52 protein-coding genes (1 of these 52 cut by a window edge) are annotated in these 57671 nt (G+C 60.7%); 25 read left to right on the forward strand and 27 right to left on the reverse strand.

The genetic code is table 11. From position 1 onward, the window contains the following. The first annotated feature begins 38 nt into the window (after positions 1-38). Positions 39-212, forward strand: coding sequence for a hypothetical protein (locus G4923_RS00375; RefSeq protein WP_162627365.1), 174 nt, complete (start codon positions 39-41; stop codon positions 210-212). A gap of 1 nt (position 213) precedes the next feature. Next, a complete protein-coding gene (locus G4923_RS00380) occupies positions 214-1014 on the forward strand; it encodes an alpha/beta fold hydrolase (RefSeq protein ID WP_106887272.1) in 801 nt (266 codons plus the stop codon). 76 nt (positions 1015-1090) lie between these two features. On the opposite strand, the gene G4923_RS00385 is transcribed toward G4923_RS00380, so the two are convergent. The 3 genes from G4923_RS00385 to G4923_RS00395 all read right to left on the reverse strand — a co-directional run bounded on the left by G4923_RS00385 (position 1091) and on the right by G4923_RS00395 (position 3450). Then, the gene (locus tag G4923_RS00385) at positions 1091-1900 is read right to left on the reverse strand and encodes a MipA/OmpV family protein (protein WP_111912772.1); all 810 of its coding nucleotides are present in this window, start codon (positions 1898-1900) and stop codon (positions 1091-1093) included. A 184-nt stretch (positions 1901-2084) separates the two neighbouring features. Further along, positions 2085-3155 carry an AI-2E family transporter gene (locus G4923_RS00390; RefSeq protein ID WP_106887270.1) on the reverse strand — a complete coding sequence of 357 codons (1071 nt, stop codon included), beginning with the start codon at positions 3153-3155 and terminating at the stop codon, positions 2085-2087. Positions 3156-3219: 64 nt separating this feature from the next. Further along, entirely contained in the window at positions 3220-3450 is a 231-nt protein-coding gene (locus tag G4923_RS00395) for a sulfurtransferase TusA family protein (RefSeq protein WP_106887269.1), read from the reverse strand. A gap of 121 nt (positions 3451-3571) precedes the next feature. Here G4923_RS00395 and bepA point away from each other — a divergent pair, with 121 nt between their 5' ends. After that, positions 3572-5026, forward strand: coding sequence for a beta-barrel assembly-enhancing protease (gene bepA / locus G4923_RS00400; RefSeq protein ID WP_353852474.1), 1455 nt, complete (start codon positions 3572-3574; stop codon positions 5024-5026). An 84-nt stretch (positions 5027-5110) separates the two neighbouring features. On the opposite strand, the gene G4923_RS00405 is transcribed toward bepA, so the two are convergent. Next, a complete protein-coding gene (locus tag G4923_RS00405; RefSeq protein WP_111912776.1) occupies positions 5111-5593 on the reverse strand; it encodes a TlpA family protein disulfide reductase in 483 nt (160 codons plus the stop codon). 58 nt (positions 5594-5651) lie between these two features. On the opposite strand from G4923_RS00405, the gene arsC reads away from it, so the two are divergent. Both arsC and G4923_RS00415 read left to right on the forward strand, forming a co-directional pair. Next, a complete protein-coding gene (arsC, locus tag G4923_RS00410) occupies positions 5652-6002 on the forward strand; it encodes an arsenate reductase (glutaredoxin) (RefSeq protein WP_111912778.1) in 351 nt (116 codons plus the stop codon). Further along, a complete protein-coding gene (locus G4923_RS00415) occupies positions 5999-6382 on the forward strand; it encodes a DUF2069 domain-containing protein (protein ID WP_111912780.1) in 384 nt (127 codons plus the stop codon). The genes arsC and G4923_RS00415 overlap by 4 nt, the downstream gene beginning before the upstream one ends. Positions 6383-6416: 34 nt before the next feature. Here the strand turns inward: G4923_RS00415 and G4923_RS00420 are convergent, their stop codons facing one another. Then, positions 6417-7037, reverse strand: coding sequence for an acyl carrier protein phosphodiesterase (locus tag G4923_RS00420; protein WP_111912782.1), 621 nt, complete (start codon positions 7035-7037; stop codon positions 6417-6419). Positions 7038-7493: 456 nt separating this feature from the next. Between G4923_RS00420 and G4923_RS00425 the strand changes: the two genes are divergently transcribed. Next, positions 7494-8276: an ABC transporter substrate-binding protein gene (locus tag G4923_RS00425; RefSeq protein WP_106887264.1), complete on the forward strand. Its 783-nt coding sequence runs from the start codon at positions 7494-7496 to the stop codon at positions 8274-8276. A gap of 66 nt (positions 8277-8342) precedes the next feature. Continuing rightward, on the forward strand, positions 8343-9473 hold the full coding sequence (gene iadA / locus G4923_RS00430) for a beta-aspartyl-peptidase (protein ID WP_163134888.1): 1131 nt from the start codon (positions 8343-8345) through the stop codon (positions 9471-9473). A 77-nt stretch (positions 9474-9550) separates the two neighbouring features. On the opposite strand, the gene G4923_RS00435 is transcribed toward iadA, so the two are convergent. After that, positions 9551-10453: a LysO family transporter gene (locus tag G4923_RS00435; protein WP_106887262.1), complete on the reverse strand. Its 903-nt coding sequence runs from the start codon at positions 10451-10453 to the stop codon at positions 9551-9553. A 531-nt stretch (positions 10454-10984) separates the two neighbouring features. Between G4923_RS00435 and G4923_RS00440 the strand changes: the two genes are divergently transcribed. The 4 genes from G4923_RS00440 to G4923_RS00455 all read left to right on the forward strand — a co-directional run bounded on the left by G4923_RS00440 (position 10985) and on the right by G4923_RS00455 (position 14325). Further along, positions 10985-11755, forward strand: coding sequence for an ABC transporter ATP-binding protein (locus G4923_RS00440; RefSeq protein WP_163134890.1), 771 nt, complete (start codon positions 10985-10987; stop codon positions 11753-11755). Positions 11756-11820: 65 nt separating this feature from the next. Then, complete coding sequence (locus G4923_RS00445; RefSeq protein ID WP_042649367.1) at positions 11821-12594, forward strand: ABC transporter substrate-binding protein; 774 nt, start codon at positions 11821-11823, stop codon at positions 12592-12594. A gap of 204 nt (positions 12595-12798) precedes the next feature. Beyond that, complete coding sequence (locus G4923_RS00450; RefSeq protein WP_042649366.1) at positions 12799-13539, forward strand: ABC transporter permease; 741 nt, start codon at positions 12799-12801, stop codon at positions 13537-13539. A gap of 93 nt (positions 13540-13632) precedes the next feature. Beyond that, positions 13633-14325, forward strand: a complete 693-nt coding sequence (locus tag G4923_RS00455; RefSeq protein WP_042649365.1) for an ABC transporter permease — start codon at positions 13633-13635, stop codon at positions 14323-14325. A gap of 57 nt (positions 14326-14382) precedes the next feature. Here G4923_RS00455 and G4923_RS00460 read toward each other — a convergent pair whose 3' ends face one another. The 3 genes from G4923_RS00460 to G4923_RS00470 form a co-directional block, all read right to left on the reverse strand. Then, positions 14383-15024, reverse strand: coding sequence for an energy-coupling factor ABC transporter permease (locus G4923_RS00460; protein ID WP_163134892.1), 642 nt, complete (start codon positions 15022-15024; stop codon positions 14383-14385). A 93-nt stretch (positions 15025-15117) separates the two neighbouring features. Continuing rightward, positions 15118-15960: a pyruvate formate lyase 1-activating protein gene (pflA, locus tag G4923_RS00465; protein ID WP_082030047.1), complete on the reverse strand. Its 843-nt coding sequence runs from the start codon at positions 15958-15960 to the stop codon at positions 15118-15120. A gap of 75 nt (positions 15961-16035) precedes the next feature. Further along, positions 16036-18975 (reverse strand): sensor domain-containing phosphodiesterase, encoded by a 2940-nt coding sequence (locus G4923_RS00470; protein ID WP_163134894.1) that lies wholly within the window; start codon positions 18973-18975, stop codon positions 16036-16038. A 134-nt stretch (positions 18976-19109) separates the two neighbouring features. Between G4923_RS00470 and G4923_RS00475 the strand changes: the two genes are divergently transcribed. After that, on the forward strand, positions 19110-20798 hold the full coding sequence (locus tag G4923_RS00475) for an FAD-dependent oxidoreductase (protein ID WP_163134896.1): 1689 nt from the start codon (positions 19110-19112) through the stop codon (positions 20796-20798). 93 nt (positions 20799-20891) lie between these two features. On the opposite strand, the gene G4923_RS00480 is transcribed toward G4923_RS00475, so the two are convergent. Genes G4923_RS00480 through G4923_RS00500 form a run of 5 tightly spaced genes read right to left on the reverse strand, consistent with a single transcriptional unit; the run spans position 20892 to position 26005 of the window. Continuing rightward, positions 20892-21320 (reverse strand): ion channel, encoded by a 429-nt coding sequence (locus G4923_RS00480; protein ID WP_106887235.1) that lies wholly within the window; start codon positions 21318-21320, stop codon positions 20892-20894. A gap of 1 nt (position 21321) precedes the next feature. After that, on the reverse strand, positions 21322-22350 hold the full coding sequence (locus G4923_RS00485; protein ID WP_163134898.1) for a DUF2955 domain-containing protein: 1029 nt from the start codon (positions 22348-22350) through the stop codon (positions 21322-21324). Positions 22351-22358: 8 nt separating this feature from the next. Next, positions 22359-23453, reverse strand: coding sequence for an HlyD family secretion protein (locus G4923_RS00490; protein WP_111912798.1), 1095 nt, complete (start codon positions 23451-23453; stop codon positions 22359-22361). Beyond that, on the reverse strand, positions 23446-24963 hold the full coding sequence (locus tag G4923_RS00495) for an efflux transporter outer membrane subunit (RefSeq protein ID WP_163134900.1): 1518 nt from the start codon (positions 24961-24963) through the stop codon (positions 23446-23448). Before G4923_RS00495 ends, G4923_RS00490 begins: the two co-directional genes overlap by 8 nt. 4 nt (positions 24964-24967) lie before the next feature. After that, on the reverse strand, positions 24968-26005 hold the full coding sequence (locus G4923_RS00500) for an AI-2E family transporter (RefSeq protein WP_234570474.1): 1038 nt from the start codon (positions 26003-26005) through the stop codon (positions 24968-24970). A 562-nt stretch (positions 26006-26567) separates the two neighbouring features. On the opposite strand from G4923_RS00500, the gene G4923_RS00505 reads away from it, so the two are divergent. Then, positions 26568-31421, forward strand: a complete 4854-nt coding sequence (locus G4923_RS00505; protein WP_240455232.1) for an alpha-2-macroglobulin family protein — start codon at positions 26568-26570, stop codon at positions 31419-31421. A 52-nt stretch (positions 31422-31473) separates the two neighbouring features. After that, on the forward strand, positions 31474-33795 hold the full coding sequence (gene pbpC, locus G4923_RS00510; RefSeq protein WP_240455233.1) for a penicillin-binding protein 1C: 2322 nt from the start codon (positions 31474-31476) through the stop codon (positions 33793-33795). A 66-nt stretch (positions 33796-33861) separates the two neighbouring features. Here pbpC and G4923_RS00515 read toward each other — a convergent pair whose 3' ends face one another. Then, positions 33862-34821 (reverse strand): hypothetical protein, encoded by a 960-nt coding sequence (locus G4923_RS00515; protein WP_163134902.1) that lies wholly within the window; start codon positions 34819-34821, stop codon positions 33862-33864. 175 nt (positions 34822-34996) lie between these two features. On the opposite strand from G4923_RS00515, the gene thiI reads away from it, so the two are divergent. After that, complete coding sequence (thiI, locus tag G4923_RS00520; RefSeq protein WP_042648533.1) at positions 34997-36445, forward strand: tRNA uracil 4-sulfurtransferase ThiI; 1449 nt, start codon at positions 34997-34999, stop codon at positions 36443-36445. 74 nt (positions 36446-36519) lie between these two features. Here the strand turns inward: thiI and G4923_RS00525 are convergent, their stop codons facing one another. Continuing rightward, positions 36520-36912, reverse strand: a complete 393-nt coding sequence (locus G4923_RS00525; RefSeq protein ID WP_005326432.1) for a hypothetical protein — start codon at positions 36910-36912, stop codon at positions 36520-36522. A gap of 101 nt (positions 36913-37013) precedes the next feature. Continuing rightward, on the reverse strand, positions 37014-37646 hold the full coding sequence (locus tag G4923_RS00530) for a trimeric intracellular cation channel family protein (RefSeq protein WP_025326511.1): 633 nt from the start codon (positions 37644-37646) through the stop codon (positions 37014-37016). 388 nt (positions 37647-38034) lie between these two features. On the opposite strand from G4923_RS00530, the gene G4923_RS00535 reads away from it, so the two are divergent. The 10 genes from G4923_RS00535 (at position 38035) to G4923_RS00580 (ending at position 48626) form a co-directional block, all read left to right on the forward strand. Next, on the forward strand, positions 38035-38943 hold the full coding sequence (locus G4923_RS00535) for a flagellin N-terminal helical domain-containing protein (RefSeq protein WP_163134904.1): 909 nt from the start codon (positions 38035-38037) through the stop codon (positions 38941-38943). 609 nt (positions 38944-39552) lie between these two features. Next, positions 39553-40458 carry a flagellin N-terminal helical domain-containing protein gene (locus G4923_RS00540; RefSeq protein WP_163134906.1) on the forward strand — a complete coding sequence of 302 codons (906 nt, stop codon included), beginning with the start codon at positions 39553-39555 and terminating at the stop codon, positions 40456-40458. 614 nt (positions 40459-41072) lie between these two features. Beyond that, positions 41073-41978 carry a flagellin N-terminal helical domain-containing protein gene (locus G4923_RS00545; protein ID WP_163134908.1) on the forward strand — a complete coding sequence of 302 codons (906 nt, stop codon included), beginning with the start codon at positions 41073-41075 and terminating at the stop codon, positions 41976-41978. Positions 41979-42014: 36 nt separating this feature from the next. After that, positions 42015-42467: a flagellar protein FlaG gene (locus G4923_RS00550; RefSeq protein ID WP_163134909.1), complete on the forward strand. Its 453-nt coding sequence runs from the start codon at positions 42015-42017 to the stop codon at positions 42465-42467. Between the two features lie 31 nt (positions 42468-42498). Beyond that, positions 42499-43893, forward strand: coding sequence for a flagellar filament capping protein FliD (gene fliD, locus G4923_RS00555; RefSeq protein WP_163134917.1), 1395 nt, complete (start codon positions 42499-42501; stop codon positions 43891-43893). Between the two features lie 20 nt (positions 43894-43913). Then, positions 43914-44336, forward strand: coding sequence for a flagellar export chaperone FliS (gene fliS / locus G4923_RS00560; protein WP_163134919.1), 423 nt, complete (start codon positions 43914-43916; stop codon positions 44334-44336). 50 nt (positions 44337-44386) lie between these two features. Then, positions 44387-44659: a hypothetical protein gene (locus G4923_RS00565; protein ID WP_163135017.1), complete on the forward strand. Its 273-nt coding sequence runs from the start codon at positions 44387-44389 to the stop codon at positions 44657-44659. After that, positions 44659-46749 carry a motility associated factor glycosyltransferase family protein gene (locus G4923_RS00570; RefSeq protein WP_163134921.1) on the forward strand — a complete coding sequence of 697 codons (2091 nt, stop codon included), beginning with the start codon at positions 44659-44661 and terminating at the stop codon, positions 46747-46749. Before G4923_RS00565 ends, G4923_RS00570 begins: the two co-directional genes overlap by 1 nt. Positions 46750-46956: 207 nt before the next feature. Further along, positions 46957-47655 carry a class I SAM-dependent methyltransferase gene (locus G4923_RS00575; RefSeq protein ID WP_163134923.1) on the forward strand — a complete coding sequence of 233 codons (699 nt, stop codon included), beginning with the start codon at positions 46957-46959 and terminating at the stop codon, positions 47653-47655. After that, the gene (locus tag G4923_RS00580) at positions 47652-48626 is read left to right on the forward strand and encodes a hypothetical protein (RefSeq protein WP_163134925.1); all 975 of its coding nucleotides are present in this window, start codon (positions 47652-47654) and stop codon (positions 48624-48626) included. Before G4923_RS00575 ends, G4923_RS00580 begins: the two co-directional genes overlap by 4 nt. Positions 48627-48752: 126 nt before the next feature. Here G4923_RS00580 and pseI read toward each other — a convergent pair whose 3' ends face one another. The 10 genes from pseI to G4923_RS00630 all read right to left on the reverse strand — a co-directional run. Further along, a complete protein-coding gene (gene pseI, locus G4923_RS00585; protein ID WP_163134927.1) occupies positions 48753-49793 on the reverse strand; it encodes a pseudaminic acid synthase in 1041 nt (346 codons plus the stop codon). Then, on the reverse strand, positions 49790-50353 hold the full coding sequence (gene pseH / locus G4923_RS00590) for a UDP-4-amino-4,6-dideoxy-N-acetyl-beta-L-altrosamine N-acetyltransferase (RefSeq protein WP_163134929.1): 564 nt from the start codon (positions 50351-50353) through the stop codon (positions 49790-49792). The genes pseI and pseH overlap by 4 nt, the downstream gene beginning before the upstream one ends. Then, positions 50335-51279: a hypothetical protein gene (locus G4923_RS00595; RefSeq protein WP_163134931.1), complete on the reverse strand. Its 945-nt coding sequence runs from the start codon at positions 51277-51279 to the stop codon at positions 50335-50337. Before G4923_RS00595 ends, pseH begins: the two co-directional genes overlap by 19 nt. Beyond that, positions 51280-52569 carry an aminotransferase class III-fold pyridoxal phosphate-dependent enzyme gene (locus G4923_RS00600; protein WP_163134933.1) on the reverse strand — a complete coding sequence of 430 codons (1290 nt, stop codon included), beginning with the start codon at positions 52567-52569 and terminating at the stop codon, positions 51280-51282. It lies immediately after the preceding gene. Further along, the gene (locus tag G4923_RS00605; protein WP_163134935.1) at positions 52566-53321 is read right to left on the reverse strand and encodes a cytidylyltransferase domain-containing protein; all 756 of its coding nucleotides are present in this window, start codon (positions 53319-53321) and stop codon (positions 52566-52568) included. Before G4923_RS00605 ends, G4923_RS00600 begins: the two co-directional genes overlap by 4 nt. Next, on the reverse strand, positions 53318-54163 hold the full coding sequence (locus tag G4923_RS00610) for an aldo/keto reductase (protein ID WP_163134937.1): 846 nt from the start codon (positions 54161-54163) through the stop codon (positions 53318-53320). The genes G4923_RS00605 and G4923_RS00610 overlap by 4 nt, the downstream gene beginning before the upstream one ends. Continuing rightward, complete coding sequence (pseC, locus tag G4923_RS00615; RefSeq protein WP_163134946.1) at positions 54154-55296, reverse strand: UDP-4-amino-4,6-dideoxy-N-acetyl-beta-L-altrosamine transaminase; 1143 nt, start codon at positions 55294-55296, stop codon at positions 54154-54156. Before pseC ends, G4923_RS00610 begins: the two co-directional genes overlap by 10 nt. Then, positions 55293-56297, reverse strand: coding sequence for a UDP-N-acetylglucosamine 4,6-dehydratase (inverting) (gene pseB, locus G4923_RS00620; RefSeq protein ID WP_163134955.1), 1005 nt, complete (start codon positions 56295-56297; stop codon positions 55293-55295). The genes pseC and pseB overlap by 4 nt, the downstream gene beginning before the upstream one ends. A gap of 106 nt (positions 56298-56403) precedes the next feature. Next, on the reverse strand, positions 56404-57243 hold the full coding sequence (locus G4923_RS00625; protein WP_163134957.1) for a cobalamin-binding protein: 840 nt from the start codon (positions 57241-57243) through the stop codon (positions 56404-56406). Continuing rightward, positions 57236-57671 carry the end of a cobalamin biosynthesis protein gene (locus tag G4923_RS00630; protein ID WP_163135019.1) on the reverse strand. It continues 497 nt past the right edge of the window, so 436 of the gene's 933 nt are visible here — the last part of the coding sequence; the start codon falls outside the window, past its right edge; the stop codon is at positions 57236-57238. Before G4923_RS00630 ends, G4923_RS00625 begins: the two co-directional genes overlap by 8 nt.

Consider the following 57671-nt stretch of genomic DNA (forward strand, 5'->3'; position numbering starts at 1 on the left):
TCGCTGCCAGCAACACAGAAGAAAACATGAGGTAATTTATGGCGATTGATACTGCCGTCTCATCATCAGCAGCTGGCAACAGAAAAAACATGAAGCCATGTATGGCGATTTATACTGCCGCCTTATCAGCCGCTGGCAATAGCAAAAACATCAAGCCCTTTATGGCGATTTGCACTGCCGTCTCATCATCGGCAGCTGGCAACAGGAGATAACATGAAGCATTTTATGGAGATAGCGGGCCGCCGCATGGCCTATCTGGACGAGGGGCAGGGCCCTGTGCTGCTCTTTGGCCACAGCTACCTGTGGGACAGTGCCATGTGGGCACCGCAAGTCGAGGCGCTCAAGAGTAGCTATCGCTGCATAGTGCCCGAGCTCTGGGGCCACGGGGATTCCGACCCCGTGCCGGAAGGCCCTTGCTCCCTTGAGACCCTGGCCCGGCATCACCTGGCACTGCTCGATGCCCTCGACATAGAGGAGTGTGTGCTGGTGGGGCTCTCCATTGGCGGCATGTGGGGCGTGGAGCTGGTCAGGATGGCCCCGGCGCGGCTCAAGGGTGTGGTGCTGATGGACACCTTCGTTGGCTGGGAGCCCCAGATCCCCTGCGAGCGCTACCTCGGCATGCTGGCCATGATAGAGCAGCTTGGCAGTCTGCCGGCCCCCGTCATCGATCAGGTGGCGCCGCTGTTCTTTGCCCATGAGCCGGATCCCGCCCTGATGAGCGGCTTCAAGGCACGCCTCGCCAGCTGGCCAGCGGATCAGGTGGCTAGCCTGGTGGCGGTGGGGCGCAGCTTCGTGACCCGGGAGGATCGCATCGAGTGGCTCGAAGAGATGGACGTGCCGAGCCTGGTGATGACAGGCTGCGAGGACAAGGCGCGCCCTGTGCTGGAGGGCTATCTGATGGCCGAGGCACTGGCCTGCCCCTTCAAGGAGATCCCGGCCGCGGGCCACATCTCGACCCTGGAGAACCCCGAGTTCGTCAACCGGACCCTGGCCGAGTTTCTGGCGACCCTGTGATGGCCCCTTGCCGCGCGCCAGTCACATCAAACAAGAAGGGAGCCCATGGCTCCCTTCTTGTTTGATGGTGGCCGGGTTACCAGATGTAACCCACAGCGAAGCCGGCGTAGAGCTCCCCCTTGTGCTGGACTATGGGGCTGTCCGCGATGTCGTCGTCGTAGAGCTCGTAGTTGGCGGCAAACATGCCGATCCAGTGTGGGCTGAAACGGTAGCTGGTGATGATGGCCGCCATGGGTGAGAGGGTGGTGCCCGTGTCCCACTCTGGGCGCAGCCCCGTGGCCTCGCCCCCCGAGACGCCGCCAAAGTAGTAGTTCGCCATCTTGTCGCTGCGGATCATCATCCCCATGCCGGGCATGATGAGCAGCCTGTCCCGCAATATGGGGAAGTCGGCCCACAGCAGCAGCTCCTGGCCGTTGCTGCGCCCGGTCACGTCCGTGCTGAGGCGGGTGCTGAGCAGGGCATAGGGGGTGATGAGGCTGGCGCCTATGCCCCCTTCCAGCTCCCACTTGCGCTCCTCCATGCCGGCCAGCTCGGGGGCATCGTCGGGATCCAGGTTGCCAAAGCGCATCCTGCCGTAACCGTAGGCGGCGAAACTGTCATCCTTGTGAAAGTAGTAACGGGCCCTGTCCCCGAGGAACATGAACTGCTCGCCGAAGTAGATGAAGCCGGGTACGGCAAGGGCTGTGTCATCCTGGCCCTGATAGCGGGCATCGCCACCGATGACGGCGCCACCCAGCACCAGTCCCTTGGGCACCGGGCTGGTGGGGCTGTCCTGCACGAAGATATCGAGGGAGCCGAGATCGACCTCGGCCCGGGCCGGGGTCGCGAACAGCAGGGTCAGGAGCGCGCCAAGCGCGGCGCTGTGCAGGGGGCGAACAGGGGACATGGACTGATCCTTCAGAGTCGGGGCTGGCAGAGCATACTGCCGATGGCCTTGTCAGTGAAGCCTGTTTTTATTTGAAATTCAAGTCGATAGCGTCGTTGTGCTGCAGCTGGATTCAGGCGGGAACCGAGTCCGTGGTCGATGAGTTCGCGGTAATAAAAAAGAGAGGCGAAAGCCTCTCTTCTCATCAGGGGGTAGGGCGGGGCGTCTCGTCCCGCTTGGGCCAGGCGTTGAGCACAGCTTTCACCAGGGTCGCCAGGGGAATGGCGAAGAAGACTCCCCAGAATCCCCAGAGCCCGCCAAACACCAGCACGGCGATGATGATGGCCACAGGGTGCAGGTTGACCGCCTCGGAGAAGAGCAGGGGCACCAGCAGGTTGCCGTCCAGCGCCTGAATGACCAGATAGGCCACCATCAGCCAGGCGAAGTCCGGGGTCAGCCCCCACTGGAACAGGGCCACCATGGCGACGGGCACAGTCACCGCCACCGCCCCTATGTAGGGGATGAGCACGGAGAAGCCGACCGCCACCGCCAGCAGCACCGAGTAGCGCAGCCCCATCAGGGCGAAGGGGATGTAGGTCGCCACCCCGACGATGAGGATCTCGATCACCTTGCCGCGGATGTAGTTGATGATCTGATCGTTCATCTCCACCCAGACCCGGTTGACCAGGGTGCGATTGCGGGGCAGGAAGCGGCGCAGGCCGCCCATCAGCACCTGCTTGTCCTTGAGCATGAAGAACACCATCAGGGGTACCAGGATGGCGTAGATGAGGATGGCCACCACGTTGATGAGGGAGCTGAGGGAAGCGCTCACCAGCTGCTCCCCCCCGGCCAGAATGCGCTGGCGAATGTTGTCTATGATGGTTTCGACCAGGCTGACGTCGACTATCTCGGGGTATTTTTCCGGCAGGGTGCGCACCGCGTCCTGGGCATGGGCCAGCATGGAGGGCGCCTCCTTGGCGAGGTTGACCCCCTGGCTCACCAGTGTGGGGATGAGCCCCAGCAGCATCATGGTGGTCACAGAGAGAAACAGCAGCAGCACCAGGCTGGTGGCCAGGGGGCGGGAGAGCCCGGTGCGTTGCAGGCGGCTGACCGGCCACTCCAGCAGATAGGCCATCACCACGGCCACCAGCAGGGGGGCCAGCAGATCGCCGAACAGCCAGAGCACGGCGAAGCAGAACACCAGCAGCAGGAACAGGGCAACGGCATCGGGGTCGGAAAAACGGGTCTGATACCAGCGCTTCAATACATCTAACATCGAGGCTTCCTTGGTGTTTACCGTGTTATCAAGATGGAAAGGTGCAGCCCGGGGCCTGGCGACATCATGATGGCCGGCTCCCGACCACGAGCAGCAGGGAGAGGCGGGCGGCGGACTCCTCCAGGGGACGGACGCTGTGGCCCAGGCGTTGCAGGTAGGCCGGAATGTCCTGCCGGGAGCCGGCATCCCCCAGTATGAGGTGCAGGGATTGGCCGGGTCTTGCCTGGCGCAACCAGAGCTTGAGCCGGATCAGCGGCTCGGGACAACGCCAGGGTGTCAGGTCGAGCTGTTCCATGAGGATTCCATCGCGTGCGTGGTGGTCATTATGGCCGTGATACCAGTATGAAACAACGCTTGTGGGCCTTGATGGGCAAGGGTATTCTGCCCGAGCCCCTTCTGATGGAGATAGAAACACTGTGGCCCGTTTTTCCCCCTTGATGGCATCGCTTCCCCTGCTGATATCCCTGATGAGCGCGACCTTTCAGGCTCAGGCGAACAACCAGCTGCCCGACATCGGCACCGCCGGGGTTGCCGCCCTGCCCATCGAGCAGGAAGTGCGCTATGGCAATGCCTTCATGCGGTTTGCCCGGGCGGGTTTGCCCATCATCGATGATCCCGTGCTGAGCGAATACATCGACGATCTGGGTCAGCGACTGCTCACCAATGCCGACGGGGTGCGTTTCCCCTTTACCTTCTTCCTCATCAATGATCCCAGCATCAACGCGGCCGCCTTCCTCGGCGGGCGGGTCAAGGTGCACACCGGCCTCTTCCTCTACGCCGACAACGAGAGCGAGCTGGCCTCGGTGCTGGCTCACGAAATCACCCACGTGACCCAGCGCCACATAGCCCGTTACATGGAGGCGCAGGCGAGCAGCTCGGCCATGACCCTGGCCGGTCTGGTGGGCTCCATTGCGCTGGCGGTGATCAACCCCACCGCAGGTATAGCCGCGCTGCAGACTACGCTGGGGCTCTCCATGCAGTCGGCCATCAACTATACCCGGGACAACGAGTACGAAGCTGACCGCATCGGCATGAAGACGCTCTATGACGCCGGTTTCGATCCCATGGGCATGGCCAGCTTCTTCCAGAAACTGGCGGCGGAGTACCGTTACGCCAGCAAGCCGCCCGAGATGCTGCTGACTCACCCCCTGCCGGAGACCCGGATCAGCGAAGCCCGCGCCCGCGCCAACAGCTATGGCCGCCGCGCCTTGCCCCCCAGCCTCGATTTCTGGCTGGCCAAGGTGCGCATCCAGGTGCGCTACGGCACCGAGAGCCCCCAGGCGCTGCTCACCTACTTCGACAGCCGCCTGCAGAAGGGGGACTACCCCCTCAAAGACGCCGCTACCTATGGCAAGGCGCTGGCCCTGTTGCAGCTCAAGCGCACCGACGAGGCCGATACCCTGATGCAGAGTCTGGCCGCCCGCCATCCGGAAGATCTCTTCGTGGTGGATGCCTTGACCGACATCGATCTCGCCAAGGGGCGCAGCGCCCAGGCCATCGCCCGGCTGGAGCGCTTCCGCACCCGGATGCCGGACAACGAGGTGGTGGTGGTCAACCTCGGCAACGCCTATCTGGAGGCGGGCAACTACAAGAAGTCCATCGCCATCCTGGATCCTTATGCCCGGGAGCACGACGAGAACAGCCTGGCCTGGAGCCTGCTGTCGGATGCCTATCGCAAGGCGGGAAGGATGACGGACTTGCACATGGCGCGGGCGGAGACCCTCTCCCTGCGCGGTGATTACCAGGCGGCCATCGACGAGCTGATCGTGGCCCGTGGCACCACTAGCGACAAGCTGACCCTGGCCCGCATAGAGGCGCGTATCACCCAGCTGGAGCGGGCGAAGAAGGATCTCGATAGCCTCAAGGGCTAACGACACCGGGCATTTGCCAATATAACAAGGGCGCACCACGGTGCGCCCTTGTTGTTTATGGTGTTGATGTCGGAGCGCGCCGCGCTAGTGACTCAGGCTGCTGGCGGCCGCTCTGAGCATCTCGATCTGCTGCTGGTCGAGCTCGCCGACCAGTGTCTGCTTGAGTTTGCCCTCACTATCGAGCAGATAGCTGGTGGGCAGGGCGCCCGGGCGCGGGAAGGGGAGGCTGGCATCCGCATTGGCGATCAGCAGCGGCACCTTGATCTCGTATCGGGTTGCCAGCTGGCCCAGCTCTGCCGGGGTGGTCGGATCGTAGTTGATGGCCACCACGGCGATCTGGCCCTCCGCCGCCAGCGCGTTGAGGCGTGGCATCTCCCGCAGGCAGGGGGCGCACCAGGGGGCGAAGTAGTTGACCAGCAGCGGCTTGCCCGTCAGGGCGCTCAGGCTGAGGTTTTTGCCCGTCCCGTCGGTGAACTGGGGGGCTGGCGTGCAGGCGCCCAGCAGGGCGGCCACAATCAGCCAACATATTCGTTTCATTTCCACAGCCCTCCCGCTTACCCTGCCCATCCGTTTCCCCTACAATAGCGCCATTTGTTGTCCCATCTTGCAATATCAGGGAGTTACCATGAGCGAGACCCAAATCTATCACAACCCGCGCTGCTCCAAGAGCCGTGAAACCCTGGCCTTGCTGGAACAGCACGGGATAGCCCCTGAGGTGGTGCTCTATCTGGAACAGGCGCCGAGCGAGGATGATATCCGCACCCTGCTGACCCAGCTGGGCTTTGCCGATCCGCGCCAGCTGATGCGCACCAGGGAAGATCTCTACAAGGAGCTGGGGCTGGCTGATGTGAACGGCGATGCCCTCATTCGTGCCATGCACCAGCACCCCAAGCTCATCGAGCGCCCCATCGTCATCAAGAATGGCCAGGCCCGCATCGGCCGCCCCCCCGAGCTGGTGCTGGAGATCCTCAAGTGAGCACCCGCTTCGCCCGTCTGCTGACTCTGGTCGGCTTCTTTGGCCTGCTGGCCTGGGTCATCCTCTGGCATCTGTGGCTCTCGCCCCACCCGGATCTCAACCCCTGGTTGCTGCCGGTGATCTGGACTGTGCCGTTGCTGTTCCCCCTGAAGGGCATAGTGCAGGGCAACCCCTACACCCATGCCTGGGGCAACTTCGTGCTGATGCCCTACTTCCTCCACGCCCTGACGCTCATCACCACGGATGAAGGGGAGCGGTGGCTGGCGGTGGTGGAGCTGGTGTTCACTACCCTGGCCTTCGTCGGCACCATCTATTACGCCCGCCAGCGCGGCCGTGAGCTTGGCCTCAGCATCCGCAAGAAAAAGGATGAAGTGCAGTAATACCTCCCTCTCAACGCCCCGCTCGGGGCGTTTTTCATTGTCCTGATCCCGCCTCGTCCTGGCCTGCGCGGTAGTGGGTGAGTTGCCCCTCACTAAAGCGCATCACCTCGGGATAGAAGCGCAGAAACCCCAGCTCACAGTCGCGCCAGCGGCCCTCATCCAGGGTATGGAGCGCCTCCCCCAGCAGCAGGGGACGACGCAGGCGCCGGCCTATGCCGTTGAGGGCCTGACCCAGCCCCTCCCGGCGTCCGTAGGAGGCGATCCAGTCCTGCTCGGCCATCCGCTTGAGGGCCATGGGCAGCCCCTCCGGTAGGCGGGCGTGATCCGCCAGCAGCTGGCCATAGCTCTGCTGCAGGAAGCGGGGCAGGGGATCCGGACTGAATTGCTGCCAGTGGTGGCTCAGCCAGTGGTCGTAGAGCATGTCCACCAGGATGCCGCCAAAGCGGCGCCAGGGTGCCTCGAAGCAGGCGACCGCCGCCCTGTGCTCGGGGTGGGCATCGGTGAAGGCATCTATCTTGCGGTGCAGCCAGATCCCCTCATCGAAATGGGCCGCGAGGCCCGTGGGCAGGGGCCCCTTGACGAAGTCCCCCAGCAGGTTGCCGGTGAGTGAGCTTCGGGTGTGGGCCGCCAGATGGAGGTGCGCCAGGTAATTCATGGGATCAGGGTCGTTGGCAGGTCGATGACAAGGTGTTCAGAGCCTAGAGGATCCTGGTTCTGTTGGCCATGGTCAGAATTTTGCGATGGCCCTGCAAGCCCCTCTTGCAGGGCAAATTTGGGGCGTGCTAAGGTGGCTTTCATCTTTGTCACAGGACGCGACAAACCATCATGATGCGCAAAGCCAGAGGCTTTTTTCTGGCCTTCTACTTCAAGCCTTTCTACCTCTCCGAGTGGTTCGACGAATAGATCGAGGCCCCGGAGCAGCTTATTGACGCCCACCAATCATTGATACCCGTCGATCATTGATATCTGTCGATCATTGATATCTGTCGATCATTGATACCCATGGGGGCGTGATCTCGCTCATCCGCGTTTTGCCGTTTGTTGGCCATCGCTTGCCCAGGCTTGCGATGCCTTGACCGCGCCTGTGCGCTTTCTATGTAATGGAGTACTCATGATGAATACCAAACTGACCCTGTCAGCCCTGTTTGCTGCCTGCCTGCTCACCACCCCCGTCATGGCCAAGGAGTGGAAAACCGTGCGCTTCGGTGTGGAGGGCGCCTATCCTCCCTTCTCCTGGACCGATGCGTCGGGGGAGATCAAGGGCTTTGACATCGATCTCGCCAATGCCCTGTGCCAGCAGATGGCCGTCAAGTGCGAGCTGGTGGCGCAGGATTGGGACGGCATGATCCCGGCCCTGTTGTCGCGCAAATACGACGGGATCATCGCCGCCATGTCGATCACCGACGAGCGGCGCAAGAAGGTGGATTTCACCGCGAAATATGCCCATATCCCCAACCGCTTCGTGGCGGCCAAGGGCACGACGCTGGAGCTGACCCCGGCGGGGATGGCAGGCAAGCGCATAGGTGTGCAGCGCGCCACCACCCACGACAAGTACCTGACGGATAACTTTGGCTCCGACGTCACCATAGTGCGTTACGGCAATGCCGATGAGGCCTACCTCGATCTGAAGGCGGGCCGGGTGCTGGCCTTGCTGGCCGACGCCTCGGCCATCGATCAGGGGCTGCTCAGCAAGGCGGGCGGGGACAAGTTCGAGTATGTGGGGCCGGCCCTGACCGATCGCCAGTGGTTTGGTGACGGCATGGGAATTGCGGTACGCAAGGGCGATCAGGATCTCAAGGCCAAGCTGGATGAGGCGATCAAGGCCCTGCGGGCCAATGGCAAGTATCAGGAGATCAACCAGAAGTACTTCAAGTACGATATTTATGGTGGTTGATGGGGGGGAGGGAGCTTGCTCCCTCTCTTTTTTCGCAGCAAGCGGTGATGAAACAAGGAGATGCCCATGTTGACCCTGATCGAGGGTGCGGAAATTCATAGCCCGGCCCCGCTCGGCCAGCAGGATCTGCTGGTGGCCGACGGCCGCATCGCCTGGCTGGGCAAGGGGCTGACAGTCCCCCCTGACTGGCCGCTGGTGCGCGTCGACGGCCGTGGCCGCTATCTGGTGCCCGGGTTGGTGGATCCCCTGGCCCACATCACCGGCGGCGGTGGGGAGGGCGGCTTTGCCTTTCGCACCCCTGAACTCGGGGCGGGGGAGGCCCTGGCGGCGGGTGTCACCACCCTGGTGGCGGCGCTCGGCACCGACAGCCTGACCCGCACCCCGGCCCAGGTGCTCGGCAAGGTGCGCGAGTTTCGCGCCGCCGGGGTGAGCGCTTACATGTATACCGGCTCCTATCACCTGCCGGTCAAGACCCTCACCGGCAGGGTGGAGTCGGACATCATGCTGATCCCCGAGGTGCTGGGGGTGGGGGAGCTGGCCATCAGCGATCACAGATCCAGTGCGCCGACTCGGGATGAGCTGGCACGGCTGGTGAGCGAGGCGCGGGTGGCCGGGCTGCTCGCGGGCAAGAGCGGGGTCAGCTTCTTCCACATCGGGGATGGCCGCGGGGCCCTGGCCCCCCTGCGGGCCCTGCGTGATGGCACCGACATTCCCCTGCGCCAGCTCTATCCCACCCACTGCAACCGCAACCCCTGGCTCTTTGCCGAGGCCATCGACTGGGGCAGGGCGGGGGGCTGGATCGATCTCACCACCTCGAGCTTCCCCGAGCTGCTGGACGATGGCGAGCAACTGGCGGCAGAGGCGCTGGTGGTGCTGCTGGCGGCCGGTGTGCCTGCCGATCGCATCAGCTTCAGCTCGGATGCCAACGCCAGCCTGCCGCGATTTGACGGCGAGGGGCGCCTTGTGGAGATGCGCTGCGGCCAGATTGCCAGCCTGTGGCAGGAGTGCGTTCGTGCCTGCGCCCTCGGGGTGTCGCTCGAGGTCGCCCTGGGGGTGGTCACGGCCAATCCGGCGCGAGCCCTGGGGTTGGCTGGCAAGGGGGTGATAGGGGTGGGGCAGGATGCGGATCTGCTGCTGATAGCGCCGGAGCACCTCGCCATCGAGAGAGTGATGAGCGGTGGCCAGTGGCGAACCTAGAGATGGTGCGCCCCTGAACCAACAAAAAGCCCGGTACTGCTGCCGGGCTTTTTTCCGCCTGAGTGGTTTATCCAGGCTCAGATAGCGAGGAAGCCCAGGATCAGGATGGGGCCGAGCAGGCTCAGGATAAAGCCCGAGACGATGGCCACCGGCACCACCTGGATGCCGCCGGATTTCTGGATGACCGGCAGGGTGAAGTCGAGCGCGGTGGCGCCGCCATAGCCGATGGCGGCGGAGGGGTGGCGACGCATCAGCACCGGAATGATGAGGATGGCGATGAGCTCGCGTCCCAGATCGTTGATGAAGGCGGCGGAGCCGAGCACGGGCCCCAGCTTGTCGGCCACCAGTATGCCCGACAGCGAATACCAGCCGAAGCTGGAGGCGAGCGCCAGGGCGTGGCTAGAGGGCATCCCCAGCAACTGGGCCGCCAGCAGGCTGCCGAGCCAGCTGCTGAGGATGACGGTGGCGGCTATCTTCATGCCCCAGGGGTTGAGCAGGATCTGGCGCAGCCGCATGCCGGAGTTGCGCATCTGGATGCCGATGAGCAGCAGCAACAGCATCAGGGCCCACTCGCTCCACTTGTCGATGGGCAGGGCGCGCAAGTCCACCAGCAGCCCCAGCAGCACGCCGCCGAGCACCACGAAGCAGAGCTGGAGGGACTCCCACAACAGATGCAGCTTGCTCGGCATCTTGGCGTCGCTCGCCTCATGGGTGGGGGGGCTGCGTCTGTCCAGCCACCAGAGTGCCAGCAGGTTGCAGGCGGTGATGGCGGCCAGCATTACCCCGGCTACCTTGAAGATCACCGCCAGGTTGCTGCCGAGGTTCTCCACATAGGCCAGCCCCAGCCCCATCAGGAACAGGATGAGATAGACCATCTTGCCCAGCGACTGATTGATCAGCTTGATGAGCCGGGTGGAGGAGAGGGGGACAAGATAGCCAATCACCAGCGGCAGCAGGATCAGCAACACATTCAGCAACATTGGGGCCTCGGTCACAAAACTGGGAAAACGACACATTACCACTACTTATTGGCCAAGAGTCATAAATCCATGAGTTTGTATGCTTCATTCGACCCTTTTTTTATCGGTTTGTTACTTTTGCATGGCGAGGCCGCCTTCCCAGAGCCCTCTGGTCTCGGGTCGTCATCGTCAATAAAATCAATTCCATTTCGAAAAAAGTGCGTTTTGTTCGGCCGAGGCGGGGTGAATAAAGTGACTCTGAATGGCTTCTGACTGAAATGGCTGAATCTTCTTGCTACTGGTGCGTTCCGGGTATAAAAAGGCGGTATCTCAGAGATGGCGCAAAGCGGATTTTATGCAGACAAAGTGCTGAAAAATACCGCCAAGGCCAATAAAAATACAGATAAACCACTAAATACCTCGGTTCTGTATTGTTTTTTAACTACCTGAATGATATTTTCGCTGAAGGTTGCCATCGGTTAACTTTTTGTTAAATCTGCGATGGTGGAGTCACGCCGTAGCGGCGTCTAGGGACAGACAAGGTTGTAATGGATGAGCGACGTTGCCGCACTGGAAGTTCGTGAACTGCACAAGTATTTTGGCACCCACGAAGTGCTCAAGGGCATCGATATGACGGCCCGCAAGGGGGATGTTATCTCCCTGATCGGCTCCTCGGGTTCGGGGAAGTCGACCTTTCTACGCTGTATCAATCTGCTGGAAACCCCCTCTTCCGGCACGGTCTCACTCCATGGCGAGCTGATCCGCATGAAGAGCAATCGGGCCGGTGAACGCCAGCCCGAGGACATGCGTCAGGTGGAGCGCATTCGCAGCCGTCTGGCCATGGTGTTTCAAAGCTTCAACCTCTGGTCGCACATGACCATAATGCAGAACATCATCGAAGTTCCCATCCAGGTGCTCAAGGTGCCCCGTGCCGAGGCCATCGCCAAGGCGGAGCAACTGCTCAACCGGGTGGGCCTGTGGGAGCGGCGCGACTACTACCCCGGTCACCTCTCCGGCGGCCAGCAGCAGCGGGCCGCCATCGCCCGTGCTCTCGCGGTCGAGCCCGAGGTTATGCTGTTCGACGAGCCCACCTCGGCGCTCGATCCCGAGCTGGTGGGCGAGGTACTCGGCCTGATGCGTGAGCTGGCCGAAGAGGGGCGCACCATGCTGGTGGTCACCCACGAGATGTCGTTCGCCCGTGACGTCTCCAACAAGGTGATGTTCCTGCACCAGGGGCGGGTGGAGGAGGAGGGCAACCCCAAGGAGATCTTCGCTCATCCCAAGTCGGAGCGATTCAAACAATTCATCTCTTCCATCTATTGATGGGGGAGCGGTATTTTCAATATTCTGCGTTTTCAACGATCGACGTGTTTATCAAGGAGAGATACATGAACAAGCTGATGCTGGCGACTGCCGTGATGACGGCCCTGTGTTCCGGTAGCCTGATGGCCAAGGAGTGGAAAGAGGTACGGATCGGGGTTGAGGGTGCTTACCCTCCCTTCTCCTGGACCGAGCCGAGCGGCGAGGTGAAAGGCTTTGATATCGACATCGCCAACGCCCTGTGTGAAGAGATGAAGGTGAAGTGCACCCTGGTCAAGCAGGACTGGGATGGCATCATTCCGGCGCTGCTGTCACGCAAGTATGACGCCATCATCGCCACCATGGACATCACCGAAGAGCGCAAGAAGAAGGTGGACTTCACCCAGAAGTACCAGCACATTCCGGCCCGCTTCGCCGCCAAGAAAGGCACCGAGGTGCAGCTCGACAAGGCCTTCATGGATGGCAAGACCATTGCCGTGCAGCGCGCCACCTCCATGGACACCTACATCACCGACAACTTCCCCAACGCTACCATCAAGCGCTACGGCACCGCAGACGAAGCCTATCTCGATCTGAAATCCGGCCGGGTTGACTATGTGATGGCCGACTCCGCCGCCATCAGCGACGGTCTGCTGAAGAAAGAGGGTGGCGATGCCTTCGAATTCGTCGGCCCGAAACTGACCGATCCCAAGTGGTTTGGCGAGGGTGCCGGCATAGCGGTACGCAAGGCTGACAAGGATCTGAAAGAGAAATTCAATGCCGCCATCCTGGCCCTGCGCGCCAACGGCAAGTACAAGGAAATCAACGACAAGTACTTCGACTTCGACGTTTACGGCGAGTAACCCCCAGGCGCGCTACCCCGGGTAGCCGCCGAAGGGATTGCGGCGAATCATCACGACAGGTTGACCCTAGTCTGTAGTCATCGGGCCCGTTGTCTCTCGCAAGGGAGCGATGGGCCCGCTTAGTTGCAATGGAGCTGCATGTGTTTGGTTTGAAAGGATATTGGGACGGGCAAGCCCGCTCAATGCGTTGCAATGGAGCCGCATATGTTTGATTTGAAAGGATACGAAGCCTCCCTGCTGGAGGGGGCCTGGGTCACCCTGGAGGTGGCACTGGCCTCCCTGCTGCTGGCGCTGGTGCTCGGCATGCTGGGGGCGCTCGCCAAGCTCTCCCCCTACAAGTGGGCGCGCGGCATCGCGACCGCCTACACCACCGTCATTCGCGGCATCCCTGATCTGGTGCTGATGATGCTGCTGTTCTTCGGCGGCCAGGTGCTGATCAACGGGATCTGTACCTGGGTCAACGAGGCCTACAACAACTACCTGCTGGAGAGCAATCCGAACCAGGAGTGGGTCTCCCTGCTGCCGGATTACATCGACATCAGCCCCTTTGCGGCCGGGGTCGCCACCATAGGCTTCATCTTCGGCGCCTACATGACCGAGACCTTCCGCGGCGCCATCCTGGCGGTGGACAAGGGAGAGCTGGAAGCCGCTCGCGCCTTTGGCATGCGGGCGACCCAGGTGTTTGTACGGATCCTCTTCCCCCAGATGATGCGCCACGCCCTGCCGGGCTTTGGCAACAACTGGCTGGTACTGCTGAAAACCACGGCCCTGGTCTCCATCATCGGGCTCGATGACATGGTGCGAAAGGCGTCCCTGGCGGCGGGCTCGACCCAGCAACCCTTTACCTTCTACATGGCGGTGGCGTTGATCTTCCTGATCTTCACTGCGGTCTCGACCTCGGCGCTCAAGTGGGCCGAGCGTCACTACGCCATCAAGACGAGGTAAGCCATGCCGTATTCAATGCAGTCATTCGTTTACTGTGATAGTCGCGGTGTCAGTGCCGAGCGTATCTACATCACGATCAAGACGAGGTAAGCCATGGATTTCTCCATCATTCTCAAGGAGTGGCCCACCTACTGGGAGGGCTTCTACACCACCATCTGGCTGGTGGCGGCCTCCCTCATGCTCGGCCTCATGCTGGCGGTGCCCATGGGCATTTTGCGCAACAGCCGCAACTGGCTGATCAAGGGGCCGATCTGGGCTTATATCTACTTCTTCCGCGGCACCCCGCTGCTGGTGCAGCTGTTCATCATCTACTACGGCGCCGCCCAGTGGGAGTGGCTCAAGAACGGCCCCGCCTGGGTGCTCTTCTCCGAGGCCTGGTTCTGCGCCCTGCTGGCGTTCACCCTCAACACCGGCGCCTACACCGCCGAGATAGTGCGCGGCGCCGTGCTGAACATGCCAAAGGGGCAGATTGAGGCGGCCAATGCCTTTGGCATGAGCCGCTGGCAGACCCTCACCCGCATCATCTTGCCCAACTCGTTTCGCCGTGCGCTGCCCGCCTACAGCAACGAAGTGATCTTCATGCTGCAGGGCTCGGCGGTGGCGGGCATCATCACCATAGTCGACCTGACAGGTGCGGCGCGGATCATCAACTCCCGCTACTACAGCCCGTTCGAGGCCTTCCTGACCGCAGGCCTGCTCTACATGCTGCTCACCTTTGCCATCGTCTGGCTGTTCAAGAAATGGGAGGCCCGCTGGCACGCCCACCTGCGCCCCCGCAGCGTATGACAAAAATGAAGAAGCCCGCAGCTGCGGGCTTTTTTTATGGCGCCGGCCTCTGCAGGCTCAGCGTCCCAGATATTCCCTGTCGAAGAAGGTGTTGACCCAGTGGGGTCGGTAGACGGCGAGCAGTGTCATGGCCATGCCGTTGAGCAGGGCCTCGGGGAAGAGCAGCAGCGGCCAGATGGAGAGGTAGTCGGCACTGATGGTGTGCCAGGGGTAGGCGCCGCTCATCCCCATCAGCAGGGCGCTGGCGAGGATCTTGGCCGAGATGCTCAGCGCCCCCCCAAGAAAGGCGGCCACGAACAGGTAGACGAAGAGGTGGCGGGGCAACCAGGCCCAGCTTGCCAGAAACAGCAGCCAGCTGGTGGCCACCGGCAGCGCGACACCGATGAGCGCCTGCCAGCCGAACTCCGCCAGCTCGGTGACACCAAAGGCCCCGAGGATCAGCAGGGTGAGGCAGGGGGCCAGCAGGGCGAGGCGCCAGCCCAGCAGCAGGGTCAGGCTGGTGAGGCCGAGAAAGTGGATCTCCAGCCCCTCGTGGAGGCCTGCCCGCAAGGTCCAGAGCGGCACCAGGACGATGGCGCTCCCCAGGCAGAGGTGCTGATAGAGGGGGTTGGCGTGGAGGGTGCGCAGCAGGGAGGCGTTCAGGCTGAAGGCGAGCAGCACCAGCCAGAGCAGGAGGGCGGCGACTTGTCCTTCACTCATGACATGTTCCCTCGGATGTCACTGCCCGGTGATGAGCCCGGGCGCTGGCGGCGCAATGAAAAGAGGCCGCCCAATCCCGGGCGGCCTCCAGTCTCAATACTTCACGTTGGGGTGGTACTTGCCGAGGATGGCCTGGACCCTGTCCATGGTCTCCTTGCTGGGGGGCTTGATCCCGGTCAGATCGTAAGTGTCTCCCAGCACATCCCACTTGTGCTTGCCCAGTTCGTGGTAGGGCAGCAGCTCCACCTTCTCGACGCACTCCCCCAGCTCTGCGATGAACTGGCCGAGCCCCTCGGCGCTCTCGTCATCGTCGGACCAGGTGGGCACCACCACGTAGCGGATCCACATGGTCTGGCCGCGGGACGCCAGGTAGCGGGCAAACTCCAGGGTGTACTTGTTGCTGACATGGGTGAGGGGGATGTGCTTCTCGTCGTTGATCTGCTTGATGTCGAGCAGCACCAGATCGGTGTTGTCGAGCACCCGATCGAGCAGCTCGTCGTAGTGACGCACGAAGCCGTTGGTATCCAGGCAGGTGTGGATCCCTTGCGCCTGGCAGGCGGCAAACAGCTCGGCGATGAACTCTTGCTGCAGCATGGCTTCCCCACCGGAGGCGGTGACGCCGCCGCCGGAGGCATTCATGAAGTGGCGGTAGCTGGTGAGATCCTGCATCAACTCGGGCACAGTGACCTCGCGGCCGCCCTGGGTGTCCCAGGTGTCCCGGTTGTGGCAATACTTGCAGCGCATCAGGCAGCCCTGCATGAATACGATGAAGCGGATGCCGGGGCCGTCGACTGTGCCGCAGGTCTCGACGGAATGGATCCGGCCAATGATGTCGGGATTGCTGGTGTCGCTAACGGTGGCGGCAGGGATCCGCTGAGTGCCCTGATCGGCAGGGCCGCTGGTTTCAACGGCAGGGATCCGGTTAATGACTGACATAGACGACTCCAATTGTTCGGACAGGGTTCGAGCGGTCGTTATTTTATGACATAAAGCCCTATAAATCCTACCAGTTTAGCCTGCCGGGGTGGCACCCAGCAGACTCTCCAGTGCCTTGACGGGGAGCGGGCGGCTGGTCAGGAAGCCTTGGTAGTGCTGGCATCCCAGGGCCTTGAGCACGGCCAGCTGCTCCTCGTCCTCCACCCCTTCGGCGGTCACCGTGAAGCGAAACACCTTGGCGAGATCCAGGATGGCCTTGACGATGGCCTTGTCCTGCTCGCTGTGGACCAGCGTCTGGATGAAGCTCCTATCCAGTTTGACCTCATCGGCGGGCAGATCGCGCAAATAGGCGAGAGAAGAGTAGCCGGTACCGAAGTCATCGATGGAGATGAGGATGCCCAGCCCCTTGAGCTGGCGGATCTTGGCGATGCTGTCCAGCCGGTTCTCCAGCACCACGGACTCGGTGACCTCCAGCAGCAGGCGCGACGGCGGCACCCCGGTATCGCGCAGCACGTACTCCACCTGCTGCACGAAGCCGGCGGTGTGGAACTGGCGGGCGCTGACGTTGACCGACAGATGGGGGATGGCGAGGCCGTTGTTGAGCCAGAAGCTGTATTGGGCGCAGGCGGTCTTCATCACCCAGTAGCCTATCTCCTGGATCAGGGTGGTCTCTTCGGCGATGGGAATGAAATCCCCGGGGGGGATCATGGTGCCGTCCATCTTCTGCCAGCGCAGCAGGGCCTCCACGCCGGAGAGGCTGCCGTTGTCGACCCTGTACTGGGGTTGATAGTGCAGCACCAGCTCGTTGTTGCGCAGGGCATCGCGCAGCTGGTTGTTGAGGGAGAGCTTGCTCTTCTCCTTCTCCGCCATGGCCTCGCTGAAGAAGATGTGGTTGCCCTGGCCGGCCCGTTTGGCCATGTGGACGGCGGTATCGGCCTGCTGCATCAGGATCAGGTGATCCTTGTCATCGTCGCTGAACAGGCTGATCCCCACGGAGGCGCTGCAGTGCAGCTTGTGATCGCCGATGTCGAAGGGGAGCCGGAAAATGCTCATCAGCTCGCGGGCGAAGTGCTCCGCCAGTATCTTGGCGGTGACATAGCCCTGGCCCAGCGCGGTGAACAGCAGGGCGAACTCGTCTCCCGAGGTGCGGGCCAGCACCAGGTTCTCCTGGGGCAGGGACTTGAGCCGCACCACCACGGCCTGGAGCAGCAGATCGCCGCAGGCGTGGCCGAGGGAGTCGTTGATCGACTTGAAATTGTCGAGATCCAGCAGCAGCAATGCCCCCCACTGCCCGTTCGGGATCGCAAGGGTGCGCTGCATGATGTCGTTCAGGCTGCGCCTGTTGTAGAGGTCGCACAGATCGTCGTAATAGGCGAGCCGCTCTATGTGGCGGGCCGCCTCTCTCTCCTGGGTGATGTCGTGGAAGCTGCAGACGAAATGGCTGATCTCGTCCTCCTCATCCTTGACGCCGCTCACCATCAGCCGCACCGGGAAGAGATGGCCCTCCTTGTGCAGACACTGCTCCTCGCCGAGCCAGTATCCCTGCTTATCGACGGCGGCAATGACCTCCTGCTTGAGGCTGTCGCCATAGTAGGTGGGCCTCAGGGCCTCGATATGCTGACCGAGCATCTCGTCGTCCCCGAACCCTGTGATGCGGCTGAAGGAGTCGTTGACCTTGAGGATGATGCCGCCGTGATCCATCACCAGCAGACCGTCGTGGGTGTTGAAGGCCACCTCGGCCAGACGCAGGGCATCGTCGTTGGCGAGGCGCTGCAACTCGATGGCGGCCCGCTCACGCTGCTCGTAAAGGGCATCGAGCAGGGGAATGGGGTCGGCCAGCGGCCCGTCGAGCAGCAGGGTGATCTGACCCAGGGGAGCGCCGCCCTGGCCCTGGAGGGGAATGCCGATGTAGGCCTTGGCGTTGAGGGCCAGCAACTGGGTGGCCTGGGGATAGCGCAGGGGCAGGTCTTCCACATAGAGGCTCTGGCCGTGCTGGAAGATCTCCCGGCCCGGGCCTATCTCCATCCGCATGGGCTTGACCGCGGAGAAGGTCTCTCCTTCCAGCACGCAGCGGGGAATGAGCCAGAGATCCTGGCCACGCAGCTGAAACTCCCCGAGCCAGCCGATGCGGGCGCCGCTCGCCGTCATGGCCCAGCGCACCAGGGCGCGGCAATACTCATTGCCGGTTTTGCAACTGAGCCCGCTTGGCAGGGTGAAGGGGGAAGCCTCGGTCACCTCGAGTTCGGGCTGCCAGTGGCCCAGCAACTGGGCGCAGTGGCGCACCAGCTGCAGTGTCTCTTCGCCTATCAGGGTCGTCTCGGCGTATTCGAGGCTGAGCACGCCGATGAGCTTCTCCTGCTCCAGCAGGGCGCCGTCCAGGCGGGAGCTGACATTGGCATTGGCCAGATAATAGTGCTGGCTCAGCATGGGTTGGTGGGCGGCCTCCGAGAAGCTCAGGGCACCCCGGGTACGCAAGGCCCGGATGTAGCGGCTGTCACCGCGAATGGCACCGACAGAATCCGCATTCAGGGTGAAGACAGGGGTCAGCTGCTCGCTGCCGAGGGGGCCATTGGCCTGGTAGTGCCAGAGGATCAGGCGATCGGCCCCCAGGCACTCCCTGAGGCTCTCCAGCATGGGGGCATACTGCTGCTGGCTGGCCATCTGGCTCAGGCGCGGCAGTTGCAGCGACAAGCTGGCCGCACTCTCCTGGGGTTGGGTCTGCAGGCAGATGAGCCAGAAGGCGTCCTGTTCATGGGAGAGGGAGATGTGCCACTGCTGGGCGGCAAAGCGCAGCAGCAGCTTGCCCCCCTGGCCGCTGGCGAGCCGCTGCTCTATGGGCTGGCGCAGGGCATCCGGCAACTGGGCCGGCCAGGCGCTGCGGGGCTCATCGAGCCAGTGGAGCGGGGTCTGCATCACATCGGTCAGGGCGACCAGCCGTTGACTACGGGTATCCAGGCGAAAGAACAGGGGGGCCTGGCTGGCTGTCGGGAGATGACTGAGCGCGGTAGACGACATGAACTGACACTATCCTGTTGAGCAATTGTCGGAGGGCAAGAATACTGCAAATCCGCGGCAAACAAAATTTCATTGAAACCTAAATTAGATTGTTCTAATTTAATGTCAATTTCTCGTTGAGTGGAGTCTTGCAGATGAAACGGATCCTGATTGTGGGTGGTGTCGCCGGGGGCGCATCGGCGGCGGCCCGTGCCCGTCGTGTGAGCGAAGAGGCTGAGATAGTGATGTTCGAGCGGGGCGAGTTTGTCAGCTTCGCCAACTGCGGTCTGCCCTATCACATCGGAGGGGATATTCTCAATCGGGATGCCTTGCTGCTGCAGACGCCCCAGAGCTTCAAGCGCCGTTTCAACGTCGATGTGCGGGTCTTCCACGAGGTGATCGAGATAGACAAGGGGGGCAAGAGCCTGCTGGTGCGCAACCTGCAAACCGGCGAGGAGCGGCGCGAGCCCTACGATGTGCTGCTGCTGAGCCCGGGTGCGGTGCCCATTCGTCCTCCCTTCCCCGGCATCGACAGCCCGGGCGTGCACACCCTGCGCAACATTCCGGACATGGATCGCATCCTGGCGGCTTTGCACCATGACAAGCCGCGCCATGTCACCGTGGTCGGCGGCGGCTTTATCGGGCTGGAGATGATGGAGGCGCTACACCAGCGCAAGCTGGAGGTCACCCTGCTGGAGCTCTCCGATCAGGTGATGGCGCCGGTGGATAAAGAGATGGCCAACATGCTCCATGCCCGTATCCGGGAAGAGGGGATCGATCTGCGTCTGCGCACCGGTCTCTCTGCCATCGAGCGTTTGGATGTGCCGGCAGAGAAGACTTCGGCCGTATCTGTCGCAAGCTGTGCCGGCCTGCGCCTGACCCTCAATGACGGCTCTCACCTCGACACCGGCATGCTGATCCTGGCCATAGGCGTCAAGCCCGAGACCCTGCTCGCCGCCAAGGCGGGGCTGGAATTGGGCCCGCGCGGCGGCATCAAGGTGGATGCCGGCATGCGCACCTCGGATCCCTTCATCTACGCGGTGGGGGATGCGGTGGAGGAGACAGATTTCGTCACCGGCGAGTCCGTGCTGATCCCGCTGGCGGGCCCCGCCAACCGTCAGGGGCGCATCGCCGCCGACAACATGCTGGGGCGAAGCGAGACCTACAAGAAGACGCAAGGCACCGCCATCTGCAAGCTGTTCGACCTGGCGGTGGCCAGCACAGGCCTTAACGAGAAGCGGCTGGTGCAGCTGGGTCTGCCGTTCGAGAAGGTCTATGTCCACCCGGGCAGCCACGCCGGCTACTATCCCGGCGCCCACCCGGTCAGCCTCAAGCTGCTGTTTGCCCCGGATGGCAAGATTTATGGCGCCCAGGCCATCGGCAAGGATGGCATCGACAAGCGCATCGACGTGCTGGCGGTGGCCCAGCGTGCCGGGCTCACCGTGTTTGACTTGCAGGATCTGGAGCTCACCTATGCGCCGCCGTTCGGCTCGGCCAAGGATGTGATCAACATGGCGGGTTTCGTGGCGAGCAACCACTTGAAGGGGGATACCATCCTTTGCCACGCGGCCGAGGTGCAGGCCCGCAACCCGCACCAGCTGGTGGTGGATGTGCGAAGCGCCCCCGAGCTCGACAAGCTGGGGCGCATACCGGGGGCCCTGCATATTCCCCTCGACGAGCTGCGCGGCCGCCTCGATGAGCTGCCCAAGGATAAAGAGCTGCTCATCAGCTGTCAGGTGGGTTTGCGCGGCCATGTGGCCTGTCGCCTGTTGAGCCAGCGCGGCTTTCGGGTGAAGAACCTCTCCGGCGGCTTCAAGACCTGGCAACTGGCCATCGCCGAGTAGATCTGCCCGGCCGAAATGGCCCAATCGCCTGCTTTGCATGAAAATGGGCCACTCTATGGAGTGGCCCATTTTTACACCATGAGCACAGCCCGATCAGGGGGCGCCGTCATTGAGCTGCTTGCGAATGTGGTGCTGCAAGACCGCCAGCATGGAGGCGCCGGAGAGGCCTATCATCAGGGCGCCGTTGACCGCCTCGAGGGGGCCGAGCAGCTTCCACTGCGGGCTCATGACGATGTCGCCATAGCCCAGGGTGGCGAAGTTGACCCCGGAGTGGTAGACGGCCTCCTGCAGGGTGTCGAACTCTCCGAGCCACAGGAAGAGCCCGCCCCAGACGCCGATCTGGGCCAGGTTGCCCAGCATCACCAGGGTGATGATGCCAAACAGCGCCAGCATGCCGGCCAGCACCCCCTCACGCTTGCCGAACCGTTTGATGTAGAAGCGGATGCACCAGACGGATACCAGGGATTGCAACAGCATGTTGATCAGGATCACCGGGATGCCGACCATAAATATGAGAAACATGTCAGTCTCCTAACTTGGCTTCTGCCAGTGGGCGGCCGACCGGCCACCACTGCTCGAGCAGCAAGATACACAGCCAGCCATAGCCGGCCACCACCAGATAGAGGCCACAACGCATGGCCGCCGCCAACCACACATCCTTGCCGGTGGCGCTGTCCTCTATGGCCGGGCCAAACAGGATGAGCGCCGTGATCCAGGCGTTGCTCCAGAACGACGGCGAGCAGCGGCTCGCCACCAGCCGGATCAGACGCCGCGCCAGCCAGAGGGTCATCAGGGCCAGCATCAGTACCAGCATCAAGAGCGAGGGCCAGAGGCTGAGCCCCAGCCAGAGTGCGCAGGCCAGCAGGGCGCCCATCAGGGTCGAGAGCACCAGCTCCTGGCCCGCCTGTCTGGCGTTGAGGGAGGTACTCTGCTGGGCCAGTGCCACCGTCTTCATCACCGCCGGAATGTAGAACGCCGGGTTGCCGAGAGCCAGCAGCCACACCGGCAGCACTATGGCGACGGCGCGCAGCGCCAGCCGTTTGGGATGTTCGGGGGGCAATGGCACGGGCCTGGCCGCCGCTCCCGCCACCGGCAGGGGAGGGAAGAGCGCGTGAGCCATGCGGTTGACCAGGGTGCCTATCAGGATCCCCAACCCCATCATCTGGGCGATGGCGATGGCAAGGGACTGCTCGATGAGCCCGGCCACCGGGATCACCGTAATGGCCATGATGAGCAGCATGGCGGCGGCCCCCTTGCCGGCCATCGACTGCTGCATCAGCAGGTAGAGCAGCAGGCCGATGAGTAGCACGGCCGCCAGGGCATAGTGGGTCAGCAGGGGGACCAGCAGCACCCCGGCGGCCATGATCCCCAGCAGCAGTAGCCCCCCTGCCAGCCCCTTCTTCAGGCCGAGGGCCTCCCCGGGTCGGCACAGCACCACCCAGGCCATGATGACGCCGAGGTGGGGCATGGGCAGGGCCAATCCGTAACAGATCCCTGCCGCGAGCCCGATGCCCGTGCCAATGCGCAGTACAGCCCTGTCGGCGTTATGCATATGGCGCCTCAATAGAGGAAGGAGAAGAGGCTCATCAGCCGGATATAGAGCGCCCCCAGGAAGTGCATCACCCCGCTCTCGCCGGTGTAGACCAGCACATCGGCCTGGCCGCCGACCCGCAGCGCCTCGACCGGCGGAAAGTCATCACTCTGGAAGGCAATTTTGACCGGGAAACGCTGCGCCTGACGCAGCCAGTCGCGGTTGTTGTCCACCGTGGGCAGGGCACCGGCGGGCTGGCTCTTGCCATCGCCTACCCCGTAGCCGACGCTGCGGATCTCCCCCTTGAACAGCTGTCCAGGCAAGCTGTCGAGCAATATGGTGACCTTGTCCCCTGGCCGGACGTTGCCCAGGTTGTTCTCCGTCAGATCCGCCGACACCCAGACGTCGTGGATGGCGATCAGTGTCATGGCCGGTGCGCCGGCCCCGATGAACTGGCCGGCATCCGTGCTGAGATCCGTGATGAGGCCGCGACCCGGTGCCACCACTCGGGTGTTCTGGCGATCCAGCTGCGCCTTGTGGACCGCCGAGCGGGCGCTGAGCAGCTGGGAGTTGTCATCGCCGCTCGCCCCGGCGGCCTCGATGGCGCGGCGGACGTCGGCTTCCGCTGCCGCCACCTGGCTCCTGGCCGTCTCGCGGGTGGCCTGGGCCACCTCGAGGCGACGCACCGAGATGGCGCCCGGATCCTCGCGATAGAGCCGCTCCTGGCGCTCCGCATCCTTGGCCGCGTTGTCATAGGCGGCGCGCATGGCCATCAGGGAGGCCTCGGCCGCCTTGACCCCTTCGGTGTTCGCCTTGACGCCGCTCAAGACCGTCTGGTAGTCGGAGTTGGCCTTGGCCAGGGCGATGTCATAGGGCTCGGGGTCTATCTCGAACAGAGGGGAGCCTGCGTCCACGTCCTGATTGTCGTGGACATAGACCCGCTTGATCTGGCCGGACACCTCGGCGGCGACGGGGACCACGAAGGCCTGCACCCGGGCCTGGGAGCTGTATGGGGTCAGCCTGTCCGCCAGCAGATACCAGATGAGCAGGAGGAGGATTGCAGCCAGCAGCCCTAGGGTGGCGCGGCGGCTGGCCTGGCCGGGAGATGCAGTGCTGTCAGTCATGGGAGCTTGCCTTCTGTGTCATGGGGGAGTGGGTTGCGTCGAGCAGGGGAGCCCAGTCGGCGCGCGTACGCAGCTGGGCCTCCACCTCGGGGGTCACCAGGGGGCGTTCACGCCCCTGTTCCCAACCGCCACCCAGTGCCTTGTAGAGCGTGATGAGATCGCGCATCCGGGCGCCACGGCTGTTGACCAGGCGCTCCTGCTGGTTGAACAGGGCGCGCTGGGAGTCGAGCACCCGCTGGAAGTCCGCCATCCCCTCGCGATACTGGGTGTTGGCTATCTCGAGGGAGCGACGGGCGGCCTCGCCGGTCTGGGTCAGCAGGGCGATCTCGTCCTGGCCGTTGGCGTAGGCCACGGCCGCGTCATCCACCTCGCGGGCCGCTTTGAACACGCTGTCACGATAGCGCTCGTGCAGTTGCTGGAAGCGGGCGTCCTGCACCAGGATCTGGTTGCCGAGCCGTCCCTGATCGAGCAGGTTCCAGCTGAGCGAAGGGCCGACGGCCCAGGAGAAGGTGCCGCTCTCCCCATTGGTGGCGTTGACGCCCAGGGTGCCAAGCAGGGTGATGGAGGGGTAGAGCTCGCTCTCGGCCACCCCTATCAGGGCCGACTGGGCGGCCAGTTGCCGCTCCGCGACCCGCACATCGGGGCGTCGGCGCAGCAGATCGGCCGGCATCTCGGTGACCAGAGCCAGCTCGCCCTGAGGGATCTTGCCGGTGTTGGTGCCCATCTCGGGCAGGGGGCCAGGGGGTCTGGCAATCAGGGTCGAGAGGGCATTCTGGCTCTGGCGCAGGCTGGTCTCGAGTTGCGGAATACCGGACAGGGTGCCCAGGTACTGGGTCTTGGCCTGCTGCACGTCCAGCTCGGCGCTGTTGCCGCTCTTGAACAGCCGTTCGGTGATCTCCAGGCTGCGCTGCTGGAGGCGGGCATTCTCCCGGGCTATGTAGAGGCGAGCCTCCACGGTGCGGATGCTCACATAGAGCTGGGCCACCTGGGCGGCCATCAGCACCTGGATGTCATCATACTGGGCCAGGGTGGCGAAGTAGTTGGCATCCGCCGCTTCGATGCCGCGTTCGAACTTGCCCCAGAAGTCGAGCTCCCAGCCGAGGTTGAACCCGGCGCCATAGCTGCTGCCGGCGCTGCTGTGGCCGTTGCGGGTCTGTCCGGCTTGCAGGAACTCGCCCGTGCCCACAGTGGCCTGGGGGCCGAGCAGGCTCTCGGCGATGCCGAGCTGGGCCTGGGCCTCGAGGATCCGCAAACCAGCTATCCTGACGTCCGGATTCTTTCGCAGCGCTTCCTCGACCAGGGCACTCAGCACGGGATCGTTGAGCCGGTTCCACCATTGGCGATAGTCGGCGGTTGCGCTCGCCTGCTGACCCTCGCTGGCGCTGTGCCAGCTGGCCATCTCCTCGACTCTGGGAGCCTGATAGTCGGGGCCTAACACTGTGCAGGCACTCAATAACAGGCACGCGCCCCCCGTGAACAGGGGGCGCATGGTGTGACGTTGGACGGCCATGGAGTTATTTATCCGCAGAAGCCAGACCTTCGTTGACCCAGGCCATGAAGATGCGATAGCCGATGGAGAGCAGGGTGGCGCCGATGAACATGCCGAGGATGCCACTGGCCGCCATGCCGCCAAGGGCGCCCAGCAGTACCACCGGCATGGGGGCATCGACACCGCGGCCCAGCAGCAGCGGTTTGAGGACGTTGTCGGCCATGCCTGCGACGATCAGCAGGACGCTGTAGATGATGTTCACCGCAGTGCCGTGATCACCCGTGCTCCACATGTAGGCGATGGCGGGAGCCGTCACCAGGATCACGGGCACCTGGGCGATGCCGAGGATCAGCGCCAGGACGAAGAAGATGCCGACGGCCGGGATCCCTGCCAGCATCATGACGATGCCCGCCAGCAGCGCCTGGATGAAGGCGACCCCGATGACCCCTTGAGCGACGGCACGTATGGTGCTGGTGCACAGCTTGGTCAGCGCCAGCCCCTTGCGTTCATCCGTGATGCGCATGGCGATGCGATCGGCGCTCGCAGCACCCGGTGCGCCCCAGGCCATCATGATGCCGGCCACGATGAAGGAGAAGACGAAGCCGAGCAAGCCACCCCCCATGCTGGCCAGGATGCCGACGACCTTCTTGGCCAGATCCCCGAGCTGCGGTTTGTAGCTGACGATGAGGCTGGGCAGATCCACCGAGGCCTTCAGCCAGACGGCATGGAGCTTGGCGCCCACCAGGGGGATGTCGGCGATGTCGGCGGAGGGCGCCGGGATCACCAGGGTGTTGTTGTTCACCTTGTCGACCAGGGAGCTGACGCTGTCACCCAGGGAGCTGACCATGACGACGGTAGGGGCCACGATGAGCAGCACCCCCAGCAAGACCAGCAGGGTAGAGGCCTTGCCCTGTTTCCCGCCAAGGCGCGCGGCAAAGCGCTGGTGGAGGGGATAGAGGGTGACGGCCAGGATCAGGGCCCACAACATCATGTTCATGAAGGGGGAGAACACGGTGAAGCAGAAAGAGCCCAGTGCCAGGATAAGGCCAAACTTGATGAACATATCCAGGAATCTGGCAACCAACCTTTTTTCGACTATGGACAGATCATTATTTTCCATTCTGGTATGACTCCGACGGGGGATGAGCACACAACCATGCTGGCCCAACACAGGTGTCGGGCCAGCAGGCATAGGGTGTGTAGTGATAAAGAACACTGAGTTCAGCGTGTGGGGGGCACTCTGACCTTGCCTGCATTTAATTTATGGCACAGGAACTCAATGTTTAAAAAATATTTAACTGCTTGATATTAGGCTGATTGCTTCTACAACTTCAGCGGTGCCAGAGAATAAAGAGTATTCCTATACCACACAAGGGAACTGTTGCCCCCAGTCTAGCTTGGGTTCAGAAAACGGGGAGGAGTTTACCTGTATAAAATAACTGCCTAAAAAAGAGTTTCGAATGGGAAATATTATTTACTGGCTCATTAATAGCTATTTCTGCTGCCAGTCACGGAATGCCGTGGATGATGTGTCCGCCGCACTGAGCTTTGTGTTAATGGGGGCGACGTTTTATCCTATTGGCTCCTGCGCTGCGCTGGCAGCGACTCAACCCGGGATCAAACCTATGCGTCTCCTCAAGCCCTCTCCTGTGTCTCGCGTCCCTCGCTTACTGGCCTCGTTATTGGCGGGGGTGGGGGCTCTGCTGCTGGCAGGCTGCGGCCCGGACACCCCGGCGCCCGCATCCCCCCCAACCGAGGTGCAGCAGGAGGCCGGGGCACCGACCTCAGTGGTGCAGGCCAATGCCCGCCAGTACAGGGACGCCCCGGCGCTGGCACTGGTCTTCTCCGGCCCCCTGACGCCCCAGGCGAACTGGCAGAGTTGGCTCATTGTCAGTGAAGGGGGCAAGCAGGTGCAGGGGGAGTGGATCCTGGCCGAAGATGGCCGCACCCTCTATTTCCCGAACGTCCAGCCCGACAAGAGCTATGAGGTGAGTCTCAAGGCGGGGCTGGGCCCATCTCCCCAGCGCTGGACCCTCAAGACCCGACCGCTGGAGGCGGGGGCCTCCTTTACCGCCAGCGGCATGGTATTGCCCCTGCGCGAGGAGCTGCGCCTGCCCATCAGCGCGGTCAACGTGGACGAGGTCAACATCGACTTCTTCCGGATCGATGCCGAGTATCTGCCGCGCTTCCTGGCCGAGTATCGCCCCGGCGCCGGCATGGGCAACTGGGATCTGGAGCAGGTCACCCAGCGTGCCAAGCGGGTGTTCAGCGGCCGTTATGCCCTGGCGCTCGATGCCAACCGACGCGAGACCCGCCTTATCAATGTGAAGGAGCCGCAACTGGCCGAGGCCGGGGTCTATTTTGCGGTGATGTCCCCTCTTGGCAACTACGACTGGCGCAAGGAGACCACCTATTTCGCGGTGAGCGACATGGGGCTCAGTGCCCGCCGCTACCGGGATCGACTGGAGGTGTTCGTCAGCTCCCTGGCAACCGCCGACCCCCTCAAGGAGGTGCAACTCTCCCTGCTCGACGAGAAGGGCAACCGGCTGCAGGTGCAGCAGACAGATCCGCGCGGTCACCGGCGTTTCGAGCAGGTGCAGGGGGCCCGCCTGCTGCTGGCCGAGCAGGGCAAGCATCTGGCGGTGCTGCGCCTCGATGGCGCGGCGCTTGATCTCTCCACCTTCGATCTGGGCACCCAGCCCTGGCAGGCCCAGCAGCTCTATCTGTTCAGTGGGCGGGATCTCTACCGCCCCGGCGAGCGCCTCGACAGCGAGATCCTGCTCAAGGGGCAGGATGGCCAGCTGCTGCCCGGCATGGCGGTGGAGCTGGAGGTGAAACAGCCGGACGGTCAGCTGCTGGAGCAGAAACGGCTGCTGCCTGACCCCCTGGGCGCCGCCCACTACGGCCTGCGCCTGCCGCAGGATGCGCCCCTGGGGCGCTGGACCATCACCCTCAAGACATCGGCAGGCAGCCGCTTCGAGTGGCCCTTCCTGGTGGAGGAGTTCCTGCCCGAGCGGCTGAAACTGCAGCTCGGCAAGGGGCCGGATGGGGAATTGCAGAGCCCGGAAGCGGCCCTCACCCTGCCGCTGCAGGGGGACTACCTCTATGGTGCCCCGGCGAGCAGTACCAAGGCGAAGGCGGAGGTGAAGATAAGCCGCGCCACCATGCCCTTCACTCAGTGGCAGGAGTTTACCTTAGGGGATGTGCTGCTCGCCGAGCAGGCCAAAGAGCCGGAGCCCCTCAATATCACCTTGAACGAACAGGGGCAGGGGACTTTTTCGCTGGCGGATGAGCTGGATGGCGTGCGCGGCCTCGGACCGCTGGAGGTGGCCTACCGGGTGTCGCTCTCCGAGCCCGGTGGCCGCGCCGTCAATCGCAGCCGCACTCAGTACGGCTGGCCCGCCGGCAGCCAGTGGCCCGCCCTCAGGGCCGATTTCGTGGCAGAGCGGGTAGAGGGGGGCAAACCGCTGCCCTTCCAGATCCTCAACCTCGACGACCAGGGCCAGCCGGTGGCGGGCGAGGTGAAGGTGCGCCTGGTCAACGAGTACCGCGACTACTACTGGCACTACGCCGACGGCGAGGGGTGGAAGTACGAGTTCAACAGCCAGCCCTATCTGGAGCAGGAGCAGACACTGCAGCTGGACGGCAAGGGGCCGACCGCCCTCAGCCTGCCGCTTGCGGCCGGCTGGTATCGCCTCGAGGTGGAGAACAGCCAGGGCCATCAATCCAGCCTGCGGTTCGAGATCGGCAGCTACGCCTGGGGCGGCGGTGGCGAGCAGGCGCGGCCCGACAAGATTGCCATCACCCTCGACAAGCGCGCCTATCAGGCTGGCGACAAGGCCAAGGTTACCCTGGTGGCACCGCGTGCGGGCAAGGGGCTGCTGCTGGTGGAAGATGGCGACGGCCTGCGCTGGTGGCAGCGCATCGAACTGAACGCCGAAGGTGCTGGGCAAGGGGAAGGGCGTGGCGAGTTCGAGATCCCCATCAGCCCCGAGTGGCAACGTCATGATCTCCATATCTCGGCCCAGATCGCCGTCCCTGACAGCGAGTCGAGACCGGCGAGCAGCAAGGGCATTCAAAGCCTGCGCTCGGTCGGCCTGGTGCCGCTGACGCTGGACAGAGAGGCTCGCCGCCTGCCGCTCACCCTGAGCGCGCCGGATAAAGCCGTGCCGCTCACCCGGTTCGAAGTGACCGCTACCTCCACCCCCAACAGTCAGGGGCGGGTGGTGCTGGCGGCGGTGGACAGGGGCGTGCTCAACATCAGCGACTACAAGCCACTCGACCCGTTCGAGATCTTCTTCGGTCGCAAGCGCTTCGCACAAGACTTGTTCGACAACTACGGTCAGGTGATCCCGCCCCAGGACGGCAAGCTGGCTCGTCTCAACTACGGCGGTGATGCCCCGGCCCTGAAGAAGGGGGGCGCACTGGAGAGCCGGGTCGAGGTCGCTGCGCTCTGGAGCGGCGAGGTGAGTTTCGACGAACACGGCAAGGCGGTGATCCCGCTCGATCTGCCCAACTTCAACGGCGAGCTGGCGCTGATGGCGTTGGCCTGGAACGAACAGCAGGTTGGAGAGGCCGAGCGCGCCGTCAAGGTAGTGGCGCCCCTGGTGGCCGAAATTGGTTGGCCGCGTTTTGGTGCTCGCGGGGATCAGACCCGGGTCCTGGTGCAACTGCGCAACATGAGCGGCGAGGATCAGAATCTTTCGCTTGAATGGACCCTGAGCGGCGGCTTGCAGGCGGGGAGCGAGCTGCCCAGCACGCTTTCCCTTAAAAACGGCGAGGAGCAGTGGCTGACCCTGCCACTCACAGTGACAGGCGCCAGCGGCGTGGCAAGCCTGCAACTGGCGGCGAGCGGCAAGGGCTTTGCCATCAGCCGCGACTGGTCGCTGCCGCTGCGCTCCCCCTGGCCTGCCGAGACGCGCCAGCGCTACCAGATGCTGGCCCCGGGTCAGCAGATGAGCTTTGCAGCGGGCGAGCTGGCCGGGCTGGATAGCACCAACCTGCAGGGGCTGCTCAGCCTCTCAGGCACGCCGCCCTGGGATCCGGCCGCCCAGTGGCAGGCGCTGGCCGACTACCCCTATGCCTGCCTGGAGCAGACCCTGTCACGCGCCTGGTCTTACTTGCTGACCACGGCGGATGAGCGTGCCGCCTGGTCACAACCCACAGAGGGCCGCAAGCCGGTGAGCGAGGCGGATCTGCAGCGCGCCCTGCTGCAACGCTTGCAGCGGCTGCAACTGCCGAGCGGCGGTTTCGGTTTGTGGGATGGACGCTCCGACGAGGAGCAGTGGCTCACCGCCTATGCCGCCGACTATCTGCTGGCCCGCAAGGAGGCGGGGGATGCCGTGCCGGAAGCCATGCTGAGTCAGGCCCTGAACAGGTTGCAGAGTTATCTGACCGACAGCCAGTACGGGGAGCGCTGGAGCAGTGCCCCCGAACACAGCCGGCTGGCCTATCAGGCCTACAGTGCCTATGTGCTGGCGCGGGTGGGCAAGGCGCCGCTCTCCACCTTGCGTCTCATCTGGGAGCAACAGGCGGATCACGCCCGCTCCGGTTTGCCGCTGCTCCACCTCTCGCTGGCGCTCTCGGCCATGGGGGATGAGCAGAATGCCGCCAAGGCCCTTGCCCGGGCGCAGGCGACCGAGCGCGGTGACGACTATCTCGGGGATTACGGCTCTCCCCTGCGCGACCAGGCCCTCGAGCTATCCCTGCTTCGTCAGCACAAGCTGGCCGGGGAGCACTGGCCAGCGCTGAGCGCCAAGGTGGCCGATACCCTGGCCCATCGCCAGTGGCTCAGCACCCAGGAGCGCCTCGCCCTGCTGCGGCTGGCGCAAGTTGATCCCGCCGCCGACTGGCAGGCCAGGTTGGTATCTACCGATGGCGAGCGCCCCTTTGCCGGCGAGGCCAGTGTGCAGCTCGGCGCCACGGAGGTGCTGACAGCCAGCGCCGTTACCAACGAGGGCAAGGGCTCGCTCTATGTGCAGCGAACACTGATTGGCTACCCCGAACAGGCGCCCGCGCGTGTCAGCCAGGGCATGAGCGTCACCCGCAGCTGGTTCAATGGCGACGGCAAGCAGCTTGATCCGGCCAAGGTACGGGTCGGCGATCTGGTGGTGGTGCGACTCAATGTGAGCAGCGAATCGGCGGTGCCCGATGCCTTGCTGGTGGAGATGCTGCCGGCCGGTTTCGAGCTGGAGAATCCGGCCCTTGGCAACAGCATCAAGCTCGAGGAGCTCAGCATTGAGGGGAAACCTGCGTGGCAGAGCGAGTGGAACGACTATCTCAAGCATCAGGAGTTTCGTGACGATCGCTACACGGCGGCGCTGGATCTGAGTGCGGGGGGCAACCAGCAGCTGGTCTATCTGATGCGGGCGGTGACGCCGGGTCGTTATCAGGTGCCGCCGACCCAGGTGGAGGACATGTACCGGCCTGAGCTGCGGGCCCTGGGGGAGGATATTCATGAGGTGAGCATCTCTGAGTAATCTTCCCTCCCTCGAGCGGGTTCGCCCGCTCACCCTCTGGCGGCGCGGCTGGCTGCGACTTTGTCACGATGGCCGTGTCTGCCTCGTCTGGTTGGGCCGTCTGCCGCGCTGGCTGCGTTTCTCGGTGCTGGGGGCTGTTGCCCTGCTCCTGTCGCTGCTGGCGCTGGATCGCCTCTTCCCGCCGCCACCGCTGGATCCCGCCTACGCGCGGGTGGTGCTCGATATGAAGGGTCGGCCGCTGCGCGCCTTCGCCGACACCAGCGGCGTGTGGCGCTACCCCGTGACCCTGGAGCAGGTCTCCCCCCGCTATATAGAGGCGCTGCTGGGTTACGAGGACCGTTATTTCTGGCGCCATCCCGGGGTCAACCCGGTTGCCATGGTACGCGGGGTTTGGCAGTGGCTGCGCTACGGGCGGGCCGTCTCTGGGGGCTCGACCCTCACCATGCAGGTGGCCCGCCTCATCGAGCCTTACCACAGGAGCGTGCCCGGCAAGCTGCGCCAGATGGCGCGGGCGCTGCAACTGGAGTGGCACTACGACAAGCGCACACTGCTCACCGTCTACCTCAACCGGGCCCCCTTTGGTGGCAATCTGGAGGGGGTGCAGGCGGCGAGTTTCGCCTATCTGGGCAAGAGCGCGGCCAAGCTGACCCACGCCGAGGCGGCGCTGCTGGCTGTGCTGCCCCAGGCCCCCAGCCGTTACCGGCCGGACAGGCACCCCGAGCGTGCCCGCGCCGCCCGCGACAAGGTGATGCTGCGGCTGGTGGCGCAGGGCGCCTGGCCCGAGGCAGTGTGGCAGGAGGGGCGTATCGAGCCTGTGCTGGCCCGCGGTCACTTCACGCCTATGGAGGCGCCGCTGTTTGCCCGGCTGGCGACTGGCAGCCAGCCGGGGGCCCTGGTGCACACCACCATAGACGGGGATCTGCAGCGCTGGCTGGAGGCGCGGGTGGCGAGCTATATCCGCCGCTTCCCCGAGCAGACCTCCGCCGCCTTGCTGCTGGTGGACAACAGCACAATGGCGGTGCGCGCTTACGTGGGCAGTGCCGAGTATGGCAATCTGCGCCGCCACGGCTACCTCGACATGGTGCAGGCGATCCGCTCCCCGGGATCCACCCTCAAGCCTTTCATTTACGGTCTGGCCCTGGACGAGGGGCTGGTGCACTCGGCCTCCCTGCTCTCCGATGCCCCGAGATTGGGTTCCGACTATAGACCCGCCAATTTTACCGGTGCCTTTCAGGGGCCTGTGACCCTCACCCAGGCGCTGCAGCAATCCCTCAACGTGCCGGCGGTGCAGGTGCTGGAAGCGCTTGGGGCCGACAAGCTGGTCAGCCGGCTCGACAACGCCGGGGTGCGGCTAGCGCTCTCGGACAAGCCCAACCCGGCCATTGCGCTGGGGGCGGCGGGCATTCGGCTCGAGCAGCTGGTGGCGCTCTACAGCGCCCTCACCCGGCAGGGGCAGGTGGCGATGCCGGTCTGGCTGGCGGGGCAGCAGGCGGTGCCCCGCCCCTTGCTGAGCCCGGGGGCCGCCTGGATCATCTGGCAGATATTGAGTGCCCAGGGGCGGGCGGATCAGCCCTTCGCCAGCGAGGCGACCGGCCGGATCAACCGGCTCGCCTGGAAGACCGGCACCAGCTATGGCTATCGGGACAGCTGGGCCATGGGGGTCTCCGGCCGTTGGACCATCGGCGTCTGGCTGGGACGCCCCGACGGTACCCCCTTGCCGGGCTTTTATGGTCAGAGCGCGGCGGTGCCGCTGCTGCTCTCGGTCTACTCGCGGCTCTCGGACAACAGCCCCTTGCCGGCGCAACCCAATACGGTGAGCGAGGCCGAGATCTGCTGGCCGCTGGGGCGCAAGGCAAGCGCGACCCTGCCCGAGACCTGTCTGCAGCGCCAGAGTGCCTGGCTGCTGGATGAGCGGGATCCGCCGACCCTGCCGGATCCCATGGACTGGCCCTCACCCCTGCGGCAAGTGGCATTGACCTCTGAGGGCAAGCCTACCCTGGCGCGCTGCCCGGATGCGGCGCAAGCCGGTTTTCGGGCGCTCTGGCCGCTCTCCCTGGAGCCCTGGCGGGGGCCCGGCGAACGCCGTCAGGCGCTGCTCGCCAGCCACTGTGCGGGGGAGGGGCGAAGCGCCGACTTGCAGGCTCCCATTCGCATCCTGGCCCTGGGGGAGGGCAACCTCATCCGCAGTCAGCGCTACCGCCTGCAACCCAGGGTGATGGGGGGCGTGGGCAAGCCGCACTGGTTTCTCAACGGCCAGCGGCTGCGCTGGGACGGGGATCAGGTGCTGAGCGAGGCGGGGCGCTACCAGCTGGTGGTGGTGGACGAGGCGGGCAACAGCGATCGCATCGAGTTTCGGCTGGAGAACCCCTCCTGAGGCAGGAGGGTCAGGGGAGCCACCCGTTCAGGGCGACAATATTTTGACGGCAGCGTCTTTGCTGGATCAGGGTTTGACCTGACCCAGCCGGGTGAAGAAGTGCTGACTCTTGCGCTGGTGAAAGTGGCTCTTCTTGATGGGATGGAAGACAAGGTTGCTGTCGGGGTGACTCTCCTTGAGCCTGTGGATCATCGCCATGGCGGGCAATGAGCTACTGACAAGGGTAGTGAGTGGCAGGCTGCGGGTCTCCGGGCCCAGCAGCTGGTTGAGCCCCTGCTGCGCTTGCTCGAAGCGGGCCAGTACGGCAGGGTCGGCGTAGCCGCTGCCCAGCATGGCGAGCAGGGCATCCAGAGCCTGGTGGAAGGCCGCCAGCTGCTGGCGAAAACCGCTGCGCCCGCGCAGGTTAATCAGCTCATCGAAGGAGATCTCGGCGAGGTGAGTGGGCACTTGCAGCGGGATCTCGAGGTGGAAGCAATCCTGGCCGCCCCGGTTGTGGTAGCGGGATTCCAGCAGGTGAAGCAGCCTGTCCAGGTAGTCGTGATCCGTGATGAGGGCCCCCTCATTGGCGAGCGCCCACTCACGGGCGAGGCGCATGGAGAGCAGGTTGGCGAAGCGCCGCGCCATTCTGATCCCCCCCTCGTCTTGGGTCGCAAAGCCGTGGCTCAGGCAAAAACCGTGCAGCCGCTCCAGACCCGGCTGGACGGGGCAGAAGCAGTCGTGGTTGGCACGCTGGCGCCAGCGAGCGATCAACTCCTTGTTGCCAAACACCTTGTGGCGGACGAAATCGGGGGCGATAAGGCCGGTAATCTGATTCTCGATTTGGGGGGTGATGGCGGCAAAGAAGGCGGGTTCGGGCGGCTCGGTCAGCAGATCGCTCTGCTGGCGCAGGGTATCGAGCAGGGCGGTGAGGCCGCTCTTCTCGCTGACGGTGAAGACGAAGGCGAGCCGCTCCAGATAGACAAGAGCAAACTTGAGCCAGAGTTCATCCCGTACTTCCATGCCGGGGTAGTAGATATAGGTCTTCATCGGATCGTCAGTGTTCAAGCCGGTGGCCAAGGCGCAGGCTCGGGAATATACGCAAGATTGCCGCCTTGCGGCAAACATTGTGTGGGAAAATCTGCCGTCACCTGGCCAGTAGGCGCTGGCGCCAAACTTCTGATATAATTCGCGCCCTTAAATCAAGGCCACCCGAGTCAACACCATGAAGTTCATTATCAAGCTGTTCCCCGAAATCACCATCAAGAGCAAGTCAGTGCGTCAGCGTTTCACCAAGATGCTGCAGGGCAACATCCGTAACGTGTTGCGCCGCTTTGACGAAGACGCCCGCGTGCGGATGGACTGGGACAAGCTGGTAGTGAGCTCCCGCAACGATCAGTTCCACGCCCAGTATCTCGAGACGCTGGCCTGCATCCCGGGCATCCAGTATTTCCTCGAAGTGAAACTGAGCAACTTCACCGATCTGCACGACATCTTCGAGCAGACCCGCGCCGTCTGGGGCGATCGCCTGAAAGGCAAGACCTTCTGCGTGCGTGCCCGTCGCGTCGGCAAGCACGACTTCAGCTCCCTGGAGCTGGAGCGCTATGTGGGTGGCGGCCTCAACCAGCACTGCGAAACCGCCGGTGTGCGCCTGAAGAAGCCGGATATCCAGGTCAACCTGGAAGTGGAAAACGACGAGCTCTACATCATCAGTGCCGTCCATCACGGCATGGGGGGCTTCCCCATGGCGACTCAGGAAGATGTGCTGAGCCTGCTCTCCGGCGGCTTCGACTCCGGCGTGGCTTCCTACCAGTTCATCAAGCGCGGCTGCCGCGTGCACTACTGCTTCTTCAACCTCGGCGGCGCTGCCCACGAGATCGGGGTCAAGCAGGTCGCCTATTACCTGTGGAGCAAGTTCGGCGCCTCCCACAAGGTGCGTTTCACCGCCATCGACTTTGAGCCCGTGGTGGCCGAGATCCTCGAGAAGATCGACAACGGCCAGATGGGTGTAGTGCTCAAGCGGATGATGATGCGCGCCGCCGGCCAGGTGGCGGAAACCTTCCAGATCCAGGCCCTGGTGACCGGCGAGTGTGTGGGCCAGGTTTCCAGCCAGACTCTCACCAACTTGAACGTGATCGACCGGGTGACCGACAAGGTGATCCTGCGCCCGCTCATCACCTGGGACAAGCCGGACATCATCAGCGAAGCCCGTCGCATCGGCACCCTGGAGTTTGCAGAGACAATGCCGGAGTATTGCGGCGTCATCTCCAAGAAGCCAACCATCAAGGCAGTGCTATCCAACATCGAGGCGGAAGAGGCCAACTTCGACTTCGCCATCCTGGACAAGGTGGTGAGCGAGGCCCGCTATCTCGACATTCGCCGCATCGGCGAAGAGACTGCCGCCCAGGTGCAGGAGGTGGAGACCACCCAGGTGCTGGCTGCCAATGAAGTCATCCTGGACATCCGCTCCAGTGATGAGCGCGACGAGAAGCCGCTGGTGGTGGAAGGGCGCGACGTCCTGCACATCCCCTTCTTCAAGCTGGCGACTGCCTTTGGCGATCTGCCCAAGGAGCAGACCTACCTGCTCTATTGCGATCGCGGCGTGATGAGCAAGCTGCAGGCGCTCTATCTGAAAGAGCAGGGCTTTGACAACGTCAAGGTGTACCGCCCCTGATAGCGGTGTGCATGCGCCCATAAAAAAATCCGGCCAAGGTGCCGGATTTTTTTATTTCACATCTTCGGTGACGATCAGGGGCAGGGGACAGGGGTAAAGGTCTCCTGGCCCTGGCAGCGCCAGCCCATCTCGGCCTGACGCATCTGCCACAGGTTGTTGCTGCGAAACAGGGTCAGGATGTAGAGCATGTCGCTCTTCTGGCCATCGAGGGCCACCGAGAGCACCAGATCGTTGTCCAGCTGCTGGGCATGGATGCGGGTGGGTACGTCTTCATGACCCACGAAGCGGCGAGCCACTTCGCGATAGTCGTTGACCCAGCCCTGCTGACTGCTGCTCGCCTGACGGATCTGCTGGTTGAACTGCTGCACCGGGGTGGATGCCAGGCGCCCGAACAGGGCCTGTGCCCCCGCATGAGCCGCTGCCACCATCATCAGAATCAGCGTGGTAATGAGCCCAAGTTTTTGCATGAGGTAATCCGGCTTGAAACGACCACTCTATGACAACAGAAAAGCGGGCTTGGTTCAATCTTGCCCCTGCAAGGGTGGGATCTCGCCCACCCAGACCCGGCTCAGTTGCGCTGCAACGAAAAGGTCGGCAGGGAGAGGTGCCAGTAGATGGCGGCAACCCGCAGGCCAAAAACGGCCGTCATGCAGATGAGCATGGCGGTGACCCTGTCCATGTTGACCTCCAGCGCCAGGGTATAGAGGATGCCCCCCAGGATGCAGGCGGTGGCATAGATCTCTTTTTGCAGCACCATAGGTACTTCCCGGGCCAGCACATCCCGGATCATGCCGCCAGCCACCCCTGTCATTGTGCCCATGAGCACAGCAATCAGCCCTGAGGTGCCGAAGTTGAGCGCCTTCTGGGCGCCAATCACGGTAAAGAGCGCCAACCCGAAGGCGTCCGCCACCGGCAGCACATACCAGGGCATGCGGCGGGGCAACTTGACCATCCACATGCCGATGAGGGCCGTGGCGATGACGACCCAGATGTAGAGGGGGTCGCGTACCCAGAATACCGGGGTGGCGCCCAGGATCATGTCACGTATGGTGCCACCGCCGATGGCGGTCACGGCTGCCAGCACCATGACGCCGAAGCCGTCCATTCTGAGGCGCCCTGCCACCAATACCCCCGAAAACGCGAATACCGCAGTACCAAACATGTCGCTGATGTAAACAATCTGCTCAACCAGTGTCTGCATGGAGAACAACTCACGTCCAATAAATGATGGGGCGGCGATTTTAGGGGCAAGGGGCGCGTGTGAGCAATGCCGGTATGCAAAAGTGGGAGCCAGAGCGGGTTTCTGGGGGCAGGGGAGGGCGGGTGGCTGGCAGCACAGGCCCTGCTGGCATGGGCGCTGGCCACCAATCTGCGGGTTGGCTGGGACGCAGCGACAAAAATTCTGATTTTTTTCTCAAGGCTGGGAAATAGGGGCCGATATATAGGTTAGGCGGCGATTACTGCCATAAAGGCAGAAAAAAGAAATTAAAGTCTTACCGAACAGCGCCGTTAACTAAACATATCAGGCACAAAACAAAATAAAGCCTGAGTGAATTAAAGATAAAATTTAATAGCTTAGGAGAAAAATTATGAGTCTGTATATCAATACCAACGTTTCATCGCTCAACGCTCAGCGTAACATGATGAACAGCACTAAATCTCTGGATACCTCCTACACTCGTCTGGCCTCCGGCCTGCGCATCAACAGCGCCAAGGACGATGCGGCGGGTCTGCAGATCTCCAACCGTCTGACCTCCCAGGTCAACGGCCTGGATCAAGGCAACCGCAACGCAAACGACGGTATCTCCCTGGCGCAGACAGCTGAAGGCGCCATGGACGAAGTGACCGGTATGCTGCAGCGTATGCGTACCCTGGCCCAACAATCCGCAAACGGCTCCAACTCTGCCAAGGACCGTGAAGCCCTGCAAAAAGAGGTGGATCAACTGGGGGCCGAGGTCAACCGTATCTCCAGCGCGACCACCTTTGCCGGCACCAAGCTGCTTGATGGCTCCTTTAGCGGCACCTTCCAGGTCGGTGCAGATGCCAACCAGACCATAGGATTTAGCTTGGCTCAGAGCGGTGGTTTTAGCATATCGGGGATTGCAAAGGCTGCGGGGACGGCTGTTGACTTGGGCACCGTCATTGGAACAGCCATTGATATGACAAGTATTTTTAGCGGCGGCGCTGCGAGTGATATCAAGATTGGAACCCAATCTGACGCTCAGGCTGTTCTTGCGGCAACGGATTTAATGTTGGGGGTCGTTGATAGCAAGCGTGCCGAGCTGGGTGCGGTGCAGAACCGACTAGATTCGACCATCCGCAACCAGGCTAATATCTCGGAAAATGTTTCGGCTGCCCGCTCCCGTATCCGCGATGCAGACTTTGCCACCGAAACGGCCAACATGACCAAGCAGAATATTTTGCAGCAGGCGGCCTCCAGCATATTGTCTCAGGCCAACCAGCGTCCGCAGTCTGCACTCTCCCTGCTGCAAGGCTAAGCTGACTGATTGCAAGAAAAAGAAAAGGGCGGTTGTTCAGGCCGCCCTGGTAAGCAAGATGGAACAATGGGGTGTTCGGATTTACGCCTTGTCCTATCGAAAGAGAGTTTCTCTTATTGGTATTACCCCTCGAGTGTTGCGCAGATCGTTCACTCTGTCACCCTCGAGGTTGTTCTCCTGAGCGTAAGCTCTTCTTTGGCCGACATTGTCGGCCTTTTTTATGGGCGCCGATAAACTGGCGATACATAAACTCCAGCATAAAACATGCCAATTTCTATTGCGCAGATATCCATGAGTCGCGTCGGAGTGTCTCGTGACGACAGGGCTTTGCTGTCACGTCGCCTGGAACAGGGCTGTTGCCCGTTTTTTGCGTGGGGAGGTTGAATAAATTGCTTAAAGCTTCTGATGGGACTGCCGTTACAGAGGGTGAAGCAAATCGAGGGGTGTTCGGAAAACCTACATTTGCGCAACTGCGGGTCCTGTGTCCGTTCAAACAGGGGGCCCGCCAGATGGCACAGACCGTTCAATCTGTCCATCTGAACGGTGGGACCCTGGCTGCATAGATGCAAACAGAGCCCGCAGTTTCTTGTTCATCAGGAGAAATCTTTTATGGCCATGTTTATCAATACCAACACTTCATCATTGAACGCCCAGCGTAACTTGATGAACACCACCAAGTCGTTGGATACCTCATACACCCGCCTGGCATCCGGTCTGCGTATCAACAGCGCCAAGGACGATGCGGCCGGTCTGCAGATCTCCAACCGTCTGACCTCCCAGGTCAACGGCCTGGATCAGGGCAACCGCAACGCCAACGACGGCATCTCCCTGGCGCAGACCGCAGAAGGGGCCATGGATGAAGTGACCGGCATGCTGCAGCGTATGCGTACCCTGGCCCAGCAATCTGCCAACGGCTCCAACTCCGCCAAGGATCGAGAGGCCTTGCAGAAGGAAGTGGATCAGTTGGGGGGTGAGATAAACCGCATTTCCAAAGATACAACTTTCGCTGGCACCAAACTGCTGGATGGCTCCTATAGTGGGACTTTTCAAGTCGGGGCGGATGCCAATCAGACTATCGGCTTTAGCTTGGCCCAGAGCGGTGGTTTTAGCATATCGGGGATTGCAAAGGCTGCGGGGACGGCTGTTGACTTGGGCACCGTCATTGGAACAGCCATTGATATGACAAGTATTTTTAGCGGCGGCGCTGCGAGTGATATCAAGATTGGAACCCAATCTGACGCTCAGGCTGTTCTTGCGGCAACGGATTTAATGTTGGGGGTCGTTGATAGCAAGCGTGCCGAGCTGGGTGCGGTGCAGAACCGACTAGATTCGACTATCCGCAACCAGGCCAATATCTCGGAAAACGTTTCGGCTGCGCGCTCCCGTATCCGTGATGCGGACTTCGCCACCGAAACCGCCAACATGACCAAACAGAACATCCTGCAACAGGCTGCTTCCAGCATCCTGGCCCAGGCCAACCAGCGTCCGCAGTCTGCCTTGTCACTGCTGGGCTAATCAGCAAAAAGAACAGGGCGGTTGTTCAGGCCGCCCTGGTAAGAAAAGATGGAACAATGGGGTGTTCGGATTTACGCCTTGTCCTATCGAAAGAGAGATTATCTTGTTGGTGTATCTCCTCGAGTGTTGTGCAGTCGTTCACTCTGCCACCCTCGAAGCGGTTCTCCTGAGCATAAACTCTTCAATGGCCGACTATTGTCGGCCTTTTTATTGGCGCCAGAAAAGTGGCGACGAAAAGTTTCCAGCATAAACTATGCCAGTTGAACTTTCTGGCCTGAGTTCAATATGAACAGAAGCCGCCTGCACTGGACGGGAGCGACCAATAGCCTGATTAACTGCCATCAGCCTCTGAGCGGAAGACATTTGCCTCTTTGTTGATGAGAGCGGCAATAAATGTCCTAAAGCTTCTGATGGGACTGCCGCTACAAAGGATGAAGCAAATTGTGGGGTGTTCGGAAATCCAGCATTTGCGCAACTACGGGTCCAATGTCCGTTCAAACAAGGGACCCGCCAGATGGCACAGACCGTTCAATCTGTCCATCTGAACGGTGGGACCCTGGCTGCATAGATGCAAACAGAGCCCGCAGTTTCTTGTTCATCAGGAGAAATCTTATATGGCCATGTTTATCAATACCAACACTTCATCATTGAACGCCCAGCGTAACTTGATGAACACCACCAAGTCGTTGGATACCTCATACACCCGCCTGGCATCCGGTCTGCGTATCAACAGCGCCAAGGACGATGCGGCCGGTCTGCAGATCTCCAACCGTCTGACCTCCCAGGTCAATGGTCTGGATCAGGGCAACCGCAACGCCAACGACGGCATCTCCCTTGCACAGACCGCAGAAGGTGCCATGGACGAAGTGACCGGCATGCTGCAGCGTATGCGCACCCTGGCCCAGCAATCTGCCAACGGTTCCAACTCAGACAAGGATCGCGAGGCCCTGCAGAAGGAAGTGGATCAACTGGGGGCCGAAATTAACCGTATCTCCAAGGACACCACCTTCGCTGGCACCAAGCTGCTGGATGGAAATTACAGTGGTAGCTTCCAAGTTGGTGCCGATGCCAACCAAACTATAGGCTTTAGCTTGTCTCAGGCGGGAGGGTTTAGTATTTCGGGGATTGCTGTAGCGGCTGGGACAACAGTCAACGTGGGCACTGCCATCGGTACTGCTATTGCAATTGATGCCATATTCACCAGTGGTAGTGCTGGTGGGATCAGTATTAGCAGCCAGGATAATGCTCAGAAAGTTCTGGCAGCAGCAGATGCCATGCTGAGTGTGGTCGATGGCAAGCGTGCCGAGCTGGGTGCGGTGCAAAACCGGCTGGATTCGACCATTCGCAACCAGTCCAATATCGCGGAGAACGTCAGCGCTGCGCGCTCCCGTATCCGTGATGCGGACTTTGCGACCGAAACTGCCAACATGACCAAGCAGAACATCCTGCAACAGGCCGCGTCCAGCATACTGGCCCAGGCCAACCAGCGTCCGCAGTCGGCTCTGTCGCTGCTGGGCTAAGTCGGTTCAACCGTCAATTGACATGAGGAGCGGCAGATGGCCAATGAATCGATAGCCATGCCTTCTGTTACTTCGACGCTGACTCAACATGGCGGCCCCCAGGCCGCCATGGCTGTTTCTCCACCCACATCCAGCGGAGAGGAACTGGCCGAACAGACAAGTGTCGAGCCGACAGCCAAGACATCACAGGCACAGGCCAAGGTGTCAGAGCCGCGTATGGACAAGGCCTATATGGAAAAACAGGCCCAGGAATTGCAAGAAAGATTGGACAATTTGAGCAAGTTGAAGGGATGGACCATCAATTTCAGTCTGGTCCCCGAATTCGACCAGCCGGTGATCAAGGTGATAGATGCGGAGACCAAGCAGGTTATCCGTCAGATCCCGAGCGAGGAAATGCTCTTGATAAGCAAGAGGTTGCAATCCATGGACCAGCAGATGAATGGCAATGGCTCCGGTCTCTCCGGGCTGCTGTTCGATGGTCAGGTGTGACCCAATTTTACGTCGATAGACAGGAGGATGTATGGCAATTACCTCTGCGGGGGCGGGGTCTGGGCTCCAACTTGAAAGTGTAATCGCGGCGAGTGTGGAGGCCAAAAAGGCCCAGTTACAACAGCCGATCGTCACTAAACAAAACAGCACCCAGATCACCTTGTCTGGCATAGGTCAGCTGAAATCCTCCATCTCCGCCTTCACCGACATCCTCGACAAGCTGAGTGCCCCCGGCGCTTTCAACAAACGCGCCATCAACATTACCCAGAGCAAAGATGACCCCGTGCTGAAGGTGGAGAGCAAGTCTGGTGCTTCCAATGGTCAGTACAACATCATCGTCAATAAGTTGGCACAAACGAGCCGTCAAGAAGGGATCTTCGATAGTTCCACCACCTCCATGGTCAGCCAGGATGGGCAACTGACGTTCAAGGCCGGCGACAAAACCTTCAAGGTGGATGTGAAAGCAGGCGATACCCTGCAAGACATTCGCAAGAGCATCAACAGCAATGGTGACAACTTCGGTCTCAGCGTCAACATAGTCAACACGGCGGATGGCAAGGCCAAACTGGTGATCGATTCCGGCATCTCGGGCGATGGCAAGGACCTGACCATCACCGGGGATACGGCGGAGCTCGCCATCTTCGAGTCGGGGGGGGGGGTAATGAACCAAACCCGGCCAGCCAGCAGTGCCGAGATTTCCGTGGATGGTAACGTCCTCAAGAGCGACACCAATACCTTTGATGACTCTATTCAGGACCTCAAGGTGACTGTGTTGCGCGTGTCGGATAAAGACAGTGTGGGGGATCTCAAGGCAAACAAGGTCGATATCACGACCGACAAGACCTCTATTCAGGAGCTTGTCCAGCAGTTCGTGGATGGTTACAACACCCTGCAAGACAAGATGAATACCCTTGGCAAACGCAACACCTTCGTGGGTGGCGTGAAGCAGGATGATGGCGGCGCTCTGGCCGGTGACTCAACCACAAGAGCCATCGAATCATTCATGAGCAATCTGCTGGTCAGCCCTTCCCAGAACAGCAGTACTTACTCCACCATCTTCGAGGTCGGTATCAAGATGGACAACAAGGGCAAGCTGTCCCTTGACAAGACGAAGTTTGGCGAAGCCGTCGACAAGAACTTCGATCAGGTTGTGGCGCTGTTTGGTGGAGAGAAGGGCCTGGCGGGCACCTTGAATACCGGCTTGAAAGCATATACCAAGAGCGGTGGCATGCTGGCACAACGAGAAGATGTCTTGAACTCGGACTTGCGTGCTCTTACCCAGAAAACCGCAACGGCCAATACCCAATTGGCAAAATATGAAGCCTCACTGCGTGCCCAATATGGCAGCCTGGATGCCTTGCTGGTCAAGATGAACAACTCGGCCTCTGCATTGTCCAGCCTGCAGACGAATTATCAGAAATCTTGATAGATCGAGAGTATTGAAATATGTACAAGCGCAATATCAAAGCATATACCGCGGGCAACCTCGCAGCCGATCTGGCCACGGCGGATCCTCACCGTGTCATTCAACTGATGATGCAGGGGTGCCTGGAACGTCTGGCACAAGCCAAGGGGGCCATCGAACGCCAGGACATGGAAGCCAAATCGGTTGCCATCTCCAAGGCGCAGGGATTACTGCATGGTTTGCAGGATGCGCTGGATATGAGTCAGGGCGCCATGTCAGAAGACCTCTATGGGCTTTACGCCTATATGGACGAACGTATCTGGGATGCCAGTCTGGCACGGGATATCGCCCCCCTCGACGAGGTCATGGAACTGATGCTGACCATCAAATCCGGTTGGGATCAATTGCCCGAGGCTGAAAAACAGCAAGGTTTTCAGATGAGACAGCAGCTGGGTGAGCTGTGAGAGCTACTCTCACCGAGCTTGATGACGCACTGCGGGAAAATACCCGCTTGATGGACGTACTATTGCAGCAGCAGCAATATGATGAGGCCCTACTCTGCATGGATGAGCGGCTGGCGCTGATAGGTCGTCTGGTGCAGCTTGCTCAAGATGAACCTGAGCAACAACAGGCTGTTGCGGCCCTGGCTGGCGAACTGTCCATTCAAGAAGAGAGCACGAAAGCCCTGGCAGCCAGCCATCATCACGCCATTTTTGAACAGCTGACCCACGTTGGGAAAGCTAGCAGGGCCGGGCAAGCGTATCGTACAAACAGCAAGGAGTTTTGATGTCACTCAATATCGACGAGACCTTGGCCCAAGCCGAACAGGAGGCCCTGCGGATCCAGAAGCAGGCGGAGCAGGAGGCGGCCATGGCAGTGGCCTTGCCGCTACGTTTTGAACAGAACATGGCGGCATTTCGCCAATATATTCCCCATATCGCCGACATGTATGAGGCCTACCAGCCAGCGCGCCCCTTCCGGTTCTTTTGCTGCGAGAATGGCCAGCCCAACTTGGCTTGGCTCGACGATGATGTCGCCGTCTACGGCAAGGAACCCTATCTTATCTGTGAGACGTTGGTGACCGAGTTTATGGAAAAGGGGAGGCTTTCCAAGTTTTCCTTCAGCCAGGAGGCAAACCCACTCGGCTTCGTGCATGTGGAGTACCTCAACAAGCTGAACGCCTATCTTGATGATCTCTCTGCCCGAGAGGCGATGTTGGAAAGGGTCCCCCATGAGGTGCCCAGCGCCCTGATCTTCGGAGTGGGGCTGGGGTACCATCTCGGCTACCTCTATGAGCAATGCAAGATTGGCACCCTGTTCCTGTTCGAGCCGGACCTGGATCTCTTCTATGCATCGCTGTTCTGCTTCGATTGGGCGCCATTGCTGACTTATCTGCATCAGGAGAATCTGGGGTTGCACATCCTGTTGGGGCAGGATGAAGAAACCATCGTGAAGGATTTTGCATCTGCCATTCACAGTCGGGGCTCCTTCCTGATCGCCAACGCCTTCGTCATGTGGGGCTATCAGAGCGACAAGATAAAGAAATTGATGGAGAAAGTTCAGCAGGAATACTACTTATTAGTCATGGGGTGGGGGTTCTTCGACGATAACCTAATCGCTCTTTCTCATACAGTGAGCAATATTGAACGTGGCGTACCATTCTTAAAAAATAATTGCAAAATAGTAAAAGAGAATCAGAGGGTACCGGTTTTCATCATTGGTAACGGCCCCTCTCTAGATGAGTCGTTAGGTATCATCGAAAATAATAAAAATTGTGCGATATTAATAGCTTGTGGTAGTGCCATCACGGCTTTACACAATGTAGGTATAAAGCCAGATATATATGTTGCAACTGAGCGAACTAAAAGTGTTTATGATTTCCTCGTTAGTATGGACGATCCAGATTATTTAAATGATATCTTTTTCTTAAGCACTGATGTCATTCATCCGTACTGCTCAACATTGTTTAAACGTTCAGCTCTTTTATTTAAATGCTCTGAGCCTGGAGTATTACTATGTCAAACATATTTTCCTGAGCTGAGATATTTTTCTGCTCTTGGGGGAGTTAATCCCATGGTTGGAAATATAGGTGTAAGTGCACCGATTCAACTGGGTTTTAAAAACATATATTTGTTTGGTTTGGATAATGGTTATAAGGACAAAAGTCATCATCACTCTAAATTTAGTGCATATTATAATAATGAAAAAAGTGCGAAAATTCTAACTGATATTGTGTGTGGTGATGGGCAGAAACAACGAGAGGGTAATTTCGGTGGATTTGTCATTAGTGATGCCATGTTTGATACATCACGCCGTGTGATTGAGCAAGTGTTAGCGGCGAATGAAGATGTCAGATGCTTTAATTGTAGTGATGGTGCTAAAATAGCGGGGGCCAAGCCTTTCCCTAGTCGTGAGATTGGATCACTTCACCCCATCAATAAATCAGCAGTTATTGATGATATTGTCGGCCGTCTTTGTGCTCAGGTATCTTTATCAAAGCAGGACTTCTATCCGTTACTGGATGTTGAGCTTTTCAATCATTTCATCGATAAAATGCTTGATGAGTGGCAGCAAGATTTTTCGTCTAGAAATGAGATTAATCAGCTAATGCTACGACATTTTAACTATCTGGATCAGATCGCCAAGACAAAGCAAAGGCATATTACACAGTTCATGATTGGATCGATGAATTATGTATTTACCCTGTTGAGCTCCATTCTTTATTCATTTGAGGGGGAAAGGGAAAGTATCTTATTAATGACGCCAGCTATAAATCTATGGCTGGAGTTTCTGCAAAAAGCCAAGAAAATGTACCCAATGGCGCTAGATAGTATTGATATGGTAGATAATGATGTAGTTGATCTTTTTAGAAAATAAATTTAAAGATTAGTATCTTTATAAATAAATATTGGAATGTCAATTATGGTTTTACATAGATGGGTAATGAATGTTTGGATTCATAAGTTCAAATGATGTTGAATAATAAGATCTTTAGTAAAAAAGACGTGCCTTTGTAGATTCGATATTATTTTACTCGAGTCTGTATAAACATATCACTATCAATGATCTGCAAAAGGAGAAGGAATGGCCAATTGTGAAAGTCGTATCGGCAACAGTTTTGACAAACTCTATTTGGAGCGAGGAATTGCTTCGCAGCGGCGATATCCGAACGAAAGCTTAATTAGTTTTATAGCTGCACATTATTTCTCTCTTTCTCCGATTGAGCGGAGTGAGTGCCGTATTCTAGAGTTAGGGTGTGGCAGCGGGGCTAATATTTGGATGCTGGCAAGAGAAGGATTTGATACCTGGGGCTTGGATTTATCACCAGTTGGTATTGATCTTTGTAAACAGGTCATTGCATCCTGGGGGACGCAAGCTCACCTCGATGTAGGTGATATGACTAAGCTTCCATACCCAAACTGCTATTTCGATGTTATTGTGGATGTAGTGTCAATGCAGCATTTGACTCTTTCTCAGCACCATGCTGCTATCGCTGAAATTCATCGTTGCCTAAAGCCTAGTGGAAGGTTTTTCTCCTATCACCTTGGCACAGGTTCTTCAGTTTGTCAGAGCTGCGATATTGAATGGTATGACAGCATATCCATTAACAATATTCCTGAGGGTTATCCCTTGGCTGGCAATGGGGTGACATCATTTCTTGATGTTCCTACAACAAATGTTTTATATAAAAACTTTAAAACTCTGGAAATTGAAAAAGTTCATCGAACTTATGCAATAAGTAACAATGATGTCGAATATTTAGCAATTAGTGTTCAAAAATGAAAATAGTAACGATGTATGATCAGGATTTTAAAAATCTAGTACGAGCAAGATTGTTTTCTCTTGGAGGTTTATCAACCCCAGGTCATATAGAATACTTCAAAAATTATTATGGATTTAATTTTACTGATCTATCTTTTGGAGTAATACATCCAAATGGGGAAGTCATTTGTTTGCTTACTCGCCATGTTGTCGATGGTTTGACTCATTTTGGGTGGTATGGTCAACCAGCCAAGATTATTTGCCGAGGTACAGGAGAAAAACAATCACAAGCTGAGCAAGCGGCTCAAACCTATCTAAGTTCGTTGCTGCAAGATGGTGTTTTTATTGATTTCCAAGAGCCTGCTGGTGAAATGAGCTTTTTCTCAAAGACTTTGTTACAAATGGGAATAAATCCACGTATATGCCCTGAACAAATATTAAGGATAGTAGATGATGAGTTAATGCTACGTGACATGAGAAAAGTATTTCGTCAGAATATAAATTGGGGGATACGTAATCTATCATGTGTTGTTTTGGATGCAGAGAGCATTACAGAAGATGATTTTCTCCGGTTCGAAGCATTTCATATTGCTGTTGCTGGTCGTCGCACTCGAAGTCATTCATCTTGGTTGACCCAGCTGAAGCTTGTCTTGGATGGAGAGAGCTATCTTGTCACCAGTAGTCTAAATGATAACCTGGTTGGTATGTCATTTTTTGCTGCATCGGGTGAACGAGCCTATTACTCTGTCGGGGTCTATGAACGGGGCTTATTTCATCATCCCCTCTCTCACTATCCTATATGGTGCGGTATTCGGTATGCCAGAGATATAGGCTGTCGAGAGTTAAGTATGGGTGAAAGCTTCTACCCAGGAGTGGTTGACTCCAGTGGTCGAATTCCCTCTGAGAAAGAATGCAACATAAGTCATTTTAAACGAGGGTTTGGCGGAGGGATTCATACATCTGTTCGTTTTTTAGGCTGCATATCAGTGTAAAGAAAACCGTTCATTTCATACGGATGAACGGTATTTATCGATTGAAACTATGGAATTTATTAATTTATCCAAGTGCGTTGCTTTACTACGTAATGCACATCATATTTGATGAGATTGATAAGTATTTCACTCTAATAGATCCCAAGCCAACGGGGTGCCAGCAGATATTGGTTTGCTGGCCCTGCGACCTAATATATTAGGCAGTTCAACAGGGGGAAGACCATCACTAGGTCGTATAGAGCGAACATTTACCATCGTCAAAGCTTCACCAGCCTTAATATCTCTACAGGCAAATAGAGAACGCGCGAATTTTCTATTTGCGATGGTTTTCTCTGTCAAGGTGTATCTCACTGAACCCAGCGCCGCCTCGACTTGCCGTATTCCTCCAACCATTGAGCCGAATTCACTAGGTATCATCGAAAAAGAAGCATCAGGCCCGCCGATGGCCCGATCTAAAATAAAGTGCTTCTCGAGCATTTTGGCACCAAGAGCCACGGCGGCGATGGCGATGGCATTGCCGAGGGTGTGATCCGACAGACCGGCCTTGACCCCGAAGGTTTGGGCTAGGTTGGGAATGGTGAGCAGGTTGGCCTCCTCCACCGGGGCGGGGTAGGAAGAGGTGCACTTGAGCAATGTGATGTCATGATTGCCCATGCGGCGGCAGGCCTGCACGGCGGCATCGATGTCGGCCAGGGTCGCGATGCCGGTCGAGATGATCATCGGTTTTCCCTTGCTGGCCGCGTATTCGATCAGGGGAATGTCGGTGATTTCGAACGATGCGATCTTGTAGAGGGGGACATCGAGGTCTTCCAGAAAATCGACCGCTGTGACATCAAAGGGGGTGGAGAAGAAGACCAGCCCCTCTTTCTGCGCCTCGGCCTGGATGGCGGCATGCCACTCCCAGGGGGTATAGGCCTCTTGATAGAGCTTGTAGAGCGTGGTGCCATCCCAGATGGTGCCCTGATTGATCTGGAAATATTCATTGTCGCAATCCAGGGTGATGGTGTCGGCCGTGTAGGTCTGGATCTTGATGGCATCGGCACCACTTGCTTTGGCCGCGCGTACCGTCGCCAGCGCCGTCTCCAGGGAGTGGCCATGGTTGGCAGACAGTTCGGCGATGATGAAGCAGCGATCCGGATTGATGGCGCTCGCCATGGTTTGGGTCATGAATGTGTCCACTCCTGTTCGGTGATCCCCATCAGCACGAGATCGACATGGTTTGTTGTTTGGGGGCGATAGACCGCCTCCCGCCAGGCGCCTTCATGGCGAAAGCCTGCACTCAGATAGGCTTGAATGGCTCTTTCATTGTCCGCCGCGACCTCCAGCTTGAGGGTGTGCAGATGGGCGACGTCGAAGGCGAGCCGGTTGACGGCGGTCAGCAGGCGCGCGCCAAGCCGTTTCTCGCTGCGCCAGGGATTGCGATAGATCCCGAGCCAGGCCAGGCGATTGTACCAGTCCAGCCGGTGCAGGGAGAGTACCCCCAGGATCCCTTGAGGGTCCTGGCAGAGGTAGTTCAGGTTGCGGGTCTCCTGGTGTTGACGTGCCATGAAGGCGCGATGCGCCTCCAGGCTGATGTCACCCCCTGTGTTCATCCAGCGTGCAATATCCGGATGGTTGCGCATCTGCCAGACCGCCACTATCTGCTGCTCGTCCAGCATGGAAAAAGGGATGAGGGTGACATCGAGCAGCTCGAAGCGGCGCTGCAGATCTATCTCTGGTTGAGCCATGAGAGGGCCTCCAGGGTGCCGTTTCCTGCCATCAGCGCTTGCAGCTTGCGTGCTCGTCTGGAGCGTTCGTCCGGTGCTGCCAGTCTTGCCAGACCTTGTTCCAGCCGGGAGAGCAAGCCGGCATCATGCCACCAGCCGCCCGGGAGGAAGGCGTCCGGACCGCACCAGCCAGCCAGCTGGCTGGCCTGGTTGTCGGCAACGCCGATGAGCAGGCCCGGCAGACCGCAGCGCGCCAGCTCATAGGTCACCTGTCCGGCACTGCTGATGGCCAGATCGCTGCGACACATGAGAGCGGCCATCTGGCTGGCATCGAGGCGGTGATGTTGCCTGCATCCCGACAGTCGCGGATCGTGCTCTCGGATGACGACGTCCAGCTCTTCCTCCGGACAGTGCTGGCGTAGCCAGGTGACCAACCCGGGAGTCAGGTCGCGCACGTCGGTTCCCCCCATGATGATCAGGATGCGCTCGATGCGCTCGGGAACCCGGGTTCGGGCGGGAACGGACCAGAACGGAGGGCGCAGGGGTTGCCAACCCGGTCCCCACTGCCAGAGGGCGGCACCGCACTTGTTGCCTGGGGTACCGGGGCTGGCATGGATCACCATCCCCTCTGGATAGTCCAGTCGCTCGGTGTCATCGAGGTAAATCACCCGCACAAACCCCGCCGCTATGCTCTGCAGTGTCATCAGACTCGCCGAATAAGAGTCGACAATGGCGACTGCCTGCTGCGGGGAGATGGGCTCTTGCTGCCAGTTGCCCCAGCGAACGGACTCCTCCTTGAGCATGGCGCTGGCCAGCTCATCGCCCTCGACCACCCAGTGGACAGTGCCGCCCTGTTGCCGCCAGGCGGCGGCATAGGCGCTGCAGCGACCGAGGTGACCCAGACCCCGACCCTTGTCCCCTTCGCTGAAAATCCACAGGGGCAGCACTCAGCGCACCTTGAACACCGGCTGGATCGGCTCGCCATCCAGAGATTGATGAATGGCCTTGTCGGCATCCAGACGGATAAGCTTTGGCAGTACCTCGGCATAGACGCTCAGCAGGGTGTGAACGTCCTGCTCGCTGTGGGCGAGGTTGAGGTTGTGGCTGCCGAGGCTGAGAATGCCACGCTTGCACAACTCCTGGATGAAGTAGCTTTTCAGCAGCCAGCTGGAGTGGTTGGCCGAATCGCCGATCAGCAGGAAGCTCCAGCTCGGGTGACCGGCGCTTTGCAGCCAGCTCGGGGCGTTTATTTGTTGCAGCAATGCGTTGAGCCCATCGAGCAGTTGCTGGCCCCGCTCGGCCAGTCGTGCTGGCACGTCGAGCCGGCGCATCTTCTTGATGACGGCGTTGGCCGCCGCCAGGGCGATGGCATCGCCGCCAAAGGTGCCGGAGAAGAAGATATCCTCCATGCGGCCCATGTACTGGCGGCGGCCTACCACGGCGGAGATGGGGAAACCGTTGGCCATGCCCTTGCCAAAGGCGGCCAGATCCGGCGTGACGCCGAACAGGGTCTGGGCACCGCCGAGGTGGAAGCGAAAGCCGGTGATGGTCTCATCGAAGATGAGCAGGGCGCCGTGCTCGTCGCAGAGCTGGCGTAACCCGGGCAGGAACTCGGGAGTGGGCCAGGCGACGTTCATGGGCTCCAGGATCACGGCGGCAAACTCGCCGGGATGGGCCTCCAGCTGGGCCTTGAGGGAGCCCAGATCGTTGTAGTCGAAGCGATGGGTCAGTTCGCGTACGCACTCGGGCACCCCCAGGTGGCGAGTGGTGGAGCCGATGTACCAGTCCTGCCAGCCGTGGTAGCCGCAGACGGCGACCCGCTCCCGACCGGTGACGGCGCGGGAGAGGCGAATGCAGGCGGAGGTGGCATCGGTGCCGTTCTTGCCAAAGCGGACCATCTCGGCGCAGGGAATCAGCTCGATCAGCTGTTCGGCAACCTCGGTTTCCAGCCGATGGGGAAGTGAGAAGATGGAACCCAGATTGAGTTGCTCTAGCACGGCCTGGTTCACATCCGGGTCGCAATAACCCAGGCTGATGGCCAGCAGACCGCTGGCAAAGTCCAGGTACTCGTTGCCATCCACGTCCCACACCCTGGCGCCCTGGCCGCGCTCGATAAAGAGCGGGGCGGCGCCATGGGGGAAGCAGAGGCGGCTCTTGGAGAAGGTCTGGGAGCCCAGAGGAATACTCTGCTCGGCACGGGCAGAGAGCGCCAGTGAATGCTGATAACGTGAGGTCATGAATGCTTCTCCTTGGCCAGTGAGGTTGCCAGCCCTTCATTGCGCTGGTGCTGGGTGTTCAGGGTCGCAAGCGCCGGCTCCCGCGCCAGCAGGGCGAGGATGTCTTCTGTGGTGAAGGCGGGCTTGACCGGATAGAGCTGGCGGTAGATTTGCTCGACCAGCTCGAAGTCGGCGGGCTCGTCCACTGTCCAGCGCAGGTGGGCCAGGCTGGGGGTGCGGCTCATCGTCCCTATCTTGAACCGATCCGCATGCTGGCGGATGTAGTAGGTCACATGCTCGCGCTCGGCCGGGGTGTGCGCGCGTTCGGCCAGCAGGTCGAGGGTGGCGGCGCTCAGGATCTCCGCATCCAGTCCGTCCGGGTAGCTGGGATCCCAGCAGTTGCTGCTGTAGTCGTAGCCGCCGGTCAGATGAAGCTCGATGAGCTCGTCGATGAGGACGGGATCCGCGAGGGGGCAGTCGCCGGTGAGCCTGACAATCTGGCTGGGGCCAAAGGGTTGCGCCGCAAGATGAAAGCGTTGTAGCACGTCGTCCAGGGGGCCGCGAAAACAGGGAACATCCAGCTCTGCGCAGAGCGCCGCTATGGTGAGATCGTCGGCCTGGTCACTGGTGGCGACCACCAGCTGATCCAGTCTTGCCGAGCGCTTGAGCCGTTCAATCTGGCGGGCGAGCATGGGGGCGCCTAGCAGGGGCTTGAGCACCTTGCCCGGCAGCCGGCTGGAACCGGCTCTGGCCTGCAGGATACCGAGGATCATGATGTTTTCCACAAGGCTGGATTGATGAGGGCCGGCTCGTCACAGGCGAGGGCAGCCAGCTCGTTGTCATGGCACGGATGCAGATGGGCATAGGCCGATGCGATCGCCGCCAGCTCATGGGCATGACAGACCCCTACCACGAAGCGGCTCACCTGGGGCAGGGCCGGGATCAGGGAGAGCGCCTTGTGGAGGGGGGAGCTGTGGGGCTGCCACCCATCCAGCCGCGCCAACTGTTCGCTGAAGGGGTGAAAATGGTCGGGACGCAGGTCCGACTGCATCAACAAGAGGCCTTGCAGGAAGAGGGAGCGAACATGGATTTCACACCCCAAGTCCTGCAATCGGTCGAGCCAGCCCGAGCGTAAAAAACGCTGATCGAGCAGGTTGGCAGGCAATTGCACCAGCTCCAGGGGGTAACCCTGCTCCAGCCACAGTGCCAGCTCCTCGGGGGAGTAGACGGAGACCCCTGTCTTGCCCACCTTGCCCTCTTGCTGCAGTGTCGCCAACGCTTCGAACAGGGCAGGGCTGGCATCCTGGCTGCGATGCAGCAGCAAGCCATCCAGCCTGGTGCGCCCCAATCGTTGCAGGCTGCTCTGTACGCAGGCGTTGACCTCGGGGGGCCGGATGCCGGGGGCCAGCTTGTTTACCAGGCGAAAGTCGGCGGTCGGCCTGCTGCCAAGCCGTGATTCGGCATTGCCATAGGCCTGAGCCGTGTCCAGGGTATCCACGCCCAGCTGGCGTGCCAGGGCCAGTATGGTGTCGAGTTCGTCATCTGGCACCTCGCCCGCGCTATTGCTGATGCCATAGGCGAGCCCGAACTGCACAGTCCCCAAGGCTAGGCGCATAGTACCCGCTCCAGGGCCTCGATGACCTTGTCCTGCTCGGTTGATGAGAGGGCCGGGAACAGGGGGAGGCTGATGGCTTGTCGGTAGTAGGCCTGGGCGCCGGGGTAATCGGCGGGATCATGGCCCAGACCACGATAATAGGGCTGGGCAGGAATGGGCATGTAGTGGACGTTGACGCCGATGCCGGCCTCCCTCAGCTGCGCAAACACCCGATCCCGGTCGGCGACCTGGACCACATAGAGGTGGTAGCCGGAGCTACGGTCATTGTCTTGACGCAGGGGTTGCAGCGGCAGCTCGGCCAGCAATTCATCGTAGCGGGCAGCCAACTGCTGGCGAAGGTCGATAAACAGGGGCAGGCGGCGGAGCTGGCTTGAGCCCAGCGCCGCCTGGATGTCGGTCAGGCGGTAGTTGAAGCCGAGCACTTGCTGCTCGTAGTACCAGCCACCTGGAGTGGGAGCGCTCAGTTGCTCGGGGTCCCGGGTGATGCCATGGCTGCGATAGAGGCGGAGCTTGGCCGCCAGCTCGGCACTGCGGGTGGTCACAGCTCCCCCTTCCCCCGTGGTGATGGGTTTCACGGGATGGAAGCTGAAGACGGTCATGTCGCTGTGGGCGCAGTTGCCGATGGGCTCCCCCCGATAGCTGGCCCCCAGGGCATGGCAGGCATCCTCGATGAGGCGAACGCCATATTGCCGGCACAGGGCGCCAATCTCGGCGAGATCGCAGGGTTGGCCCGCCAGATGCACCGCGACAAGGGCCCTGGGCTGGCGAGGGCTGCCTTGGACGCCTTGCAGCTTTTCGCGCAGCGCCGCCACGCAGAGGTTGCCGGTCTCGGGCTCCACGTCGACAAAGTCCACCTGGGCGCCGCAGTAGCGGGCACAGTTGGCGGAGGCGACGAAGCTGACGGCCGAGACCCAGACCCAGTCGTCCGCGCCCAGTTCCAGCGCGGCGCAGGCGAGATGCAGGGCAGTGGTGCCGTTGCTGCAGGCTATCACATGGGGGGCTTGGCAGTAGTCGGCCAGTCCCTGTTCAAAGGCGGGGACCATCTGACCTTGTGTTAGATAGTCCGACTTCAGAACGGCAACGACGGCATCGATATCTTCATCTGTGATGGATTGGCGTCCATAGGGGATCATTCGGCTAGCACCTGCTGGTTCATCGTTTTCAATTCCTCTATCGACAGGAAATGGCGATTATTGAGGGAATTGTATTCGAAGCCGGGCTCGACCAGGGTCGCCTGCTCCCCTAGGGCATTGGTCGCGAAGTCATTGTTGCAACTCGTGAAGGTGATGCTGGGGGCGATGACGTAATAGTCATTGAACTCATAGGTATGGTAGGAGTCATCGGCCGGGCACATCACCTCGTGCAGCTTCTCGCCCGGGCGGATGCCGATGATCTCCTGGGGCAGCTCTGGGGCCATGGCGCTGGCGAGATCCGTGATGCGCACCGACGGGATCTTGGGAACGAACACTTCCCCCCCCTTCATGCGGGCGAAGTTGGTCAGCACGAACTCCACCCCCTGTTGCAGGGTGAGCCAGAAGCGGGTCATCTCGCCATGGGTGATGGGCAGGCGGCTGGCCCCCTCCTTGATCAGCCGATCGAAGAAGGGCACCACAGAGCCGCGGGATCCCACCACGTTGCCGTAACGCACCACTGAGAAGATGGTCGGATGTTTGCCCGCCATATTATTGGCGGCCACGAACAGTTTGTCGGAGCAAAGCTTGGTGGCGCCATAGAGGTTGACCGGGTTGGCGGCCTTGTCGGTGGAGAGGGCTATCACCTTCTCGACCCCGTTGTTGAGCGCCGCCTTGATGACGTTTTCTGCGCCCCCGACGTTGGTCTTGATGCACTCCATGGGGTTGTACTCGGCGGCCGGCACTTGCTTGAGGGCGGCTGCATGGACCACGAAGTCCACGCCGTGCATGGCCATGTTGAGCCGCTCGGCATCGCGCACATCGCCGATGAAGTACCGCATGCAGGGATGGTTGAAGCGCTGCTGCATCTCGAATTGCTTGAGTTCATCACGGGAATAGACGATCAAACGGCTCGGCGTGTACAGGGAGAGGACAGCCTCGATGAACTCCTTGCCAAAGGAGCCGGTACCCCCGGTGATCAGGATCGTTTTTCCGTTGAACATGTCATAGTCCCGTTATGGAGTGAGTATCTGTTAGGATAGAAAGCATATTTTATGCCATATCTTGTGGCGAGCCATCGGAGGGCTCGCCCGATGTGAAGTCCGGGTCTCAGGCCGATGGCGGCTTGCTGCGGGCGATGGCCTCACACAACTGCTCCACCGCATTGAGGGCCCTCGGGGTGAAGCGGTGCAGCTCATCGGGGTTGATGAGGACGAGCCGCTGCTGCTTGACGGCATCCAGCATGGACCACTGGCGCCAGTGGGCCAGCACGGCAGGATCCCGGCTGCCGGCCAGGATGAGCCCGGGGTTGGCCTTGATCACCTGCTCCAGCCCGACCTGGGGGTAGGGGGCGCTGGCATCCGCCATGATATTGCGGCCGCCGCAGAGTCTGATGGCGCGGCCCGGCCAGGTCGAGTCATTGACGCTGGTCAGCGGCGGATACCAGAGCTGATAGAAGACCGAGACCGGCTTGGGCTTGCCGTAACGCTGTTTCAGCGCATTGAGCCTGGCCAGATAGGCGTCGGCCTGCTGGTCGGCCTTCTGCCGGGTGCCGAGCAGGCGCCCCAGGCTGCGCATCTCTGTGGCCAGGGAGGCAAAGTCGGTGGGCTCCGAGTAGAAGACGGGGATGCCGAGCTTCTCGACGGGGGCCAGCATGCGGGACTGGGCCGAGCGCCAGGCCACCACCAGATCCGGCTTCTGGGCCAGCAGGGCCTCCAGGTTGATGCTGCGGTAGTTGGCGACCCGGGGCAGGGGCGCCACCTCGGGGGGGAAATCGGAGGCATCGTCGGTCGCGACTATGCGATCCCCGGCCCCTATGTCGTACAGCAGCTCGGTCAGGTGGGGGGTGAGGCTGATGATGCGCTGCGGGGTGGCCGCCGCACCGGACAGGGGCCAGCCGAGCAGGCACAGCAACAGGCACAGGGTGCGATGGGGGATAAGGTTAACCATGGCGAAGTGTCATCAGGGTCAGGAGCAGCGAGAGCCCGAGCCAGCCCCAGCCGATCAGCAGCAGGCGATGGAGCAGGCGCCGGGGCAGGGTGGCATCGGGTTCGGCACCTTCGTCAAACACCGGGAGGCGCACCAGCTGGCCCTGATAGTAGCGGGGGCCCCCGAGGCGGCAACCCGTGCTCTGTGCCAGCAGGCTGAGCAGGCCGCCCATGGCCGGATAGGGCCAGCGCAGGGCAAGGCGCAGCTTGCCCCCAAGCTGGCGCAACCGGGTCAGTGCGAGGGGGAGCGCCAGCAGCAGTATGGCGGGGGCGCAGAGCCCCTGATAGAGCGCACTGGCGGCGCGGCCGAAGTGGACGAACTCCGCCTGTTTCGGGCTCCAGGCCTGATTCATCAGCTGGGCGAGACGCCAGAGCAGGGCCCCTTGCACC

It is taken from the genome of Aeromonas rivipollensis, assembly GCF_010974825.1.
Classification (GTDB): Bacteria; Pseudomonadota; Gammaproteobacteria; order Enterobacterales; family Aeromonadaceae; genus Aeromonas; species Aeromonas rivipollensis.

Bases quoted from the DNA above. Each gene is read 5' to 3' on its own strand.
- G4923_RS00375 (WP_162627365.1), top strand. From the start codon at position 39: ATGGCGATTGATACTGCCGTCTCATCATCAGCAGCTGGCAACAGAAAA.
- G4923_RS00380 (WP_106887272.1), top strand. From the start codon at position 214: ATGAAGCATTTTATGGAGATAGCGGGCCGCCGCATGGCCTATCTGGAC.
- G4923_RS00385 (WP_111912772.1), bottom strand. From the start codon at position 1,900: ATGTCCCCTGTTCGCCCCCTGCACAGCGCCGCGCTTGGCGCGCTCCTG.
- G4923_RS00390 (WP_106887270.1), bottom strand. From the start codon at position 3,155: ATGTTAGATGTATTGAAGCGCTGGTATCAGACCCGTTTTTCCGACCCC.
- G4923_RS00395 (WP_106887269.1), bottom strand. From the start codon at position 3,450: ATGGAACAGCTCGACCTGACACCCTGGCGTTGTCCCGAGCCGCTGATC.
- G4923_RS00405 (WP_111912776.1), bottom strand. From the start codon at position 5,593: ATGGGCAGGGTAAGCGGGAGGGCTGTGGAAATGAAACGAATATGTTGG.
- arsC (WP_111912778.1), top strand. From the start codon at position 5,652: ATGAGCGAGACCCAAATCTATCACAACCCGCGCTGCTCCAAGAGCCGT.
- G4923_RS00420 (WP_111912782.1), bottom strand. From the start codon at position 7,037: ATGAATTACCTGGCGCACCTCCATCTGGCGGCCCACACCCGAAGCTCA.
- G4923_RS00425 (WP_106887264.1), top strand. From the start codon at position 7,494: ATGATGAATACCAAACTGACCCTGTCAGCCCTGTTTGCTGCCTGCCTG.
- iadA (WP_163134888.1), top strand. From the start codon at position 8,343: ATGTTGACCCTGATCGAGGGTGCGGAAATTCATAGCCCGGCCCCGCTC.
- G4923_RS00435 (WP_106887262.1), bottom strand. From the start codon at position 10,453: ATGTTGCTGAATGTGTTGCTGATCCTGCTGCCGCTGGTGATTGGCTAT.
- G4923_RS00440 (WP_163134890.1), top strand. From the start codon at position 10,985: ATGAGCGACGTTGCCGCACTGGAAGTTCGTGAACTGCACAAGTATTTT.
- G4923_RS00445 (WP_042649367.1), top strand. From the start codon at position 11,821: ATGAACAAGCTGATGCTGGCGACTGCCGTGATGACGGCCCTGTGTTCC.
- G4923_RS00450 (WP_042649366.1), top strand. From the start codon at position 12,799: ATGTTTGATTTGAAAGGATACGAAGCCTCCCTGCTGGAGGGGGCCTGG.
- G4923_RS00455 (WP_042649365.1), top strand. From the start codon at position 13,633: ATGGATTTCTCCATCATTCTCAAGGAGTGGCCCACCTACTGGGAGGGC.
- G4923_RS00460 (WP_163134892.1), bottom strand. From the start codon at position 15,024: ATGAGTGAAGGACAAGTCGCCGCCCTCCTGCTCTGGCTGGTGCTGCTC.
- pflA (WP_082030047.1), bottom strand. From the start codon at position 15,960: ATGTCAGTCATTAACCGGATCCCTGCCGTTGAAACCAGCGGCCCTGCC.
- G4923_RS00470 (WP_163134894.1), bottom strand. From the start codon at position 18,975: ATGTCGTCTACCGCGCTCAGTCATCTCCCGACAGCCAGCCAGGCCCCC.
- G4923_RS00475 (WP_163134896.1), top strand. From the start codon at position 19,110: ATGAAACGGATCCTGATTGTGGGTGGTGTCGCCGGGGGCGCATCGGCG.
- G4923_RS00480 (WP_106887235.1), bottom strand. From the start codon at position 21,320: ATGTTTCTCATATTTATGGTCGGCATCCCGGTGATCCTGATCAACATG.
- G4923_RS00485 (WP_163134898.1), bottom strand. From the start codon at position 22,350: ATGCATAACGCCGACAGGGCTGTACTGCGCATTGGCACGGGCATCGGG.
- G4923_RS00490 (WP_111912798.1), bottom strand. From the start codon at position 23,453: ATGACTGACAGCACTGCATCTCCCGGCCAGGCCAGCCGCCGCGCCACC.
- G4923_RS00495 (WP_163134900.1), bottom strand. From the start codon at position 24,963: ATGGCCGTCCAACGTCACACCATGCGCCCCCTGTTCACGGGGGGCGCG.
- G4923_RS00500 (WP_234570474.1), bottom strand. From the start codon at position 26,005: ATGTTCATCAAGTTTGGCCTTATCCTGGCACTGGGCTCTTTCTGCTTC.
- G4923_RS00505 (WP_240455232.1), top strand. From the start codon at position 26,568: ATGCGTCTCCTCAAGCCCTCTCCTGTGTCTCGCGTCCCTCGCTTACTG.
- G4923_RS00515 (WP_163134902.1), bottom strand. From the start codon at position 34,821: ATGAAGACCTATATCTACTACCCCGGCATGGAAGTACGGGATGAACTC.
- thiI (WP_042648533.1), top strand. From the start codon at position 34,997: ATGAAGTTCATTATCAAGCTGTTCCCCGAAATCACCATCAAGAGCAAG.
- G4923_RS00525 (WP_005326432.1), bottom strand. From the start codon at position 36,912: ATGCAAAAACTTGGGCTCATTACCACGCTGATTCTGATGATGGTGGCA.
- G4923_RS00530 (WP_025326511.1), bottom strand. From the start codon at position 37,646: ATGCAGACACTGGTTGAGCAGATTGTTTACATCAGCGACATGTTTGGT.
- G4923_RS00535 (WP_163134904.1), top strand. From the start codon at position 38,035: ATGAGTCTGTATATCAATACCAACGTTTCATCGCTCAACGCTCAGCGT.
- G4923_RS00540 (WP_163134906.1), top strand. From the start codon at position 39,553: ATGGCCATGTTTATCAATACCAACACTTCATCATTGAACGCCCAGCGT.
- G4923_RS00545 (WP_163134908.1), top strand. From the start codon at position 41,073: ATGGCCATGTTTATCAATACCAACACTTCATCATTGAACGCCCAGCGT.
- G4923_RS00550 (WP_163134909.1), top strand. From the start codon at position 42,015: ATGGCCAATGAATCGATAGCCATGCCTTCTGTTACTTCGACGCTGACT.
- fliD (WP_163134917.1), top strand. From the start codon at position 42,499: ATGGCAATTACCTCTGCGGGGGCGGGGTCTGGGCTCCAACTTGAAAGT.
- fliS (WP_163134919.1), top strand. From the start codon at position 43,914: ATGTACAAGCGCAATATCAAAGCATATACCGCGGGCAACCTCGCAGCC.
- G4923_RS00565 (WP_163135017.1), top strand. From the start codon at position 44,387: ATGGACGTACTATTGCAGCAGCAGCAATATGATGAGGCCCTACTCTGC.
- G4923_RS00570 (WP_163134921.1), top strand. From the start codon at position 44,659: ATGTCACTCAATATCGACGAGACCTTGGCCCAAGCCGAACAGGAGGCC.
- G4923_RS00575 (WP_163134923.1), top strand. From the start codon at position 46,957: ATGGCCAATTGTGAAAGTCGTATCGGCAACAGTTTTGACAAACTCTAT.
- G4923_RS00580 (WP_163134925.1), top strand. From the start codon at position 47,652: ATGAAAATAGTAACGATGTATGATCAGGATTTTAAAAATCTAGTACGA.
- pseI (WP_163134927.1), bottom strand. From the start codon at position 49,793: ATGACCCAAACCATGGCGAGCGCCATCAATCCGGATCGCTGCTTCATC.
- pseH (WP_163134929.1), bottom strand. From the start codon at position 50,353: ATGGCTCAACCAGAGATAGATCTGCAGCGCCGCTTCGAGCTGCTCGAT.
- G4923_RS00600 (WP_163134933.1), bottom strand. From the start codon at position 52,569: ATGACCTCACGTTATCAGCATTCACTGGCGCTCTCTGCCCGTGCCGAG.
- G4923_RS00605 (WP_163134935.1), bottom strand. From the start codon at position 53,321: ATGATCCTCGGTATCCTGCAGGCCAGAGCCGGTTCCAGCCGGCTGCCG.
- G4923_RS00610 (WP_163134937.1), bottom strand. From the start codon at position 54,163: ATGCGCCTAGCCTTGGGGACTGTGCAGTTCGGGCTCGCCTATGGCATC.
- pseC (WP_163134946.1), bottom strand. From the start codon at position 55,296: ATGATCCCCTATGGACGCCAATCCATCACAGATGAAGATATCGATGCC.
- pseB (WP_163134955.1), bottom strand. From the start codon at position 56,297: ATGTTCAACGGAAAAACGATCCTGATCACCGGGGGTACCGGCTCCTTT.
- G4923_RS00625 (WP_163134957.1), bottom strand. From the start codon at position 57,243: ATGGTTAACCTTATCCCCCATCGCACCCTGTGCCTGTTGCTGTGCCTG.